Raw genomic sequence first — 55,183 nt, 5'->3', positions numbered from 1 at the left:
CAAGGGTGGGGGACGTGACCGCGTTGGCAGAGGAACAGCTATCGGCGCTCGCCGCAATTGTCGGCGCCGATCGCGTGCTCGATGGCCCCGCCGGGGCCGAGCAGTACGGCCGCGACTGGACCCGTGCCCACGTCCCGGCTCCCTGCGCGGTGGTGCTCCCGGGCAGCATCGCCGAGGTCCAGAGCGTGGTCCGCTACGCGCGCCGCGCGGGTCTCGCCATCGTGCCCAGCGGCGGCCGCACCGGCCTCTCCGCCGGCGCCGTCGCCGCCCGAGGGGAGCTGGTTCTGGTTCTCGACCGCCTCAACGGCATCGACGACTTTTCCCCCGTGGACCGCACCGTTCGCTGCGGCGCGGGCGTCGTCACTGCCGAGCTGCAGGCCTATGCTGAAGCGAAGGGTCTTTTCTACCCGGTGGACTTCGCTTCCGCGGGCTCCAGCCAGGTCGGCGGCAATGTCGCCACCAACGCCGGCGGCATCAAGGTCATCCGCCACGGCATGACCCGAGACTGGGTCGTCGGCGTCAAGCTGGTCACGGGCACCGGCGAGCTGCTGGATCTGAACCGCGGCCTCATCAAGAACAATGCGGGCTATGATCTGCGCCACCTCGTCATCGGCTCTGAAGGCACCCTCGGGGTCATTGTCGAGGTCACCGTCTCCCTTGCCGACCCGCCCGGCGATCTGGCCGTTATGGTTCTCGGTGTGCCGGACCTGGGTGCGATCATGGACGTGCTTCACTGCGCCCGCGGCCGGCTTGAGCTTCACGCTTTCGAGTTTTTTTCCGAGGAGGCGTTGGCCCGGGTTGTGGAACACCAGGAGCTGCAGCGCCCCTTTGACACGGCGGCACCTTTCTACGCTCTCCTCGAGTTTGCCCAGCCCGACGAAGCGGCGCTGGAGGCCGCCATGGCCGTCTTTGAGGAGACGGTGGAGCAGGGCTGGGTCCTCGATGGCTGCGTCAGCCAGAGCGTGGCTCAGGCGCAGTCTCTCTGGCGCCTGCGCGAGGATATCTCCGAAACGATTTCGCGCTGGACGCCCTACAAGAATGATATCTCCACCCGGGTCTCCGATGTGCCCGGCTTCCTCGCCGAGGTCGACGCCGTGGTTTCCGAGCATTATCCGGATTTCCAGATCATCTGGTTCGGCCATATCGGTGACGGCAATGTCCACCTCAACGTACTCAAGCCCGACGAGCTGCCCATGGACGAGTTCCAGGCCCGCTGCGGCGAGGTCAGCCGCTGGGTCTTCGAGATTGTCCAGCGCCATGGCGGCAGTGTTTCCGCCGAACACGGCGTCGGCCTGCTCAAGAAGGAGTACCTGAGCTACAGCCGCTCCGAGACGGAAATCGAGCTCATGCGCGGCATCAAGCGCGTCTTCGATCCGGACGGCATCATGAATCCGGGCAAGATCTTCGACCTGTAATGACAACGCCGCATTCATTGGCGGCGGCCTGAATCCTGAGGACTTGAGACATGCCGGCGACCCGGGTGCCCGTAGCACGGCCCGCGTCCCGGAGAACGCCTGCGGGACACGCCGGTTCGCCATCCATGGCGGCTCGGGCTCGGCGTCCTGCCTCGCACGGTCCCGCAGGCGTTCTCCGGGCCGCGGGCCTGCCGCTGTGCCAACGAACGGCGTTGGCGGGGTCTCGTGCTGGCACTGGCGTCAGGCGTCAGGCGTCAGGTGCAGCGATTCCCCCTGCGGGACGTGCGCGGCCATGGACGGCCGCGCCCGAGCTGCCATGGATGGCGCTTTTGCGGTCCCGCAGGGGGAATCGCTGCAGCTGACGCCGAACTACGAAGCTCCCCCAGCCCGAACTACGAAGCACCCGAAGAAAGAGTCAGTCCACCTGCCCGAGGTACAGCTGGTAGGCGGGATTCTCCGACTCGTCCCAGAACGGATAGCCGATCGCATCGAGGGTCTTGTGGATCTCGCGCTCCTCGCCCTTCGGCGCCTGGATGCCGACCAGGATCCGGCCATAGGCGGCGCCGTGATTGCGGTAGTGGAAGGTCGAGATATTCCAGCGCTGGCCCAGGCCCGACAGAAATCTGAGCAGGGCGCCGGGGCGCTCCGGGAACTCCACCCGGTAGATCGTCTCCCGGCCCATGGCCACCGGGGCGCGGCCGCCGACCATGTAGCGGATGTGCAGCTTTGCCATCTCGTTATCCGTGAGATCCTGGGCCTCGTAGCCCTCCGCCGCCAGCTTCGCCAGCACCGCCGCGAGATCGTCGCCTCCGGGCGTCACACTCAGGCCGACAAAAACTCTGGCCGACCGGGCGCTGGCGTAGCGATAGTTGAACTCCGTGATATTGCGCTTGCCCAGGGCGCTGCAGAACGCGCGAAAGCTCCCGGGCCGCTCCGGTATGGTTACCGAGATGATCGCTTCCCGGTGCTCACCGATTTCCGTGCGCTCGGAAATGTAGCGCAGCCGGTCGAAATTTGTGTTCGCGCCGGAGAGGATCGCCAGGAGGTCCTGGCCCTTCACGCCGCGCTCTTCCACATACTTTTTCAGGCCGGCGAGGGCCAGGGCGCCGGCGGGTTCGGCGATGCCGCGGGTGTCCTCGAAAATATCCTTGATCGCGGCACACATCTCGTCCGAAGAGGCGGTGATCACCTCGTCTACCGTCTCGCGGATGATCCGGAACGTCTCCTTGCCCACCTGGGCGACGGCACAGCCATCGGCGAAGAGGCCCACCTCTTTCAGGCGGGCCCGGCGCCCCTTCTCCAGGGCCAGCTTCAGGCAGGCCGCGTCCTCCGGCTCCACGCCGATGATGCGTGTCTTCGGCCAGACATAGCGCACGTAGGCGGCAACGCCGGCGAGGAGGCCACCGCCGCCCACGGGGACGAAGAGCGCGTCCAGGGGCGCCTGGTGCTGGCGGACGATCTCCATGCCGACGGTGCCCTGCCCCGCAATGATATCCGGGTCATCGAAGGGGTGGACGAAGGTCATGCCGTGCTCCGCGACCAGCTGCTGTGCGTGGGCAAAGGCCTCGTCAAAGGCGTCGCCGTGGAGGACGACCTTCGCGCCCCGGCTGCGCACCGCATCTACCTTGATGGTGGGCGTGGTCCGCGGCATCACAATGACCGCCTTCACGCCCATGCGCTGGGCCGCCATGGCCAGGCCCTGGGCATGGTTGCCGGCGGAGGCGGCGACCACGCCGCGATCCCGCTGCGCCTGGCTCAGCCGGTACATCTTGTTGTGGGCGCCGCGCAGCTTGAAGGAAAAGACCGGCTGCAGGTCTTCGCGCTTCAGCCAGACGCGATTGTCCAGGCGCGCAGAGAGGAGCCGGGCCTCGTCGACCGGGGTTTCCCGGGCCACGTCGTAGACCTTGGCATCGAGGATGCGCTTGATATAGCTCTGGGGCATGCGATCACCGGCGTTCAGCGTGCAGGCATGGTAAAGCAGCAGCGACGGCAATGCAGCCCGGTGTGTTCGCGGTACACTGGCGCCCAGGCACACTCCCGGGAGTCTTCATGGATCAGGACAGCAAGAAACAGGCGGTCGCCGACGCGGCGCTGGCCTATCTCCGGCCGAAGCTGGAAAGTGACACCATCGTCGGCATCGGCACCGGCTCCACCGCCAACCGCTTCATCGACGGCCTCGCGGGGCTGAAGGGCAGCATCGGCGGCACCGTGGCCAGCTCCGAGGCCTCCGCAGAGCGGCTCCGCGCGCACGGCATTCCCGTCTACGACCTGAATAGCGTGGACCGGGTCGCGTTCTACGTGGACGGGGCCGATGAGGCCAATGCGCAGCTGCAGCTCATCAAGGGCGGCGGCGGTGCGCTGACCCGGGAGAAGATCGTTGCGGCGGCAGCGGACGAGTTCCTTTGTATTGCCGACGACAGCAAGCTGGTGCGCACCCTTGGTGAGTTTCCGCTGCCGGTGGAGGTGATCCCCATGGCACGGGGATACGTCGCCCGGGAGCTCGTGCGCCTTGGCGGGGACCCGGTCTACCGGGAAGGTGTGGTCACGGACAACGGCAATATCATTCTCGATGTCTACCGCTTTCCCCTTGCCCAGCCTCTTGCCATGGAGGAGACGCTTAACAATCTTACCGGCCTGGTGTGCAGCGGACTCTTTGCCCGGCGCCCGGCAGACCGGCTGTTTCTGGCGGGCGATGACGGCGTCCGGGAGCTGGAGGCCGGCTAGCGGACCCGGTTAGAAGAGGCCGGGTAGGAGGTCGAGTTGGAGGTCGAGTAGAAAGCCTCCGGGCAGGATTGCGGGTCAAGCAAGGGCTGCTTGCAGGGCTGCTGTTCTCACGACAGGAGCAGCTGCCCCGAAAAATCCTGACGAGTCACGCAAAACGACCCACAGAAAAATAGGAGTGCTAGATGATTGACGTGTTGCATTTTGCATTATTCCCGGTAAGCTCTGTGAATAATTCACAAAGTTTTCCTTTTACACCACCCGGAGATGAGAGGGACAGATGAAGAATCGGCCTGACACCATGCTCGTGCTCCTTGCTGCCTTCGTCCTCGGGGTCTTCGTGACCCTTATGCTGCCTGCCTCTTCCAGCCGCACTGTCGCGGCCCCCGAGTCCCCGCTACAGGCGGGGCTTGTTTTCGAGCGTTAGGCGCCCTCCCTCGACGGACGCCAGCCCGTTTCCGTCAGCACACCATCCAGGGGTACATCCCAGGGGTCTTTTGGCAGTGTGTCCACGCCCTGGCAGTCGAAGGCCAGGCCCAGCAGCAGTCCCGGCCGGGACGCGGCCAGCGTCCGATCGTAGTAGCCCGCGCCCATGCCCAGCCGCGTGCCGTCTCCGGCAAAGGCCACCAGCGGGAGGCAGAGCAGGTCCAGAGCGTCAACAGGTATCGGCTCCCCGGGCGTCGGTTCGCCGATGCCATAACGGTTCTCCACCAGCGGCGAGCCCGGCGTCCAGCGATGAAACGTGAGGGCGCGATCAGCGCCGACCCGGGGCAGGTAGGTCGTGAGGCCTGCAGCCGTCGCCGTAGCAAGAAGGGGCGCCGGGTCCAGTTCGCCATCGGCCGCAACATAGGCAGCGAGGCGGGCCCCGGCGCACCAGCCGGGCAGCGCCGGAGCATAGGCCGCCAGCGCCTGCGCTGCGGCGTCCCGTGCGCTCGCGGCCTGCTCCCGGCGTGCCGCGCGCAGACGCACACGCAGCGCCGCCTTGTGGGTGCGGGCTTTGTGCTCGGCGTCGGCGGTGCTGCTCACGGCTGCTTACGTATGGCTGTCGTTGGAGAAAAGCTGTCGTTAGAAAAAAGGGGTAGGTTCCCGGCGTACCGCTGACAGGTCGGCCCTTGAACCCGATGGCTCAAGGTGGAGGCCTCCGCATCGCATCAGGCTTCCCGGTACGGGCCGGACTTGCACAACAGCGACTTTGGCTGCCCCCGGTAACGCAGTTATCGGCTCGAGGACTGATAGTCTGGCGCATACGCCAGGTAACCAGCGTCCATTATAACGCAGGGGCCCCCCAGCGCCGACTATCCCGCCCGGATTCAGCTGATTTCGATCTGCCTGAGCTGGTGCAGGGCTTCATCCAGTTTGCGGTTGAGGCTGCGCAGGGTGCCGTCGGCGCTGCCATCCTTCGGCAGTTCCCCCATGACGTCTTCGCCCCGCCCTGTGCGCTGCAGGTCGTAGCTGATATTGAGAGCGGCCATGACGGCAATGCGCTCGAGGCCGATCACCTTGCCGCTGTCGCGGATCGCGCGCATCTGCTTGTCGAGGTAGCTGGCCGCGGAAACGAGGTCGGCGGCCTGATCCTCGGGGCAGGCAACCTGGTAATCCTTGTCGAGGATGGTGACCGAGACGGTGTGGGGGGCCATGGACCTACTCCAGGTCGCGGAGGCGGGCGAGCGTTGCTTCCACCCGCTCGCGCGCGCGGTCGTTCTTCTCGATGAGTTCCCGGCGCTCCTGGCGCCAGCCCAGATTCTCCGCCTTCAGCTGGCGGTTCTCGCGGTTGAGCTGCGCGCACAAATCGATGAGGGTGTCGATCCTGTGTTCCAGCAGCTTGAGCGCATCATCCGCCATCGTCGCTATACTTGGCATTCCGCGAGGTCTCCCGCACTATAGACCCCGCATCCCAGAGAGGTCAACGGCGTAAATGCCTGTCAATTCAACAATCTGCCGTGCTTTTTGCAGGCAGCCTGCAAGCTCCCGAGCCGGCTCCCCGGCGAGTCTCACGCCATGATGGGTCTGTTCGACCCGGTACCCGGCGAGGACGGGAATCTCCCTGCCTTTGATGAGGTTGCCGATCACCTGCTCGAGCAGGGCATTTCCCAGTCGCCCTCGGAACTGCATGGCTGCCTGGCCGGGCTCCTCGCCGGCGGGGCTGATCCGTCGCCGGAAGCCGGCCTCGCCGGCGTCGGCGCTGCCCTCGGCTTCGATCCTCACGGCGAGCTGGCGGATGGTCTGCAGCGTTTCTATGTCAACACGGCGCAGCTGCTTACCGATGAGGCGCTCCGCTTCCAGCCGTTGCTGCCCGACGATGACAGCGATCTGGGCGAGCGCACGCTGGCCCTCGCGGACTGGTGCCGCGGCTTTCTTTCCGGTTTTGCCCAGGCCCGGGTGAGCAACCGCAGCCTCGATGCTGCGGTGGAGGCGGACAGCGCTGAGGCGCTGAAGGATTTTGCCGCTATCGCCCAGGCCGGCGTTGGTGACGACGACGACGATGAGGGCGAGCGCGCCTACGCCGATCTGGTTGAATATCTGCGCTTTGCAGCCATGAATATTATTCTCGACAGCCTGGGGCGCACCGCAGAGGCAGAGCCTTCCGCGCGGCCGCCGGGCAGCACGGTGCACTGAGCACCTCATGGCCGCGGTGAAGGGTATCGGCAAGCGCGAGTTCGCCAGCCGGCGGCGCAAGCTCATGGGGCTCATGGAGCCGAACAGTATTGCCATCATTCCCTCGGCACGCCTTGCCTACCGCAATCGTGATACCGAGTACCCCTTCCGCCAGGACAGTGATTTTCTCTACCTGACCGGCTTTCCGGAGCCGGACGCGGTGCTTGTCCTGGTGCCCGGTCGCCGCCACGGGCAGGTCGTGCTCTTCTGTCGCGACCGCGATCCAGCCCGGGAGCTCTGGGACGGTTACCGCGCCGGCCCTCAGGGCGCGGTCGAGCGCTATGGTGCCGATGATGCCTTCCCGATCGGTGACATCGACGACATCCTCCCCGGGCTCATCGAGGGGCGGGAGCGGGTCTACTACGCTATGGGGCGCAGCCGCGGCTTCGATGCCCGCCTCATGGGCTGGGTCAACAGCATCCGCGAGCGTGAGGCCAGCGGCGCGGTACCCCCGGGCGAGTTTACGGACCTCGATCACATGCTCCACGAGCTGCGCCTGGTGAAGAGCGCCGGCGAGCTCCGGGTCATGCGCGGCGCGGCGCAGATCACCGCCGAGGCGCATTGCCAGGCCATGCGCGCCTGCGAGCCGGGCCTCTACGAGTACCAGCTCGAGGCCGAGCTGGCCTATGCCTACGCCCGCAGCGGCGCGCGATTCCCGGCCTACCCGGCAATCGTCGGCGGTGGCGCCAACGGCTGTATCCTTCACTACATCGAGAACAGCGAGCGCCTCCGCGACGGTGATCTCGTGCTCCTTGACGCCGGCTGTGAGTACCACGGCTACGCGGCGGACGTAACCCGCACCTTCCCTGTCAACGGCCGCTTCAGCCCCGCGCAGCGCGCCCTCTACGAAGTGGTGCAGGCTGCTCACGCGGCGGGCATCGCAGCGGCCCGGGCCGGCAACCACTGGAACCAGCCTCACGATGCCACGGTGCGCGTGATCACCGAGGGGCTGGTGGCCCTCGGGCTGCTCCGCGGCCGGGTGGCGAAGCTCATCAGCGACGGGGCCTACCGGGACTTTTATATGCACCGGGCCGGCCACTGGCTTGGCCTCGACGTACACGATGTGGGCGACTACCGCGTCGGCGGCGAGTGGCGGCTCCTCGAGCCCGGCATGGTCCTGACCATGGAGCCCGGGATCTACGTGGCGCCGGACAACACGCGGGTGGCAAAGAAGTGGCGCGGCATGGGTATCCGCATCGAGGACGACGTTGCCATCGGCGCCGACGGGCCTGAGGTGCTCTCTGCGGCGGTGCCCGTGGCCCCGGACGCCATCGAAGCCCTCATGGCGGCCTGAGCATGGGGGGGCGCATTGTCATCGCCGGCGGCGGCATGGTGGGCATCAGCCTTGCCCTGGCCCTTGCCCGGCAGCTGCCCGAGGCGTTCGAGCTGACGCTGGTGGAGGGCTTCGCCCTGCCCGCGGCCGGCGCCGGCAGTTACCACCCCTCTTTCGATGCCCGCTCGACGGCCCTCAGCTACAGCACGCGGCAGGTCTTCGAGCAGCTCGACCTCTGGACCGCGCTTGCGCCCGGCGCCTGTCCCATCGAGCATATCCATGTGTCCAGCCGTGGACATTTCGGGTCGTCCTTGCTCAGTGCGACGGAGCAGGGCTGGCCGGCGCTGGGCTGGGTGGTCGACAACGGCTGGCTGGGCCGGGTGCTCGCCGACCGGTTGCGGGCCACGCCCCGCGTGCGGGTGCTGTCGCCGGCCCGCTGCGTCGACGCGCTGCCGGACGGCGCCGGGCTCAGACTCAGTCTCGAGGGCGAGGCCCCGGCGGAGCTGGCAGCGGACCTGCTGGTAATTGCCGACGGTGCCCGCTCGGGCCTGCGCGCTGCGCTGGGCCTGGGCGCGACGGAAAAGCGCTACGGGCAGGATGCGCTGGTCGCAAACCTGGCTTTTGCCGAAGACCCGGCGGGGCGCGCTTTTGAGCGCTTCACCGCCAGCGGACCGCTCGCGCTGCTGCCCCTGCTGCCGGCGGACGGCGCGCACCGCGCTGCCCTTGTCTGGACCCTGCCGCCGACGCAGGCAGCGGCGTTGCTGTCGGCATCTGCGGAGGACTTTCTCAGCGCCCTGCGTGATGCGTTCGGCTACCGGCTGGGCCGGCCCCTCGCGGTGGGCGAGCGCCACAGTTATCCGCTGGCCCTGGTCGAGGCCCGGGAGACGGTGCGCCGGAACCTCGTGGTGGTGGGCAATGCGGCCCATGCCCTGCACCCGGTTGCCGGCCAGGGCTTCAACCTCGCGTTGCGCGACGTGCACGCGCTGGCCGACGAGATCGCCCGCGGCGTGGCGATCGGCGCCGGTCCCGGAGACCTCGCCGTGCTCCAGGGCTATCAGGCCCGTCAGGCTGCTGATCAGCAGCGTACCATCGTCGCCAGCGATCTGCTCCCCGGCCTGTTCATGCAGGCCGACCCGCTCATCGGTCTGGCCCGGGACCTCGCGCTCGCCGGCCTGGATGTCGCGCGCAGCCTGAAGGGCGGCTTCGTGCGCCACGCGGCGGGCATGGCTGCCCTGGAGGCGCCCCGTGGCTGAGCCGGTCTTTGATATCACCATCGTCGGTGCCGGGATAGCCGGCTCGGCCCTGGCCGCGGCCCTCACGGGGCGAGGTCTGTCCCTTGCCCTTGTGGAGGCGCGCGCCCTGCCGGCTGCCGCGCGCCCTCCGGCCCCGGGGCTCCATGGTTTTGACGCCCGGGTCAGCGCACTGACGCCGCGATCCCAGGCCTTCCTCGAGCGCCTGGACGTCTGGCCCGGGGTGGTCTCCGTGCGTGCCTGTCCGTACCGGCACATGACCGTCTGGGACGCGGAGGGCACCGGCTCCATCCAGTTCGATGCGGAGGAGGTGGGCGCGCCGGCCCTCGGTACCATCGTCGAGAACCGGGTCCTGGTGGATGCACTGCTGGCGCGCTTCCGCGGCGCCCCGGATATCGCCGTGCATGCCCCGGAAAGCGTCGCCAGGGTTGCCCGCGAGGGCAGCCGGGTGGCCCTGGAGCTCGCGGGCGGCGCCACGCTCCGCTCGAAGCTGGTGGTGGCGGCAGACGGAGCCCTGTCGCCCCTGCGCGAGGCCCTGGGCTTTCGCACCCGGGAGTGGGATTACGGCCATCGCGCCATCGTCGCCACGGTGCAGCTGGAGCATTGCCATGGCGCCACGGCCTGGCAGCGCTTCCTGCCCACGGGCCCCCTGGCCCTGCTGCCGCTCCCGGACGGTGAAGACGGCAGCCACCGTTGTTCCATTGTCTGGTCTATCGAGGACGATCGCGCCGAGGAACTGCTGGCTCTGGATGACGACGGCTTCTGCGCGGCACTCGCAGCGGCCTCGGAACACCGTCTCGGGGCGGTGCTGGCGAGCACGCCACGCCTGGCCTTCCCCCTGCATCAGCGCCATGCCGTGGATTACATCGCACCCGGTGTGGCCCTCGTCGCCGATGCGGCGCACACGATTCACCCCCTCGCCGGCCAGGGCATCAACCTGGGCCTCGCGGACGTAGAGGTGCTGGCGGCTCAGGTGCTGCGCGCGGCCGGGCGGGGCCTCGATCCCGGACGCCTCGACGTGCTGCGGCGCTATCAGCGGGAGCGCAAGGGCGACAATCTGCTGATGATGGCGGCTATGGAGGGTTTCAAGCGCCTCTTCGGCGCCCGGGCCCTGCCCCTGCGCTGGCTGCGCAACAGCGGCCTGCGCCTGGTCGATGGTGCCGCGCCCCTGAAGCGCGAGCTCATTCGCCAGGCCCTGGGCGCCGGGCGCTGAGCGCTTGTGCCCCGTTCCGGGGCGCCGCTACAATAGCGCGCCTTGCCGGCCACCATCCCGGCAATCCGCCAACGACCGAGGATCAGCGATGAGCCAGGCACCCGAGGAACTCAGCTACGCTAGGAGCCATGAGTGGGCACGCCTTGAAGAGGACGGGACGGTCACCGTCGGCATCAGTGACCACGCCCAGGATGCCCTTGGTGATGTTGTCTTTGTCGAATTGCCGGAAGATGGGGCGGAGCTTGCCGCCGGTGACGAGGCCGGCGTGGTCGAGTCGGTCAAGGCTGCCTCGGATATCTACGCCCCTATCGGCGGCACGGTGATCGCCACCAACGGAGCTCTCGAGGAAACGCCGGAAACCGTCAACGCCGATCCCTATAACGACGGTTGGTTCTTCCGCCTCAAGCCGACGGATACGGCGGAACTTGAGCAGCTGTTGGACGCCGCGGCGTACCGGCAGCACTGCAGCGAAGACAGCTGACACAGGCGCCACCACCGTTGCCTAGTGTTCCGGCGCCCTAGCTCCGCAGGCTGATGATCTGCCAGCCCGAGGCGGTGGCCTGAGCGGCGAGCTCCGGGTCCGGATCGACCGCGACCGGGTGGTCTACCCGCTTCAGCAGGGGCAGGTCGTTGTGTGAGTCACTGTAAAAGGTAGCGTCTGCCAGCGTCTCCTTCCGGCCCTCGAGCCAGGCACGCAGCCGGTCCACTTTGCCTTCCCGGTAGCTCGGCAGCCCCACCGGCTCGCCGGTGTAGACACCGTCCACCACCTCTACCCCACAGCCGATCAGGTGCTCGACCCCGAGGGCCCGGGCGATGGGTCGCGTCACCACCTCGTTGGTGGCGGTGATCACCAGCAGCGTGTCGCCGCTGGCGCGATGGCGGCGTAGCAGCGCCTGCGCCGCCGGCAGCATGATGGGCGTGATGCAGTCGGCGAGAAAGCGCTGCTGCCAGCGTTCCACCTCTGTCACGGTACGGCCGCGCAGGGGCGCCAGGGCGAAGGCGAGATAGGCGTGGATATCCAGCGTACCGGCGCAGTAATCGGCGTAGAACCGCGCGTTGCGGGCGGCGAAGGCCCCGGCATCGACGATGCCCTCGCCGCACAGCCACTCCCCCCAGAGGTGGTCGCTGTCGCCGGCGATCAGCGTGTTGTCGAGGTCGAAGATCGCAAGTGCCATGGGGTGTCGGAAGCCTCGGGAGCGGGTGCAGGGAGGAGCGAAAGCTTAGCGTCAGTCGGGGCGGGGGACAATTTCTCAGCCTGCGGAAAGTATGGAACAATGGCGGGTCAACCAGCGAGGCAGCAGGGGAATGATTGACGCACAGGGATTCCGGCCAAATGTCGGCATCGTGATCGCCAACGATCACGGCCAGCTGCTGTGGGCCCGGCGTGTCGGTGGCCGCGGTGCGTGGCAGTTCCCCCAGGGCGGCATCAACCAGGGCGAGGGGCCGGAACAGGCCCTGTACCGTGAGCTCGAGGAAGAGGTCGGTCTTGCCCCGGAGGCCGTGGAGGTCATGGCCTGCACCCGCGGGTGGCTCCGCTACCGCCTGCCGAAGCGCTTCATCCGCCAGGGCCAGAGCCCGGTGTGTATCGGCCAGAAACAGAAGTGGTACCTGCTGCGGCTGCTCGCGGACGAAAGCGCCATCTGTCTTGATCACAATGTCAGGCCCGAGTTCGATCACTGGCAGTGGGTGAGCTACTGGTATCCGCTGGGCCAGGTGGTGTATTTCAAGCGCGAGGTCTATCGCCGCGCCCTGCGAGAGCTGGCGCCGACTGTCGGGGAGCGGCTGCCGGTGACCGGGGGGCTGCATGCCGATGCTTGAAGTCCTGCGCGGCATCGTCCAGGAGGTCAACACCGCCGAAAGCCTCGACGATGCCCTGCGTATTATTGTCAGCCGGGTGCGCGCGGCCCTGGGCACGGAGGTCTGCAGCGTCTACATGCGCGACCGGGGCGGTGAGCGCTATGTCTTCCGCGCCACCGAGGGCCTCAACCCGTCCCTCGTCGGCCAGGTGAGCCTTGGCCTTGGCGAGGGCCTCGTGGGGCTGGTGGCCGAGCGCGAGGAGCCGGTCAACCTCGACAGCGCCGAGACCCATCCGAATTTCCGCTTCCTGCCCGACATCGGTGAGGAGCCCTTCCACTCGCTCCTGGGCGTGCCGATCATCCACCAGCGCGTGGTGCTCGGCGTGCTGGTGGTGCAGCAGAAGGCGCGGCGGCGTTTCGACGAGAGCGAAGAGGCCTTCCTGGTGACCATGTCGGCGCAGCTCGCCGGCGCCATCGCCCACGCCCAGGTCACCGGAGACGTACCGCACGCGGCCGCGCCCGGCCTCACCACCAAGATCACCGGTGTTCCCGGCGCCCCGGGCATCGCCATCGGCGCGGTGCGCGTGCTGTCACCGGTCGCGGATCTGTACACGGTGGCGCGTCGGGAAGCCGGTGACCGGCGCGCTGAGCTGCGCGCCTTCAAGCGTGCCCTGGAGCAGGTGCGCCAGGATGTGCGCGCCGTGGCCGACAACCTCCGGGACGAACTCTCCGCGGAGGATCACGCGCTTTTTGACGTTTACCTCGGCATTCTCGACGACTCCACCATTGGCGGCGAGGTGGCGGCGCTGATCAAGGGCGGGGAGTGGGCCCAGGGTGCCCTCAGCCAGGTGATGATCGAGCATATCCGCCACTTCGAGCGCATGGAACACAGCTACCTCCGGGAGCGTGCGGTCGACGTGAAAGACCTCGGTACGCGAGTGCTTGCTTACCTGCAGGCGGAAGGCCGCGAGGAGACCGAGTACCCGGCGCATACCGTGCTGGTGAGTGAGGAGCTCACCGCCTCCATGCTCGGAGAGATCCCCCGCAAGCACCTCGCGGGGCTTGTATCCGTGCGCGGCTCCAGTAACTCCCATGTCGCCATTCTCGCCCGCGCCATGGGGGTTCCCACGGTGATGGGGGCCGTCGATCTGCCCTACACGCGCCTGCGCGACATGCAGGCGATCGTGGATGGCTACAGTGGCGTGGTTCACCTGAACCCGTCCACGGAGCTCGTCGCGCGCTATCGGGATCTCGCCGAGCAGGATGTGGCCCTGAACCGGGACCTCGAGGCCCTGCGCGACGAGCCCTGCGAAACCCTCGACGGGCACCGGCTGGCGCTGTGGGTGAATACGGGCCTCATGGCCGACGTTTCCCGTTCCCTGGAGCGGGGCGCGGAAGGGGTGGGCCTGTATCGCACGGAGGTGCCCTTCCTCCTCGGCGAGCGCTTCCCCAGTGAGGAGGAGCAACGCCGCATCTACCGCGACCAGCTGGAGGCTTTCGCGCCGAAGCCAGTGACCATGCGCACCCTGGATGTGGGTGGCGACAAGGCCCTGCCCTACTTCCCCATTGAGGAGGAGAATCCCTTCCTGGGCTGGCGCGGCATTCGCGTTACCCTGGACCACCCGGAGATCCTCCTGGCCCAGGTACGGGCAATGCTCAAGGCCAACGCCGGGCTCGGCAACCTGCGCATCATGCTGCCGATGATTACCAACATCGCGGAGCTGGAAGAGGCCCTGGTGCTCATCCGCCGGAGCCACCAGGAAGTCGCGCAGGAGGGCCTGGATTCGCCCATGCCCCCCGTGGGGGTCATGGTGGAGGTCCCGGCGGCTGTCTATCAGGCGGCAGCGCTGGCCCGACGGGTGGATTTCCTCTCCGTGGGCAGCAACGACCTCACCCAGTATCTCCTGGCCGTGGACCGCAACAATCCCCGCGTCTCGGACCTCTACCACGCCCTGCATCCGGCGGTGCTGGCTGCCCTCGAGGCGGTTGTGCAGGGTGGCCACAGCGAGGGCAAGCAGGTCAGCATCTGCGGCGAGCTTGCCGGCGATCCGCTGGCGGCGGTGCTGCTCCTGGGCATGGGCTTCGATGTGCTGTCCATGAACGCTACCAGCCTGCCGCGGGTGAAGAAGGCGCTGCGCAGCGTGACCCGCGCGGAAGCCGAGGCGCTGGTGGCCGAGGTGCGCGGGCTGGACGACAGCGCCCGGATCCGGCGCCGGCTCGAGGATCTGCTCAACGATCGCGGCCTCGGCCAGTTTATTCCCCCGCCCATGGCCTGAGCCCGGAGTTTTCGTTTGTTGAGCTATCCCGAGATCGACCCGGTGGCCATCGCCATCGGCCCGGTCACAATCCACTGGTACGGCCTTGCCTATCTCGCCGGCCTCGGCTTTGCCTGGTGGCTGGCGCTGCGCCGCAGCCGCGGTCCCGCGGCGCTGCTCAATCGGCGCCAGGTCGACGACCTCATCTTTTTCAGCGCCCTGGGAATTGTTCTCGGCGGGCGCATCGGCTACGCGCTTCTCTACGGCGGTGAGCGCCTTGCCGGGGATCCAGGCTGGCTGCTGCGCGTTTGGGAGGGGGGCATGGCCTTTCACGGGGGGTTCCTCGGCGTCATTCTCGCCGCCTGGTTCCTCGCCCGCCGGGAGCGCATCGCCCTCGGCCGCGTGCTGGATTTCATCGCTCCGCTGGCCCCGCTGGGGCTCGCCCTCGGGCGCCTCGGCAACTTTATCGGTCAGGAGCTGTGGGGCCGGCCCACCGATGTGCCCTGGGCCATGGTATTCCCGAGGGATCCGCTGCAGCTCGCCCGCCATCCGTCGCAGCTGTACCAGTTCGCCCTCGAGGGGATGCTGCTGTTTGTCATCCTGCTCTGGTTTACCCGTCGGCCGCGGCCCACCTGGGCCGCCTCGGGGGTTTTCGCCCTGGGTTACGGGGTGCTGCGCAGCATTGCCGAGTTCTTTCGCGAGCCGGATGCACACCTTGGCTTTCAGGCCTTCGGCTGGGTCACCCGCGGCCAGCTGCTCAGTCTGCCCATGATTGCCGTGGGGCTTTTCCTGCTGTGGCTGGCCTACGGCCGCGGCCGTGCGGCGGAGGACGCAACCCGATGAACCCCTACCTCGACCTGCTTCGCGACATCCTCGACAACGGCGTCGAGAAGGGTGACCGTACGGGCACCGGGACCCTGTCCGTGTTCGGCCGCCAGTACCGCCATGATCTCGCGGCGGGCTTCCCCCTGCTGACCACCAAGAAGCTCCATTTCCGCAGCATTGCCAACGAACTCCTGTGGTTCCTCCGCGGTGATACCAACACCCGCTGGCTCAAGGATAACGGGGTCAGTATCTGGGATGAGTGGGCCACGGAGAGCGGTGATCTCGGGCCCATCTATGGGGCGCAGTGGACGGCCTGGCCGACGGACGACGGCCCGGTGAACCAGATCGACTACGTGGTGGAAACCCTGCGCAACAACCCCGACAGCCGCCGCATCCTCTTCCACGGTTGGAACGTGGGCTTCCTGCCGGACGAGGCCATGACACCTCAGGACAACGTGCGCGCAGGCCGCATGGCGCTGCCGCCCTGTCACCTGCTCTATCAGTTTTACGTCGCTGGCGGACGGTTATCGTCGCAGCTGTATATCCGCTCCTCGGACTCTTTCCTGGGCCTGCCCTATAACACCGCAAGCCTGGCGCTGCTGACCCATCTGCTGGCGCAGCAGTGCGACCTGCAGCCCGGAGAGATCATTGTCACCACCGGTGATTCGCATATCTACCTCAATCACCTTGAGCAGGTGCGCACGCAGCTCGCCCGGGAGCCGCGGCCTCTCCCGACGCTGCACCTGAGGCGCCGCCCGGCGACCATCTATGACTACAGTTTCGAGGATTTCGAAGTGCGCGGCTACGATCCGCATCCGCCTATCCCGGCACCGGTAGCCGTCTGATGGCGCGTCTCGCCATGATTGTCGCCGCCGCCGAAAACGATGTGATCGGCCGCCATAACGCTCTGCCCTGGGCCCTGCCGGAGGATCTACGCTACTTCCGCCGGGTCACCATGGGCAAGCCGGTGATCATGGGTCGACGCACTTTCGAGAGCATCGGCCGGCCTCTTCCGGGGCGCTGCAACATCGTGGTGACCGCCAATACAGCCTTTGTCGCCGACGGCGTGCGTGTGGTGCACAGCCTGGACGAGGCCCTCATGCTGGCTGGGGCTGTGGCCGCGAGCGACGCTGTCGACGAGGTCATGCTCATCGGCGGTGCCCAGCTTTATGCCCTGGGGCTGCCGCAGGTGGAGCGCATCTATCTCACCCGGGTACATGGCGATATCCCGGGCGACGCCTTCCTGCCGCCGGTCGACTGGTCCGCTTTCCACGAGGTGGCTCGCGAGCACCACGGGGCATCCGGGGATAACCCCTGGGCCTACAGTTTCGTGGTTTATGACCGCGCTGGCGTTACGGAGGCCGCCGATAGTGTGTAGAAAGGTAACATCAGCTTTCACGCTGGGCTCTGTGGCCCACTCCTTTTTGAAGAGGTTTGAAATCGCCGGGCGTATCTGCTTAGATTCGACGCTCGTTTATAGAAGACGCTATTTGTTTTTACCGAAAGCGCAACCGGGTCTCCCCCCCCATCAGCTCTGAAAATTTTTGTTGGCTATAGGAAGCACTATTCCCATGAATACCTATCGACTGAAGAATGTGCTGCTGCCGCTGCTGACCGCTTCCGCCCTGCTGGGTGGCGCCGTCGCCGCGCAGTCGGCGACGCTGGAAGAGGTCCTCGACGTCAGCGAGGCAAAGAATGATGCAGCCCGCCAGTCGCAGGCGAAGATCGACCGCCTTGCGGAAGAGACCCGGGACCTGCTCGAAGACTACAAGGCCGTGAACAAGCAGATTGACGGCCTGAAGGTCTACAACAGTCGGCTGCGCCGCCAGATCACCAATCAGGAGAAGCGCATCGCCGATATCGAGGGCTCTATCGATGAGGTCCAGATCACCCAGCGGCAGATGCCTGCCCTCGTGGTCAACATGATCGATGGCCTCGACCAGTTTGTTGAGATGGATGTGCCCTTCAATCTCGACGAGCGCCGCCAGCGGGTCGAGTTCCTGCGTGATAACGTCGACCGCTCCGACCTCACTGTGGCTGAGAAATTCCGCCAGGTCCTCGAGGCTTACAATATCGAGCTTCAGTACGGCCGGGGCTTCGAGACCTACAGCGACACGATCGATCTGGACGGCGTCACCCGCGATGTCGACTTCCTGCGCATCGGTCGCATCGCCCTGGTCTACCAGACCACGGACGGTTCTGAGGCCGGCGTCTGGAACAACGAGACCCGCGCCTGGGAGTCGCTCCCGGCCGGTGAATACGGCAATGCCATCCGCAAAGGCGTACGTATCGCCAAGAAGCAGGCTGCCATCGAACTCCTCAACATGCCCGTCGCTGCACCGGAGGCTGAATAATGGATCTGTTCAACAAGCTGATTTCCGCCGTTATCCTCGGCGGTTTCATCACGGTGGCGGGTGTCGCCAACGCGCAGGATGACGCGGCGGCCGGCGAAGCACCGGCAGAACCTCAGGTCGATGAGCGTGCGGAAGCGGCGAAGACCCTCGAGGAACTCCTCCAGTTTGTAAAGCGCGGCCAGGTTGCCGAGCAGCAGGAGAACCGCGAGCGCGAGCAGCGCTTCTCCCGCGACAAGGCCAATCAGGCTCAGCTTCTCAAAGAAGCTGAGGCCGAGCGCGCCCGTCAGGAGCGCATCTCTGCGCAGCTCGAAGACGAGTTCGAGGAAAATGAACTCCTGATCGCCGACAAGCAGGCCCAACTCAAGGAGCGCCTCGGTGCCCTTACCGAGCTGTTCGGTCACCTGACGGCCGCTTCTGGCGACCTCAAGTCAAACCTCGACGTCTCCCTTGTGTCGGCGCAGTACCCGAACCGCGGCGACTTCCTCGACGACCTCATTGACAAGATGAGCACGTCCGACAGCCTGCCGAAGATCACTGAAATCGAGCGGGTGTGGTATGAGCTGCTGCGCGAGATCAACGAGACAGGCAGCGTCGTCCGCTTCACCACGGAAGTGGCCACGGCGACCGGCGAGCGCGCGGAACGCGAGGTCGTCCGCATCGGCGCCTTCAACGTTGTCGACATGGATGGTAACTACCTGTCCTACAACAATGATCACCTGAGCGTGCTGCCGCGCCAGCCGGGCGGCGGCTACAATAGCTGGGCCGAGGAACTGGCCAACGCCAGCAGCGGCTTCCACCGATTCGGCATCGACCCGACGGGTCCGACCGGCGGCTCCTTCCTCGCCGCTATCATCGACAGCCCGACCATCGAGGAGCGCTGGCACCAGGGTGGCTACGTGGGCTACGCGATTACCGCGGTCGGTGTTTTCGCCCTGCTCCTGGCCGTGTTCCGCCTGGTTGTTCTCTCCGCCACCAGCGCCAAGGTATCCAGCCAGCTCAAGAGCGACAGTGCCAACAGCAACAACCCGCTGGGTCGCGTGCTGAAGATCCACGAAGACAACCCGAGCATGGACCCGGAGACCCTCGAACTGAAAATGGCCGAGGGTGTGATGCGCGAGACGCCGAAGCTGGAATCCGGCCTCACGCTGCTCAAGATCATCGCGGCCGTCGCCCCGCTCATGGGTCTGCTCGGTACGGTGACCGGCATGATCATCACCTTCCAGGCTATCACCATCTTCGGTGCCGGTGATCCCAAGGCGATGGCCGGCGGTATCTCCAGCGCGCTGGTGACGACGGTGCTCGGTCTGCTGGTAGCCATCCCGACGGTACTCCTGCACACGGTCGTGAACGGTCGCGCGCAGCGCATCATCCACGTGCTCAACGAGCAGGCCACGGGCATCGTCGCCGAGCACTCGGAAGGCAGCCACAAGGCCTAGGAGGTCCACCATGTCGGGAGGATTCTTTGAAACCCTGCTCGCCTTCATGGATAAGGGCGGGAATGTGCTCTGGCTGATCGGGATCCTGGTCTTCGTCATGTGGACGTTGATCTTCGAGCGGCTCTGGTTCTTCAAGCTGGCCTGGCGCGAGGAGGTTCACCGGGTGATCAGTGCCTGGGAGGGCCGCCCGGAGCGCAAGTCCTGGAATGCCAAGCAGGTGCGTATGCGGCTGCTGTCGCAGGCGAAGGAGCACATCAACACGAACCTCCCCCTCATCACTACCCTGGTGGCGCTGTGTCCGCTGCTGGGGCTGCTGGGCACGGTGACGGGGATGATCGAGGTGTTCAACGTCATGGCGGTTACCGGTGGCGGTGACGCGAAGTCCATGGCGGGTGGTGTCGAGCGCGCCACCATCCCGACTATGGCGGGCATGGTGGCGGCCCTCTCGGGGCTTTTCGCCAACACCTATCTCTCGCGGATTGCCAACCGGGAGCAGGAGTACCTGCAGGATCAGCTCACCTCTGACCACTGAGCCAGAGCACTCCGGTCCCAAGCACAGGGTAAACAGTTAATGCGCAGACTCGGTAAAAACCAGGAAGCAGATGAGCAGGCGGATATTGATCTCACGCCGATGCTGGACGTGGTCTTTATCATGCTCATCTTCTTTATTGTCGTCGCCTCCTTTATCAAGGAAGCGGGGATTGAAGTGAACCGCCCCGACAAGAATCAGTCGGATCCTTCGGACGCGACCAGCATCCTGGTCAATATCCGTTCCGATGATCAGGTGTGGATGGAGAACCGGCGCGTTGACGGTCGTGCTGTGCGCGCCAATATCCAGCGTCTGCTGGCTTCGGACCCGGAGCAGGGCGTAACGATCAAAGTTGAAAAAGGCGCCACGGCCAATAGCGTCATCAACGTCGCGGACTCCGCCCGGGAGGCGGGTGCCATGTCAGTGAACTGGGCCAGCGCGGGGGATCGTTGACATGAGCATGAGAGAAGCCGCGGCCAGGAAGGCCGCTGAGGATGAAGCCGGTCAGATCGACCTGACGCCCATGCTGGACGTCGTGTTCATCATGCTGATCTTCTTCATCGTCACCTCCTCCTTCGTCAAGGAACCGGGTGTAGAGTTGTTGAAGCCGCAGGCTACCACGACCGAGGAATGCCCTCGGGGTACCATTATCTTTGCGGTAGATGGCCGTGGCGACATCCACTACAACAAGAACAAAGTGACCCTGGAGCGCGCCGCTCAACTTACTGAAATTGCCCGCAAGGAGGCTCCGCAGGCAAACCTGGTCATACAGGTTGATCGCGAAACACCGGCCTTTGTCGTCGAGCAGCTTTACGATGAAGTGCGGCCGATGCTGGAAGCGCCCCCCTGTATTTCAACGGACGACGAGGTATAAGCGAGATGGGCAACAGTTTAGTCAGGTCCCTCGTGGGCGCTTTGGTGGCCGTGCCCGTCGCCCTGGGCCTGTTCTTCCTCATGCAGGCTCTTATTGACCGGGACTACGAGCAGGAAGACATCAAGAATCGCAAGATCGCTGATATCGTCGTGCCCGAGCGCGAGATCGAAATCAACGTCAAGGAAACCAAGCCTGAAAAGGTGGAGGATCCGGAAGAGCCGCCCCCGGAGATGGAGCCCATGGAGGTCGACTTCGACACCGATCTCAATGTGGCCAATATTGCTCCGGGCGCCAGCGTCGACATTTCTATCAGTTCGTCGGGTATGTCCTCCGGGGATGGCGAGTATCTGCCGATCGTTAAGGTGGCGCCGATCTATCCCCGCCGCGCCCAGACCCGGGGCATCACCGGCTATTGCATCGTCGAGTACACGGTAACCAAGTCCGGTTCGATCCGCGACCCGCGGCCCGTGGACTGTGAACCTTCGGGGGTTTTCGAGCGCGCATCCGTCAAGGCGGCAGAGAAGTTCAAGTACAAGCCGCGCGTGGTCGACGGTGAGGCGATCGAGGTGGCCGGCGTCCAGAACAAGTTCACCTACGAGCTGGAGAACTAGGCTGATGAGCAAGGTAAACGTCATCTTCCGCGCCGGGCTGCTGGCAGTACCAGTACTGGCCCTCCAGGTAGCCGTCACGGAAGTGCAGCGGGCGAGTGGTGTGGTGCAGCCCTTCGGCAGTGCCCTGGCGCAGGAAGAAAAGCCGGAGCAGGAAACACGACGGACTCCCGCATTGCGCAACAAGGTCTATGAGAAGCTTGCCGAAGCGCAGGCCTTCGCTGAGGAGAAACAACTCAGCGAAGCGGCCAGGGTGCTTGACGACATGCTCAAGTCCAGCGGCAAGAATGAGCTCAACAGCTATGAGCTTGCCAATGTCTATAATCTCTATGCATTCATCCATTACTCCAACGAAGACTACAACAAAGCTCTGCAGGCTTATGAGAACGTGGTCAGCCAGCCGGAGATACCGCTGGCGATGGAGATTAACACCCGCTACACCATTGCTCAGCTGTATTTCGTGCAGGAGCGCTGGCGCGAGGGCATCGCTGCGTTGAAGAAGTGGTTCGCCATGAGCGAGTCGCCGAATGCCAACGCGTACGTGCTCCTTTCCCAGGGCTATTACCAGTTGAAGGACTATGACGAGGCGCTGGAGAATATCGAAACCGCCATCGCCATGTACCGCGAAAAAGACAAGGTCCCGAAGGAACAGTGGTTCAACCTTGCCCGGTTCCTCTACATGGAGAAGAACCAGATTACCGACGCGCAGGCGATGCTTGAAGAGCTGCTTTTCTTCTATCCGAAGAAGCAGTACTGGGTACAGCTGAGCTACGTCTACTCCGAGCGGCAGAATGAGTCCCGGCAGCTTGCAGCCATGGAGACCGCCTACGACCAGGACATGCTGGAGAAGGACGGCGAATACCGTAACCTGGCATCGCTCTTCCTGTCCCAGAATGTTCCTTACAAGGCCGGTAAGGTGCTCCGGGAGGGTTTCGAGGAGGAGATCGTCGAAGACAACTCGAAGAGCTGGGAACTGCTCGCCGGTGCCTGGCGCCAGGCGCAGGAAATTGACTGGGCTATCCCGGCCATGGAGAAGGCCGCGGCCAAGTCGGATTCCGGTGACCTCTATGCCCGCCTCGGCAGTATCTATCTGGATGGTGAGCAGTACGAAAAGGCGATTGAATCCATCAACAAAGGGCTCCAGCGTGGTGGCGTCAAGCGCCCGGACAATGCCCGGCTGGTGCTCGGCATGGCGTATTTCAATACCAACCAGTACGAAAAGGCGCGGGACGCCTTCCGGGCGGCGGGGCGTGATGAGCGCTCGAAGCAGTACGCTCGTCAGTGGATGAAGTATATGAACTCGGAAATCGAGCGACAGGAGAAGCTGGCCGAAGGCTGAGGTTGTAGCTCATGCCTGCGCTACGGCGGGCAAAAAAAGGGAGCCTTTCGGCTCCCTTTTTTGTCGCCTGGTGCCCGGGTCAGACGGCGACGACGTTCTCGGCCTGAGGACCTTTCTGGCCGCTGGTTACGGTGAACTCGACCTTCTGGCCGTCGGTCAGCGTACGGAAGCCATCGCCCTTGATTGCACTGAAGTGAACGAACACGTCGGGGCCGCCTTCCTGTTCGATGAAGCCGTAGCCTTTAGTCTCGTTAAACCACTTAACGGTGCCGGTTACTGTAGACATACTGATTTACCTTTCTAAAGCCCGGTGGCAAAGCCACCGATAATACTAATGATCACTTATGGTTAACGAACCGAGGAACTGGAAGGATCTTCGACCGTGCGCATAAACGTGCCGGATAACCCGACACTTTGAGTGTAGCACCCGATTGCCGATTCAGCTGCAAGGCGGAAAGGCAGAATGTGAATATTCACATCGATGAGCCGTCAGGGCACGGGGAGCACTTTCAGCATGTTGGTACCCCCGCGCTGCCCCAGGACCTGGCCCCGGGTGAGTAGCAGCTCATCACCGCTGCCCAGGAAGCCGCGGGCCAGCAGGAATTCGATAGCCCGCTCCTCTACGGTCTCCGGGTCGGCGCCTGAGAACACGGTTGCGTCGAAGTAAAGCGGGATCACCCCGCGGCACAGGCTCAGCCGCTGCAGGGTTCGATCGCGACGGGACAGAGCGAAGATTGGCAGCCCGGAGCTGAGCCTGGACATGAGTAGCGGCGTGGTGCCCGACTCGGTCAGGCAGGCGATCCCGCGCACCGACCGATAATGGTTGGCCGCATAGATGGCTGCCATGGCGACCGTTTCCTGGGCGCTGCCGAACTCACGCTCAAGACGGTAGCGGGAGGTCCGGGCCACCGGATGGCGCTCGGCCCCCATGGCGGCATCGGCCATGGCGGTGACCACCTCCACCGGGTACTGGCCAACAGCGGTCTCGGCCGAGAGCATCACGGCGTCGGTGCCGTCGAGTACAGCGTTGGCCACGTCAAAGACCTCTGCCCGGGTCGGCATGGGGTTCTCGATCATGGATTCCATCATCTGGGTGGCGGTGATCACTACCCGGTCGCTCTTGCGGGCGCGGGAAATGAGATCCTTTTGTATGCCGATAAGCTCCGCATCGCCTACCTCGACGCCCAGATCACCCCGGGCGACCATGATCCCGTCGGAAGCGCGGAGGATGTCATCAAGGATCCGGCTGTTGCCGACCACTTCTGCGCGTTCGATTTTCGCGATCAGCGCCGGCGCCAGACTCCGTTCCTCGAGAAGTTCGCGGGCAAGGCGAATGTCTTCAGTGCTGGATACGAAGGAGACGGCGACAAAATCCGGTTGCACGGCGTCGAGGCTGCGGATATCGGCCATATCTTTCCCGGTGAGCGCCGGCGCAGCAATACCGCCGCCGAGGCGGTTGATCCCCTTGCGCGAGGACAGTTTGCCGCCGGTGAGCACCGTGCAGTCGATGGCGGTGCCGCTGACGTCGTCAACGCGCAGCCGCAAGCGGCCGTCATCGAGGAGCAGGGTATCGTCGGGCGCAAGGTACTGCGGGAGTTCCTGAAAGGCGTAGCCCACGGCGCGGGCCGTACCCTCTTCCTCCCCCAGGGCCCCATCAAGGCGGAAGCTGTCGCCGCTCTCGAGCTTCACGGCGCCGCTTTGAAAGCCGGCGATACGGATCTTCGGCCCCTGCAAATCGGCGAGGATGCCGACATAGCGCCCGGCCCGGGCAGCCTCCTCGCGAACCCGGTGTGCCACTTCGGCGTGGTGAGCCGCAGTGCCGTGGCTGAAATTCAGGCGGAAGACGTCGACCCCGGCGCGGACCAGGCGGCCGAGCATGGTGGTGCTCTCGCTGCCGGGGCCGATGGTGGCGACAATCTTGGTACGGCGGTGGATGCGTTGGGTCACGGCTTGCTCTCAAGGAAGTGACGCGCCTTGTCCGGGAAGTCCGTGAACAGGCCGTCCACGCCCAGCCGGTCGACGAAAAGCGCCAGCAAGGCATCGAAGCTGTCGATGCCCGGTGGCAGGGCGTCGCTGCGGAAGGTATAGGGGTGTACGAGGAGCCCCGCTGCCTGGGCACGGGCTGCGAGGTCGGTGATCCGCGGCTCGCCGGCGTCATCGCTTCCCTGATAGAGCTGGCCAAGCCACGGGCCGATGCCGGCGGCGTAGCGGGCGATTGCCGCAAGGCCGGCGTCGCTGGTCAGTGTCTCATAGTCGACGTCCGGTACCCCGCCCCAGGCGTTCTCTGCAATCAGCTGGATGCGCGGCAGTGGCGAACGGAATTCCCCGGCGAGGCGCTTCAGGGTCGCGGGCTCGAAGCTCTGCAGGAAGACCGGGCTGTCAGCTTCGTGGTAGCCGGCGTCTTCCAGTACCTGCAGCACCGCCGCCGGCAGATCCTTGCCCTCCTTGCGGTGGAAGTGGTCCCCCTTGAGCTCGATATAGAGGCCTGCCACCCGCCCGGAGCTTCCGTTAAGACCATCGATGAAGGCGATTTCCTCAGCGAGCGTAGGAAGCTGGAAGAGCCGGCGGTCTGCCGGGAAACGCCCGGGAAAGACGGGGGCACCGTCTCTGCCCAGCCGTTCGCCGACGGCGAGGGTCCGGAGCTCGGCCAGGGTGAAGTCGATGGCATACCAGTGTCCGTCTGCCCGGGCGCGGTCGGGAAAGCGCTCGGCGACGTTCGTGGTGCCGTCGAGGTGGATGTCATGAAGTACGATCGGCACATCGTCTGCGCTGAGCACGACGTCCTGCTCGAGGTAGTCGGCACCCTGGCCGTGGGCGAGGGCCTTGGCGGCCAGCGTGTGCTCGGGCAGATAGCCACTGGCACCGCGGTGGGCAATGACCAGGGGTTCAGCCACGGCGGCCCCCGCAGCGAGGGTCAGCGCCAGGAGCGCGGCGGGACGAAGAAGGGGTTGCCACCGCGTCACAAAGGCCTACTTTTTTACCTGCATCTTGATGGTCTTCTCCGTTGCCGGACCGTAGGGAGGGAGCATGCCGCCGATCTTGGCCACGTTGAGCTTCGACTGGCGGTAGATAGCCTTGGCGTGGCTGAAGGTCCGGAAGCCCGCCTCGCCGTGGTAGGCGCCCATGCCCGCGGGGCCGACACCGCCGAAGGGGAGTTCCTCCTGCATGACGTGCATGATCACGTCGTTGATGCAGACGCCGCCGGAGGTGGTCCGCGTGAGTACAGCCTCCTCCTCGGTCGGATCCGAGCCGAAATAGTAGGCCGCGAGCGGCCGCGGCTGGCTGTTGACGTAGCTGATGGTTTCCTCGAAGTCCGTGTAGGTGCGGATGGGCAGCAGCGGGCCGAAGATCTCCTCTTCCATGATCCGGCTGTCTTCCGGCGGCTGCGGGATCAGCGTCGGCGGCAGCTTGCGGCTGCCGCCCTGCGCCTGGAAGTCCTCGTCGGCCGGGTTCAGCGGGATGACCCGGGCACCGCGCTCCGCCAGTTCCTCGAGATAGCCCGAGAGACGCTGGTAGTGCCGGTCGTTGACCACCGCCGTGTACTCGGGGTTGCCGAGGAGCGTCGGATACATGCGCTTCACCGCATCACCGGCGGCGGTGATCACGGCCTCGAGCTGCTCCTCGGGGACCAGCAGGTAGTCCGGTGCCAGGCAGATCTGCCCTGCGTTCAGCGTCTTGCCGAGCATGATGCGCTCCACAGCGACGTTCAGGTCCGCGCTGCGGGAAAGGATCACCGGGGACTTGCCGCCGAGTTCCAGGGTAACGGGCACCAGATTGCGCGCGGCGGCCGCCATGATATGGCGGGCCACGGAGGTGGCACCGGTGAACAGCAGGTGGTCGAAGGCCAGGGCCGAAAAGGCCTGCCCGACCTCCGGGCCGCCGGTGAACAGGGCCACTTCCTTTGGATCGAAGGCCTCGGCAACCATCCCGGCCATGACCTCAGACGTGGCCGGGGTGAATTCGGAGGGTTTGATCATGGCGCGATTGCCGGCGGCAAGGATACCCGCCAGGGGGCCGAAGGTGAGGTTCACCGGGAAATTCCAGGGCGAGATAACCCCGACCACGCCGAGCGGCTGGTACTCGATGCGCGAGCGTCCCCCGAGCAGGTTCAGGGGGAAGTTGGTCGGGCGCTTCTCGCCGCGCATCCATTGGCGCAGGTGCTTCCTGGCGTGCTTGAGAGGCTGCACGGAGGCGGCCACGTCGGTAAGCAGGGTGACCTCCCGGGCGCGGCAGCTGAAATCGCTGTCCAGCGCCTCGCAGAGCCGATCCTGGTATTTGAGGACGACATCCATGGCCCGGTCGATACGGTCGATACGGCTCTCGGCACTCACCGCGCCCTCGCGGAGGAAGTCTTCCCGCTGAGCCTCGAGGACTTCCTGCATGCGGGTTTCGGTGTCGCCGGCCTGGTTGACGGTCTGCGGTGCGTTCATGGGATGCTCCTCGCCGGGGGCGGTTGCTTTACTTATGGTTTGAGCCCTCCAGTATAGAGGTCGGGCACGCAAAAGCTAAACAGCATTCCCCGGGGCGCGCCTCCTACAGCGTACGCTCGCCCGGAACGATCTCCACCGCCCCAGGGCGCGCGCTTGCGCGACCCCGGCGGACTTGCTAGAACACGCGTCATGTCTTCCGAGCCTGCCAACCCCGACCCGCGCACGCCGTCGCCGCCCTTCGGCTACTCGCGACAGTGCCCCTATGGCCGGGAGAAGCAGCTGGAGATCGTCGCCGAGTTTCATGCTCATCGGATCCGCCCGGCGCGTATCGCCTATCGCGTGGGTATCGATATCGCCTTCATCGAGGCGCTGATCGCCGGCGAGGAAGAGCCCGAACGCTTCCCGGCCCTGGTGGCCTACTACCGCCGGCAACGTTATCGGGACCGGCTCCGTGCCAGTGAGGCTCAGCGCGGCACTGCGCGCTATGAGCGCCAGCAGCTCGCCGCCCGCGACTTTGAGCAGGAAACCGGGCTGTAGTGCAGCGGCAGGCTGGTGTCCGCGCCCGGCCACTGTGGTTAAATGACGGCCATGGCGGTTCCGCCAACATTCCCTGAAAACCTGACAACGAGGTAACCGATGCTCCTGCAACGCATGATCGTTTCCTTGCTCCTCGCCGGCCTCGTCGGCGCCGGCGCCCTGGCCGGGGAACATGACGCCGCCGCGGCGGTCGATGCCGGGAAGACCATCCCCGAGCCGCTGCACTTCGAAAGCGACGGCTCAGTCCGCATTGATGGCAAAACCATCGACTACACAGCCACCGCCGGCACGCTGGTTATGAAGAACGATGACGGCGAGCCTATCGCCCACTTCGGCTACACGGCCTATGAGAAGAAGGGTGGCGATCCCGCGAAGCGCCCCATCCTCTTTGCCTACAACGGCGGCCCGGGCTCTGCTTCCATGTGGCTGCACATGGGTATCCTGGGGCCTAAGCGTACCGTGGTGGAGGACGTCAGCTTCAACACAAAGGGGCCCTTCGAGCGCGTCGACAACGAGTACAGCGTTCTCGACAGGGCCGACCTGGTCATGATCGATCCCGTTGGCACGGGCTTTTCCCGGGCCGTCGGCGAGGCCAGCGGCGAGGATTTCTGGGGGGTGGATAACGACATCGAGTCCGTTGCCAACTTTATCGCCCGCTATCTCTCCGAACACGGCCGCTGGGCCAGCCCGAAGTACCTGCTCGGGGAAAGCTATGGCGGCATCCGCTCCGGTGGGGTGGCCTATGAGCTGCTGACCAAGCACACCATCTCCCTGGACGGCGTGATCCTGGTTTCGCCCTATATGGACTTCATCGCCGGCAACAACGGCGCCGAGAATGACCTCGCCAACGTCAATACCTTCACGACTTTTGCCGCCACCGCCTGGTACCACGAGGCTATCGACGACCGTCCGGAGGACCTCGAGGCGTTCCTGGCCGAGGCCGAGGCTTTCGCTCATGACAGCTATGCGCCGGTGCTGCTCAAGGGCAGTCGGGCCACGGCGGAGGAGCGTAGCGAAGTGCTCGCGGGTCTCGAGCGTTTCACGGGCATCAATGCCGACTACTGGGATCGCGCCAATCTGCGTATGGACGAGTCGCGCTTCGCCAAGGAAGTGCTTCGTGACCGTCGCAAGACCGTTGGCCGCATCGATTCCCGTTTCGCCGGCGACGCGATCAACCATATCGCCGAGACCTTCCGCTACGATCCTTTCTTCCCGGCTATCGGGCCGGCCTTCGTTGCCACCTTCAACGATTACTACCGGGAAGAGCTGGGTGTGAAGACCGATCGCCGCTACGTTACCTCCGCGGGCCTTTACCGCGATTGGGACTGGCGCCATGAGCAGCCGGGCGCCTGGGGCAAGCAGCCGGTGTCCAACACTGCCGTGGATCTCGCCTACGCCATGGCACAGAACCCGAACATGCGGGTTCTGGTGCAGCAGGGTTACTTCGACCTGGCCACGCCCTACGGTGCCACGGAGTACGTTATCGCCCACATGGACCTGCCGGAATCAGCGCGGGCGAACCTCGTGCTGAAGCACTACGAAGCCGGCCACATGATGTACGTGCACCCGGAATCCATGGCCCGCTTCAAGGCGGACCTGGGGGCCTTTATCGACGACTGACGCCGTCGCGGCGCGCTCAGGAGCCGGTTTTCTCCAGTTCCAGTCGGGCGCGCCGCGCTTCCCGCCTCTCCCGGTCCGCTTTCTGCCGGGCCTCCAGCCGCTCACCGAAACGCGTGCCCCGCATCCAGGCGCGGGCAAAAAGGCCGATGCCGATGATCATCAGGGCGTTGAGCAGCAGGACAAGACCAGTGTTCATGGGATTCCTTACCGATACCAGGGTTGGAGAGAGCATTCTGCCAGGTGGATTATTCTAGCGCCTTCCTGCCGTCGGTCCTGTGAACAAGTACGGGTTTACAACTCCGCCCTGCTGCTGCAGACCTTGCGGAAGCCCGCGGCGACAAAAGGAATCATGTGATCGTAGGCGGCCTGCAGGTCCGCCGAGCGGCACAGGCCGCCGGAGAGATTGTCGATCCGCCGTGTCTGCGCCAGGGTCAGCGTCAGCGCACCGGAGAGGTTCTGGTAGCACCAGTACAGGTCTTCCCGGCGCGCGTCGGGCAGGGCCTTGCCCAGGGCCTCGATGAATTCCTGCACCAGCGCGTCGAATAGATGAGACATCATTTTCGGCCCCCAGTAGGGGCTGTTGTTGATGTAGGCGATGAGCGCCAGGTAGTGGCGCCAGCCCGTGTCGCCGGTCTCCTGGGCAAGCTCCAGGGGCCGCAGAAAAGCCTCGATGATCTGCTCCAGGGTCGGGCCGGTCTCCCCGGCCTCGCCCTGGCAGCGGTGCAGGGCCTCCCGCCGGGCATTGTTGAGGAAGGCCGCCCGGCGCTCGAAGACTGCCTGGAACAGGTCCAGCTTCCTGCCGAAGTGGTAGTTGGCCAGGGCCACGTCCACCCCCGCGCGCCGGGCGATCTGGCGCAGGGTCACGCCGTCGTAGCCGTGCAGCGCGAACAGTTCCTCGGCGGCGTCGAGGATGCGTTCTCTCCGCGGGCGGGTCTGGTCTTCCATGGTTCTCTCGGGGCTCACTGTCGTTCAACGATTGTTGAGTAGCGCGCTTCCGGGTGCAAGGGGTGTCACCCCTGGATGTCTTGCGCGTGTGCCAGCGCCAACCACGGCTTGCAAATTCAACAACCGTTGAATACGCTGCCGCGACCCTGCAGACGATAACGACCGATAACGATAAGGACGAGGGGCATGACTCCGGAACTCTTCAAGTACCTCCTGGTGGGCGCTTACGCGCTGCTCGTTTACGGCCTCTCGGTCGTCGGTATGCGCCGCACCGCCAGCGTCGCCGGCTTCTCCATCGGCAACAAGGACATGCACCCGGTAGTAGTGGGCATCACCCTGGCCGCCTCGATCGCCTCCACGGCGACCTTTGTCATCAACCCGGGCTTCGTCTACCAGCACGGACTTTCCGCCTACCTGCACTTCGGCGTTGCCGGCTCCCTCGGTATCCTCAGTGCCTTCCTGGTGCTTACCCGCGGCTTCCTGCGCCTCGGCGAAACCCATGCGGCCCTCACCATTCCCCAGTGGATCTTCTATCGTTACAACCACCGGGGCTTCAGTCTCTTCTTCGCCTTCATCAATCTGCTGTCCATCACCTTTGTGGTGCTGATTCTCGTGGGCTGCAGTCTGCTGGTGACCGGGCTCTTCCCGGTGGACCAGAAGACGGCGCTGGTGGGGGTGCTGCTGTTCGTCTTCTCCTATGTGCTTATGGGGGGTACCTATGCGCATGCCTATACGAACACCCTGCAGGGCGTAATGATGCTGGCGGTTACCGCGGTGCTGTTCCTGCAGGGCTATCGCTATTTCGGTGGTGATGCGGCCGGGGCCCTGGCGCGCATCGGCGCGGACTATGCGGCCGCCTACAATCCGTCCAGCCGTCTCTATTTCGATTTCTTCTCCGTGTTCGTCAGCGGCTTTGTCATCACCTTCGCGCTCATGCTGCAGCCGCATATTCTCACCAAGGTTCTCTACCTGCGCAGCGAGCGCGACATCGGCCTGTTCATCGGCACCACGGTGGTGGTGGGCGCCCTGTTTACGCTCATGCTCATGATCGGCTTCTACGCCCGGCTTGCGGGGCTGGAGATAGACGCACAGGACACGGTGGTGCGCGAATACCTGCTGCACGAGTTCGGCAGCTCGCCCTGGGGCGAGTACGTGCTCGTGTTCATCTTCATCACCCTGCTCGCCGCGGGTATGAGTACCCTCGACGGCATCCTCGTCGCCCTTTCGGCCATGGTGGTGACTGATATCGTCCGCCCGCTCACCGGCTCCGACGGGAGCGGGCTGGCGCTCTCGCGCTGGGTGCTGGTGGCTGTTGGCGCGATCGGCCTGGCGCTGGCCTGGGAGCCGCCGCCGCTTATCGGTCTGTTTGCGCAGAAGGGCGTCTACGGCCTCGCTGCTGCCTCTCTGGTGCCAGTGCTCTTCGGTGTGCTGGTGCGCCGGCATATTCCGCTCTGGGTGGTGACCGGTGCTGCCGGCATCGGCCTCGGCGGGCATCTGCTGCTCAACCTGGGTTTCGGGATCGAAAACCCTGCCGTGTCCGCCACCTGGGGGATCCTGGCGGCCCTGGCCTTTGGCCTGACGGGGCTCGCGGCCACCCGCCCCCGCCGGGCGCTTGACAATTCAACATCCGTTGAATAGCCTCAGCGCTGTTCAACACTTGTTGAAAAGCGTCGCCGACAGGTGGCGTCCAATAACTCATAACGAATGAAAAGGTGTCCGCCATGCAACGTACCCACGTTCGTCATCCCCTTGTTGCCGCCATCGCTGCGAGTTCGGCGCTGGCATTCCCGGGCCTTGCCGCCGTCGCCCAGGAGCGGTCCCTGACCGTTGAAGAGGTTGTTGTGACGGCGCGGCGCCGGGAGGAGAGCCTGCAGGATGTGCCCATCGCGGTGACGGCGCTCACCGGCCAGGAACTCGCCCTGCGCGGTTTCTCGGATATCTCCGAGCTCGCCCAGTCCGTGCCCAGCGTCACCCTTGAGCCCACCCGCGCCACCAACACCACGCTCACGGCCTTCATCCGCGGTGTCGGCCAGCAGGACCCGCTGGCGGGCTTCGAGCAGGGCGTGGCCCTGTACCTCGATGACGTCTACCTCGCACGGCCCCAGGGCGCCATGCTCGACCTCTACGATGTGGAGCGCGTCGAAGTCCTGCGCGGCCCCCAGGGCACGCTCTACGGCCGCAACGCGGTCGGCGGCGCGATCAAGTACGTGACCCGGCGCCTCTCCGACGAATTCGAGGGCCGGGTGCGCGCCTCCTACGGGGCCTACGACCAGATGGATTTTGTCGGCACCGTGTCCGTGCCTGTGAGCGACAGCTTCCGCCTTGGCGGAACCGTCGCATCCTTCCAGCGCGACGGGTTCGGCGATAATTTCACCACCGGTGAGGATCAGTACAACAAGGATATCCTCGGTTACCGCCTGTCCGCCGAGTTCGAGCCCAGCGAGCGACTGCTGATGCGCCTGGCCTATGACAAGACGGAAGACGACTCCAACCCCGTCGCCGGCTGGCGACCCTTTCCGGGCGCGGCCAGCGGCGCGCCGGTGCTGGGGGATGTCTTTGACACCACCGCCGGCGCCGCCGTGCTCCCGACCACCGCCGGTATTAACGGCAATAACAGCGTCGAGAACGAGGGCTGGATGGTCTCCGTCGACTGGCAGCTCAGCGACACCCTTACCCTGCGCTCCATCACCGCAGACCGGGAGGACTACACGGAGTCCGTCATCGATTTCGATGGCCTGGCGGTGCCCGACTTCGACGCGCCGGTGGTCTATGACAACGAGCAGTTCAGTCAGGAGTTCCAGCTGCTCTGGAATACCGATCGGGTCAATGCCGTGCTGGGTTACTACTACCTCGACGCAGAGGCCTCCAACGACTTCGACGTGGTCCTGGGTCAGCTCGTGCCGGGCGGCATCACCGCTTATACCGGTGGCGTGGTGGAAACGGAGGCCTGGTCCGTCTTCGCCGATGTCACCTACGAACTGACGGAGCGCCTCTCCATCGCCGTGGGCGTGCGCTACACGGAGGACGAACGGCGGGCGGACATCTTCCGCGGCAACTATCTCGGCACCGGCTCGCCGTTCCTGGGCAACGACTCGGCTATCCTGCTCGCGGCGACCTCGGACTACGAGGCCGACCAGACCTATGACGACACCTCACCGCGCTTGAATATCAGCTACCGGCTGACCGAGGACGCTACCGTCTACGCCGGCTACAGCAAGGGCTGGAAGGCCGGCAGCTTCGACCCCCGCGGCGCCAATCTGCTGTCGCCGGAGGTGGAGCAGGGCTTCGACGCCGAGGAACTGCACTCCTGGGAGGCGGGCCTCAAGGCCACCTGGTGGGGCGGTCGGGCGCTCACCAACATCGCCCTGTTCTACAGCGAGTATCAGGATATGCAGATCCCGGGCTCCATCGGCGTGGACGGCGACGGTGATGGCGTCAACGACAGCTTTGTCGGCACGGTGACCAATGCCGGCGAGTCGGAGATCAGCGGTATCGAGGTTGAGGGCAGCTTCCTGTTCACGGAAAACTTCAGCGCCCAGTATGCCCTGAGCCTGCTCGACGCCGAGATCAAGGAGTGGATCGTCGCCGGGCAGAACGTCGCCGATCAGCGCGCGATCCAGAATACGCCGGAGGAGATGGCCTTCCTCGCCCTCAACTACGATGTGCCGCTCGCTGGTGGCGACCTGCGCCTGTCGGGTAACTGGTCCTACAAGGGCGACATCACCCAGTTCGAGATCGCCAACGAGTTCATCGATCAGGAGGCCTACAGCCTGTTCAATGCCAGCATTACCTGGCTGTCGGCGGACGATGCCTGGCTCGTGGGCCTGCATGGCAAGAACCTCGCCGACGAGGAGTACCGTACCGCCGGCTACTGCTTCGGCTTTGCCGCCACCTCCGGCTGCCCCTCGGCCCTCGGTCTCGAGGACAACACCACGGTGTTCTTCGGGCCGCCGCGGACCTGGACGGCCACGGTCGAGTACCGCTTCTGAGGTAGCCCTGCCGCGGCCGGGTTTTCCGGCCGCGGATTGTTCAACGCTGGAGATTTACCGTGGACCGTTTTCCGTCCCCGGCACCGCTGTTGCCGGAAATCCTGGCCCTGCACGGCAAGTGGCGGGGCCCGCGCCCGGCAGTCTGCTGCGCGGGTGAGACCCTGGACTGGGCCGCCTTCTGCGCGGCCAATCACCGCTTCGCCCACGGCCTGTTGAGCCGCGGCATCGCTCCCGGCGACCGCGTCGGTGTGCTCATGAGCAACGGCCTGGCCATGGTGCAGACGCTGTTCGGGACCCTCGCCGCCGGCGCTGTGTCCGTGCCGCTGAACCTGTCTGTGAACGACGAGGCGGTGGTCGCCATGCTCGGCGATGCGGGCATCCGCGCCCTGGTGGTCACTGCAGACCTGCAACCCCGGCTTGCCGCTCTGCGGGAGCGTCTGCCGGACAGCGTAGTGCTCTGGGTCAGCAGTGGTCCCGGCGGCGATGGCTGGGAGACGATTGATGGGCTCTGCGCGGGCCAGCCCGCGACGCTGCCGGCGCAGGCGCTCGCCCTCGACCCGGACGCTCCCCTTAACATTATCTATAGCTCCGGCACCACCGGGCTGCCCAAGGGTATCCTGCATACCCACCGGGGGCGGCGCGACTGGGCCTATGACCTGGCCATCGCCCTGCGCTACCACGGCGCTGCGCGGACCCTGCTGACCATCGGTCTCTACTCGAATATCTCCTGGGTGGCCATGCTCACCACGCTGCTCGCGGGCGGGACGCTGGTGGTGCACGAGCGCTTCGACGCCGGGGCCTTCCTCGATGCGGTCGAGCAGGACGGCATCACCCACACGGCCATGGTGCCGATCCAGTTCCAGCGGGCGGTCGCCGAGCAGCGTGAACGCCCGCGGAACCTCTCGGGGATGCACGCCATGATGAGCTGCGGCTCGCCGCTCCGGGAGGGTCTGAAGCGCGACATTTTTGCCGCTTTTCCCTGCGGTATCGTCGAGCTCTACGGGCTCACCGAAGGCATCATCACCACGCTGGAACCGGAGGACGCCGAAGGGCGCTGGGATTCCGTCGGCCGTCCGCTGATCGGGACGGATATCGCTATTATCGATGACGACGACCGCCCCCGGGCCGCCGGAGAGGCGGGGGAGATCGTCTCCCGCGGACGCATCACCATGCCTGGCTACTGGAACCGGCCCCAGGCCAATGCGGAGGCCCGCTACGTCGACGCCGCCGGTCGGGTCTGGCTGCGCTCCGGCGATATCGGCTATGTCGACGATGAGGGCTTCCTGTTCATCGTCGATCGCAAGAAAGATATGATCCTGTCGGGCGGGCAGAACATCTATCCGCAGGATATCGAGGCGGTGCTGGTCACTCACCCGGGCATCGAGGATGCCGGCGTGATTGCAGCGCCCAGCGAGCGCTGGGGCGAGACGCCGCTGGCGTTGGTGGTGCCGGCAAACCCTGCGGTCGACGCCGGGGAGCTGCTGGCCTGGGCCAACGGTGAGCTCGGCCGACAGCAGCGCCTCGCGGACCTCCTGCTGGTGGATGAACTGCCGCGCAACCCCAACGGCAAGATGCTCAAGCGCGAACTGCGCGAGCGCTACGGAGACCGTCGCTATGGCTGACTATCGCGATCACTGGTACGACAGCGCCGATGGCCTGCGCCTCTACGCCCGGGATTACCCGGGGCCCGCTGCCGGTGCCCTGCCGGTGCTGTGCATGCACGGGCTATCGCGCAATTCCGCCGATTTCGCCGGCCTGGCCGATCACCTGGCGACCGAACGGCGGGTGATCGTCGCCGAGCAGCGCGGCCGCGGCCGCTCCGCGTGGGACCCGGTGCCCGCCAACTACACGCCGCTGACCTACGTGCAGGACATGTTCCTGCTTCTGGACGGCCTCGGCCTCGATCGCGTCGCGCTCATCGGCACCTCCATGGGCGGCCTCATGAGTTTCCTCATGGCGGCGCAGGCGCCGGCGCGCTTTGCCGGCATGGTCATCAACGACATCGGCCCGGAGATCGACCCGGTGGGTCTTGCGCGCATTCAGCGCTACGTCGGCAAGAACCCGCCGGTCACGAGCTGGGATGAGGCGGTGGCGAAGACCCGGGAGATCAACGGTGCGGCGTTCCCTGACTACTCGGACGACGAATGGCTCGCCTTTACCCGTAATCTCTACGTTGAGCAGGACGGCGTCCCTGTTCTCGTCTACGATCCGGCCATCGCCGAGGGCATGGTCGACCCGGAGGAAACGGGGGCAGTACCGCCGGATCTCTGGCCCGTTTTCGACGCGGCGGCAGCCAAACCCATGCTGGTCGTCCGCGGCGAGCTGTCGGACATTCTCGCCGCAGACTGCGTGCTGCGCATGGCCGAACACGATCCGGATCTCACGGCGGTGGAGGTGCCGCGGGTCGGTCATGCGCCGATGCTCACGGAGCCCGAGGCGCTCGGCGCCATCGACGCCTTCCTCGCAGGCCTGCCCTGAGGCTCTCCTGTTTGAGCTGGCGCGGGCCCTGTGCCATGCTTGCGCGCTCTTTCCGGCAGGCGCGCGGCGATGCAGGTAATCTCCACATGGCATGACATCCTCGAGGCCCGGGACCCGTCCCGGCTCGGGCAGCTTCTCGCCGAAGACTGCGTTTTTCACTCCCCGGTGGTGCACACGCCGCAGGTCGGCCGGGAGCGCACAGCGCTCTATCTTGCCGGCGCCATGCACGTGTTCAATGACAGTTTCCGCTACCTAAAGGAAGTGGTTGCTGCGCCCCACGCGGTGCTCGAATTCAGCTGCATGCTCGACGGTATCGAGATCAACGGAGTCGATATCATTACCGTGAACCGTGAGGGGCTGATCAGCGAGTTCAAGGTAATGGTACGGCCCCTCAAGGCGGTGAACCTGCTCCACGAGCGCATGCGCGCGATGCTGGAGCAGCTCGGTGATTGACGCTCCCCGCCGCCTCATCGTCGGCATCAGCGGCGCCTCCGGGATCGCCCTTGGCGTGCGCGCCCTCGAGCTGCTCCGCGCCGCCGGTGTGGAAACGCACCTGGTCATGAGCAAGTCGGCGGAGCTTACCCTGCGGGAAGAACTCGAGCTGACCACGAAGGAGGTGCAGGCCCTCGCCGATGTCTGCTACCCGGTGAAGCATGTGGGCGCCGCCATCGCCAGCGGTTCCTTCCTCACCGCGGGCATGCTCGTGGCCCCCTGCTCCATTCGCACCATGTCGGAGATTGCCAGCGGCGTTACTTCGACGCTGCTGACCCGCGCCGCCGACGTGGTCCTCAAGGAGCGGCGCCGGCTCGTGCTTATGGTGCGCGAGACACCGCTGCACCTGGGTCACCTGCAAACCATGACCCGCCTCGCCGAAATGGGCGCGGTGCTGGCTCCGCCCGTGCCCGCCTTTTACACCCGTCCCGCCAGCGTTGATGAGATCGTGACGCAGAGTGCCGGCCGTGCCCTGGATCTCTTCGGCCTGCACAGCGACGAGGTCCGGCGCTGGACCGGTGACTGACCGGCCGGCCGGGGCCAGCTGAGTGCCGCTGCTCTTCGGAGTCGTCCTCCTCGACATGATCGGCTTCGGGATCGTCATTCCGATCCTGCCCTTCTTGTCGCCCACCCTTGGCGCCGATAAGCTCGATATCGCCATGATCATCGCCAGCTATGCGGTCTGCGCCGGGCTTTGCGGGCCTTTCTGGGGTCGCCTGTCGGACCGCATCGGCCGCAAGCCGGTGATCATGATCTGCATGACCGGGGCTGCCGCCTGCTATGGCCTTCTCGCCATGGCCAGCGAGCTGTGGATGATCTACGCCGCCCGGGCCGGCGCCGGGCTTATGGCGGGCAACCTCGGCGTCGCCTCGGCGATGATGGCGGACCTGACGGGCAGTGGCGACCGCGCGCGCGGCATGGGCCTCATCGGGGCCGCCTTTGGCCTCGGTCTGGTACTGGGTCCGGTGATCGGCGGCCTGCTCTCGGCCGATGGCAGCTTTCTCATTCCCTGCCTCTTTGCCGGTGGTATGTCCCTGCTCGCCGTGGCCGCCGCGGCGTTCTTCCTGCGTGAGAGCCTGCCGCCGAAGCACCGGGCTGAGCAGCGGGCGGAGCGCGACGCGGCGCCGGCGGAGAGCACCTGGGCCCTGCTCGGACGCACCCGCAGCCGCCTGCTGCTGATCCAGTTCGTGCTGCACACGTCGAGCGTCAGCGCCTTTACCTACCTGTTCCCCCTCTGGGTGGGCGACCTGCTGGCCTGGGGCCCGCACGAGGTGGGTGTCGTCTTCGGTATCCAGGGCGCGATCATGGCGACCAGCCAGGGGCTGCTCATGGGCCCGTTGGTGCGCATCGCCGGGGAAATCCCGCTGCTGCGGGTCTGCGTCGGCCTGTTCCTCGCGGGCCTCGGCATTGCTGCTGCCGCGAACGGCATGGTCGGCATGCTCGCCTCGGTCTTTGTCGGACTCACCGGTGCCACCTTGTGCATGCCGGTGCTGCAGTCGCTCACCAGCCGGCGCACCCCCGCGGCCCTGCGCGGGCGCATGATGGGCGCGGCCGCCTCAGCCTCGGCCTGGGGCCGGGTGCTCGGGCCGCTGCTGGCCGGCCTGTTGCTCACCCATTTCGGCTATCGCACCGCGTGGCTGTGCTTCGCGGTGGTGGTGGCGGTTTATTTCTCCTGGGCCCTTGTGCAGCCGCGCGAGGCCGACCATCCGCATCCCGTATAAATTCACAAGAGGAGCGTTTCCCCTATGGCTACCCACCTTTTTGACCTGAACGGAAAAATTGCTTTCGTCAGCGGTGCCAGCCGCGGTATCGGCGAAGCCATCGCCCGCCTGCTCGCCGAGCAGGGGGCCCACGTGATTGTGTCCAGCCGCAAGGCGCCGGACTGCGAGGCGGTTGCAGCGAGTATCCGTGCGGCCGGCGGGAGCGCCGAGGCCATGGCCTGCCACGTCGGCAACATGGACGATATCCACGGCACCATGGCACGGATCCGTGAGGACCATGGCCGTCTCGATATCCTGGTTAACAACGCTGCGACCAACCCCTATTTCGGTCACGTGCTCGATACGGACTTGGGTGCCTTCCAGAAGACTGTCGATGTGAACATCCGCGGCTATTTCTTCATGTCCGTCGAGGCCGGCAAGCTGATGAAGGAACAGGGTGGCGGTGCGATTGTGAATACGGCGTCCATCAACGCCATTCAGCCCGGCCCCCTGCAGGGCATCTATTCCATCACCAAGGCCGCGGTGGTGAATATGACCCGGGTCTTCGCCAAGGAGTGCGGCCCCCTGGGCATCCGCTGCAACGCACTGCTGCCGGGGCTGACGAAGACGAAGTTCGCCGGTGCTCTTTTTGAGCACGAGGAGATCTACAAGCGCGCCATGGAGCAGATCCCCATGGGCAGGCACGCGGAGCCGCAGGAGATGGCCGGCACGGTGCTGCTCCTCGTCTCCGAGGCCGGCAGCTACATCAACGGGGAGACGATCCTCGTCGATGGTGGCATCACCATCTAGCGCCCTGTCCGCTATCGGCCGGGACGTCGGCGCGGCTCAGGCCGCCTCGCGGAGGTAGGCAAAGCCGCCTTCCTTGACGTAGAGCTCGCAGTACTCGCCGCCGGTTGGTGCCAGCGTACCGCCGGCGGGGATGCGCAGCCAGCTCCAGCGCCGGTAGGTACCGTAGTCGTCGGTGAAGGCGCCCGCCAGCACAAGGATTTCCGCGCCGGCCGGGAAGGTGAGCGTGCCCAGGGAGGCCGGCTCCTCCCAGCGTTCAAGGCGGGCGGAGTCGGCGTAGGGCTCCTGGGCGTAGAGCTTCTTCCAGGCCACACCCTTGCGCACGCTGCCGCGCCAGGGCTGGTCGGCGGTCTCGAGGGCGATCTTTTCCCGGTCGTTCCCCGGGTACTGGCGCAGCTTCACGAACAGCGTGCAGCCGTCCTCCGAGTAGGGCGCGTGGGAATAGCCCTCCGGGTTAAGCAGGTAGGTGCCCGCCGGCCAATGGCCGCGATCGTCGGAAAAAACACCCTCAAGGACCAGGATCTCCTCGCCTTCCGGGTGGTCGTGACGCGGAAAGCGGGCGCCGGGTTCATAGCGCACAAGGGACGTGACCTGGCCTGCTTCGGCGCGGCCGACCAGGTGCAGGCGCTTGCGTTGCACGTGGCCGCCGGGGCTCGGGGACCAGGGCAGGTCCTGGGTGTCGATGGTCAGGCGCTGGCGGAAGTCCCCGTTCAGCACCTGTTGATCCTGGCTCATGCTATGTTCACCGTATCGTTAGTGTTGCTTTGACCGCCGGGCCCCCGTCGGGTTCCTGGCCCGTGGCGGCGGGGAGAATATCTTGTCTCACATTTACCTTACGCACGCGCTGCCGGGTAAGCGCATTGCCGAACTTGGCCAGCACTGCGACATGGACTGCTGGTCCGGCCCCGGCCTCCTGCCCGCCGACCGGCTGCGCTTGGCGTTGGCGGCCGCGGACGGCGTTGTCTGCCTGCTCACGGACCGTATCGACGCGGCGCTGCTGGCGGCGGCACCGCGGCTGCGTTTCATCAGCAGTGTCTCCGTGGGCCTGGACCATGTGGACCTTGAGGCCGCCACCGGCCGCGGCATCCCTGTGGGCCACACCCCCGGGGTGCTGGTCGACGCCACCGCCGACACGGCCTTTGCTCTCCTACTGGCCGCGGCGCGGCGTATCGCGGAAGCCGATGCGTTTGTCCGCGGCGGCCACTGGCGCCCGGAAACCGCCTGGTCGCCGGATTTCTTCCTCGGCAGGGATCTCGCCGGCGCCACCCTCGGTCTCGTCGGCCTCGGTGCCATCGCCCGGGCCGTGGCTCGTCGCGCGGCGGCCTTCGGCATGCGCGTCGTGGCCTGGAACCGGAGCCCGCGCACCGTGCCGGGCGTCGAGGTGCTGCCCCTCGACGACGTGCTCGCCGCGAGCGACTTTGTGAGCGTCCATGTGGCGCTGGCGCCACAGACCCGTGGCCTCCTCGATGCGCAGCGCCTGGCGCAGCTGCGCCCGGGGGCGGTGCTCATCAACACGGCCCGGGGCGGTATCGTGGACGAGGCTGCCCTCGCCGATGCTCTGATCAGTGGCCACCTCGGCGGCGCCGGCCTGGATGTGTACGAGCGGGAGCCGCTGCCGGCCGAGAGCCCGCTGCTGACAGCGCCGAACACGGTACTGGCTCCACATATCGGCAGCGCTACGGCCCTGACGCGCCGGCGCATGGCTGATCTTGCCGCCGCCAATGCCCTTGCCGCCTTGCGTGGTGAGCGCATGCCGCACTGCGCGAATCCGGCGGTCTACGAGTAATTCAGGGCGCCTCCGGCAGCGTGCGCAGCCCCTGGCGGATGGCGCGGCGGGCCACGTCGGCGTTGACGCGGTTCCTGTCCTCGATGATTTTGCTGATGCGCACGTTCCAGACGGCCTCCTGCGCCGCTGCGTCGAAAAGAATAATGCCGATATTGGCGGTCTCTCGCACCGTGCCCAGGGCGTAGGCGTTGTCGATAGAGGCCTGGTCGATATTGCGGTTTGGCACCGCCGCCGGCCGGTAGCTCACATTGGCGGCGCTCTGGCTCACCTCGCCGAGGCTCAGCCCCGCGGCCGCAATATAGTCGACCAGGAAATCAGGATTGTCGGTCACGCGCCGGTAACCCTTGGTGGCGAGCGTCTCGTCCACTGCGGCCCGCAGCACCGGGTCGAGTTGGTAGATACTGTCCGCTCCTGTGCCCTCCACCGGCAGGGCCGGCCGGCGCCAGGCGTAGCTCTGGTAGCTGCCGGCGGCAAAGCGGGCCGTGTCTGCGGGTTCTGTTTCGATGCCGCTGATGCAGCCCGCCAGGAGCAACGTCAACAGCAGGGGGGTGAGCGAGCGCATGGTTCTGTCCTCGAACGGTCGGGGCGTTTCGGAAAGTGTAGCAGAGTGGCGAAGGTTGCAGGCAGGAAAAAGATGCTATCGCACGGCTATCTGCGGCTAAAAGCCTGCAACATGCATGTATACGGCCATTAATTTCAGCGCTTGACGGAGGCCCGGTAGGCCTGTGGCGACAGCCCTACAACGCTCTTGAAGGCACGGGAAAAGTACAGCGCGTCTGTGTAGCCGAGGGCCGCGCTCACGGCCTTGACGCTGCGGTCGGGGTCATCGAGAAGCCGGCAGGCGGACTCCATCTTCATCTGCAGGAAGTGGCGGATCGGCGGCACACCGGTGAGTGCCCGGTAGCGGCTGACGAAGTGGTAGCGCGAGAGATTGGCCACGCCGGCGAGCTCGTCGAGGCTGAGCTGGCCGTCGAGGCGGCTGCGCATGAAGCTCTGGATGGCGGCGAGGTCCAGCCCGCCGGGGCGGCCGGTGAGCCGCTGGCGCACGGCGAGGGCGAAGCGGGTCATGAGGTGGCGCAGATGGTTGGCGGCATCGACATAGGCGAGCAGGTTATAGCCGGTACTGCGCACGGCCAGGAGGCTGTCGAAGCTTCCTTCCAGAGCGGGGTTCACGCCCGCGTCCTGCACCGCCCGGCCGGGCTGGAAGCCCAGGCGTTCGATGAAGCTGTCGCTGGCGGCGCCGCGGAAATGCACCCAGTAGAGGGTCCAGGGGTCGCGCCGGTTGGCGCCGTAGCCATGGGAGGCCCCTGCCGGCAGTAGCACCAGGTCGCCGGCGCGTACGGACTGGCGTCCTCCTGCCGATTCCAGCCAGCCGCCGCCGGCGGTGCAGTAAAGAAGCAGGTTGTCGTCCGGAGCCTGGCGGCGCATGCGGTGGTCCCTGGCTCTCGGATAGTAACCCATGGCCGTTGGGTAGCAATCGCGGGTCAGCGGGTCTTTCTCCAGTGACGCCAGCACAAAAGCCGGCGTCAGCAGCCTGACGCCATCCTTCGGCAGGGGCCAGTCGGAGGGCCTGCTCACAGCCTGTGCGGTATAATTCCCATTGCCGCAATATCGTCCATGTCATTCACAATTTCGTCAATGGCAGCTGGCGTCGGCGGGTGATACCGTTCGAGGTCCTTAAGTGATAACAGATGATGAGGTACACCATGCCTGCCCAGGTTCCGCTGTTCATCAATGGCGAGTTCATCCAGAGCAGCAGCCAGGAGTGGCTGCCGGTACTCGATCCGGCTACCCAGGCCGTGCTCACGGAAGTGCCCCTGGCCACCGCAGACGAGGTTGACGTCGCCGTCGCCGCGGCCAAGGAGGCTTTCCAGAGCTGGCGCGAGGTACCCGTGCCGGAGCGCGCCCGCCTTATGTTGCGTTATCAGGCTCTGTTGAAGGCGCACCACGACGAGCTCGGCGAGCTCCTCGCCCGCGACACGGGCAAGACCTTTGAGGACGCCAAGGGTGACGTCTGGCGTGGCATCGAGGTGGTCGAGCACGCGGCCAACATCCCCTCTCTGCTCATGGGCGAGACGGTTGAGAATGTCGCCGGCGGTATCGACAGCTACAGCCTTACCCAGCCTCTGGGTGTCTGCCTGGGTATTACGCCGTTCAACTTTCCGGCCATGCTGCCGCTGTGGATGTTCCCCCTGGCTATTGCCTGCGGCAACACCTTCGTCCTCAAGCCCTCGGAGCAGGTCCCGCTGACGCCCATGCGCCTCGCCGAGCTGTTTGCCGAGGCCGGCGCCCCCGAAGGCGTGCTCAATGTCGTACACGGCAGTGTGCCGCAGGTGGATCAACTGCTGGCGCACCCGGACATCCAGGCCGTGTCTTTCGTGGGCTCCTCCCGGGTCGGCGAGATCATCTATCGCAACGCGACGGCAGCAGGCAAGCGTGTCCAGTGCATGATGGGCGCCAAGAACCATATGGTCATCATGCCCGATGCCGACAAGGACGGTGTGCTCAACGCGCTGGTGGGCGCTTCCGTAGGCGCCGCGGGTCAGCGCTGTATGGCCATTTCCGTGGCGCTCTTTGTCGGTGAGGCGGCCAGCTGGATCCCGGAACTGGCCGAGCGCGTCGGCAAGGCCCGCCCGGGTGCATGGGATGATGCCGGCGCCGCCTATGGTCCGCTCATTTCCACCGCAGCCCGCGATCGGGTACTGAGCCTCATTGCCAAGGGCAAGGAGGAGGGCGCCACCTGCATGCTGGATGGCTCCGACTGCGTCGTGGAGGGCTTCCCGGACGGCAACTGGATCGGCCCGACGATCTTCAGCGATGTCACCCCGGACATGACCATTTATAAGGAAGAGATCTTCGGTCCGGTGCTGTGCTGTATGCAGGCCGACACCCTTGAGGCGGCTATCGCGCAGATCAATTCGCTGGAAGTCGGTAACGGTACGTCGATCTTCACCGCCTCTGGCGGCGCGGCCCGGAAGTTCCAGCATGAGGTGGCCGTGGGCAACGTGGGCATCAATATCCCGATCCCGGTGCCGCTGCCCTTCTTCAACTTCAGCGGCTGGCGTGGCTCCTTCCGCGGCGACCTGCACCCCTACGGCAAGCAGGCGGTCCGCTTCTACACGGAGACCAAGACGATCACCGCCCGCTGGCGCCACGCCGAGCCGGAAGCCGCCGGCAGCGAGCCGAACATGAGCATCAACCTCCGCTAGGCCGGCATCGGCGAGGAGAACAGCCATGGATTTCACCCTGTCTGCAGAGCAGCAGGCCTTCGCGGACAGTGCGCGCGCCTTCGCCGAGGATGTCCTCGCCCCGAACGCCGCGCGCTGGGATGCGGAGGCGATTTTCCCCAAGGATGCCCTTGCCGCCGCCGGCGAGCTGGGCTTTATGGGCATGTACACCCCGGAAGCTGCCGGCGGCCTCGGTATGGGCCGGCTCGACGCCAGCCTCATCGTCGAGGAGCTGGCCCGCGGCTGCACCACCACGACGGCCTTCCTGACGATCCACAATATGGCCACAAGCATGATCGGCAAGTACTGCCGGGAGGCGGTCATCGAGGCCTGGTGCCCGGAGCTGGTCGCCGGCACAAAGCTCGCCTCCTACTGCCTGACCGAGCCGGGTGCCGGCTCGGATGCCGCGTCGCTGCGCACCCGCGCCGAGCGCGATGGCGACGACTATGTGATCAACGGCGCCAAGGTGTTCATCTCCGGCGCCGGCGATACAGATGTGCTGGTCGTCATGCTGCGTACCGGAGACCCGGGCCCTAAGGGCATCTCCGCACTGCTGGTCCCCGCGGACGCGCCCGGGATCAGCTACGGTAAAAAAGAAGAGAAAATGGGCTGGAACGCCCAGCCCACGCGCATGGTCAGCTTCGACAACGTACGCGTGCCCGTTGAGAACCGCCTCGGCGAGGAGGGGCAGGGCTTCTCCATTGCCATGGAGGGCCTCGACGGCGGCCGCATCAACATCGCCACCTGCAGCGTCGGTACGGCGCAGCAGGCGCTGAAGGAAGCGGCGGCCTACGTGCAGGAACGGCGGCAGTTCGGCAACGCAATTGCCGAATTCCAGGGCACGCAGTTCAAGCTTGCCGATATGCTCACGGAGCTGGTGGCGGCGCGGCAGATGATCCGCCTGGCGGCGAGCAAGCTCGACGTCGGCGATCCGCAGGCGACGACCTACTGCGCCATGGCCAAGCGCTTTGCCACCGACGCGGGTTTTCAGGTCTGCAATGATGCCCTGCAACTCTTCGGTGGCTACGGCTACATTCGCGAATACCCCCTCGAGCGCTACGTGCGCGACACCCGGGTGCATCAGATCCTCGAGGGCACGAACGAGATCATGCGCGTGATCGTCGCGCGACGCTTACTCATGGAAGGTGCCCTGGAGGTGATCCGATGATCAACAGCACATCCGACAAGATCAAGGTGGAGCTGCGCGGGCATACCGCGCTGGTCACCATCGACAACCCCGCGGCCAATACCTGGGACACGGAGAGCCTGCCGGCGCTGCGCGACCTGGTCGCGGAGCTGAACGCCGCCGACGCCGTGTACGCCCTGGTGCTCACCGGCGCCGGCGACAAGTTCTTCTCTGCCGGGGCCGATCTCAAGCTCTTCGCCGACGGCGATACGGCCGTGGCGGAAGAGATGGGGCGCCTTTTCGGTGAGGCTTTCGAGGCTCTCGCGGACTTTCGCGGGGTGTCCATCGCCGCCGTCAACGGCTTTGCCATGGGCGGTGGCCTCGAGGTCGCCCTGGCCTGCGATCTGCGCGTGGTGGCCGAGAATGCGAAGCTCGCTCTGCCGGAGGCGCGCGTCGGGCTGCTGCCCTGCGCCGGCGGCACCCAGCGCCTGGCGTGGCTGGTGGGCGAGGGCTGGGCCAAGCGCATGATCCTCTGCAACGAGCGCATCGACGCGGCGACCGCCGAGCGTATCGGCCTGGCCGAGGAAGTGGTCCCGGCGGGGGAGGCGCTTGATCGGGCTCTCGCCCTCGCCGAGCAGGCCGCACAGCAGAGCCCGACCTCCGTGGCCCACTGCAAGGCACTCATTCACTCGGCCCGCGACAAGGCTCTGGCTGACGGCCTCGTCGGGGAGCGCGAGCGCTTCGTCGAGCTGTTCTCTACCGAAGACCAGCGCGAGGGGGTCAATGCCTTCCTCGAGAAGCGTGAACCCGTGTGGAAGAACTGCTAGGAGCTGTCATGAGCGACGACGCACCGGTGCTTGTATCGGAGCTGCCCGCGGCCAGTGGCGCCGTGGGCATGCTCACGCTGAACGTACCCAGGACCCTCAATTCTCTCACCCTGGAGATGGTCGACCTGCTGCAGGATGCGCTCGACCGCTGGCGCAACGACGATGCCATCCGCGCTGTGTTCATTGCCGGGGCCGGTGAAAAAGCCTTCTGCGCCGGTGGCGATGTGCAGGCGCTGCATGCCTCGGCGGTGAAGAATCCGGGCGGTCCCTGCGACTACGCGGAGGCTTTTTTTGCCCGCGAGTACCGCATGAACTATACGCTGCACAGCTACCCCAAGCCTATCGTGTGCTGGGGCCACGGCATTGTTATGGGCGGCGGTCTCGGCATCATGGCGGGCTGCCGTCACCGTGTGGTCACGGCGACGACCCGTATCGCCATGCCCGAGGTGACCATTGCCCTGTTCCCGGACGTGGGTGGCAGCTGGTTTCTGAACCACATGCCCTGCGGGGCGGGCCGGTTTCTCGCACTGACCGCGGCGAACATCAACGCGGCGGACGCGCTGTTCCTGGGCCTGGCAGACCGCTTCATCAACGCCGACCGGCGCGACGCTGTGGTAGAGCGCCTGCTGGCGCAACCCTGGACTGAAGACGCGACCGCCAACCACGGCCTTGTCCGCCACTTGCTGCGGGAGTTTGAAGCCGGGGCCGATGAGCTGCCCCCCGCGCAGGTGCAGGCACACCTCGACACCATCCGTCGGCTCACGGACGGCGACGATATCCACCAGGTGATCGACAATATTCTCGCCCTCGATACGGATGACAAGTGGCTCGCAAAGGCCCGCGACGCCCTCGCCAAGGGATCGCCGCTGGCGGCGCGCTGGATCGACCGGCAGCTGGAGCAGACACGTCATGCGTCGCTGCGTGAGGTGTTTCAGGCCGAAGTGGTGCTGGCCACGCGGATTGTCCGCCACCCGGAGTTCGCGGAAGGCGTGCGCGCGCTGCTTATCGACAAGGACCGGCAGCCGGCCTGGCAGTACGAGAACTCCCGGGCTGTGCCCGAGAGTGTCCTGGACGGTTTCTTTCTGCCGCCCTGGCCGCAGAACCCCCTCGCCGACCTACGATAATTCCGGGAGCTAGCTCATGGCACACGTTGCATTCATTGGCCTTGGCAACATGGGAGGCCCCATGGCGGGAAACCTCCTCACCGCGGGCCATTCGGTCACCGTCTTCGACCTCGTCCTGGAAGCCTGCGCGGCGCTCGCCGAGCAGGGGGCTATGGTTGCCGACTCCGCCCAGGCGGCGATCGAGGGCGCCGACTGCGTCATCTCGATGCTGCCGGCGGGCCGGCACGTCAAGGATCTCTACCTCGGTGACGATGGGCTGCTGGCGCGCCTCGACGCCAATGTGACGGTGCTCGACTGCAGCACCATCGATGCGCCGACGGCGCGGGAGGTGGGCGAGGCCGCTGCCGCCCGGGGCATCGGCTTCATGGACTCACCGGTCTCCGGCGGCGTTGCGGCGGCCAAGGCCGGGACGCTCGCCTTCATGTGTGGCGGCGATGCCATGACCTTCGAGAAGGCCCGCGTGGTGCTGTCAGCCATGGGCAGGAACATCTTCCACGCCGGCCCCGCCGGCGCCGGGCAGGTGGCCAAGGGCTGCAACAATATGCTGCTTGCCATCCATATGCTCGGCACCTGCGAGGCGCTGGAAATGGGCGTCCGCAATGGCCTTGACCCGAAGGTGCTGTCCGAGATCATGCTCGCCAGCTCCGGCCGCAACTGGTCCCTCGAGGTGTACAACCCCTACCCCGGCGTCATGGACGGGGTACCGGCCAGCAATGACTATCAGCCGGGCTTTATGGTCGATCTGATGGTCAAGGATCTCGGCCTCGCCATGGCTATCGCCGGCCAGGCGGGCGTGGACAACCAGCTGGGTCAGCTGGCCCGCAAGCTCTACGAGGCCCACCAGGCGGGCGGTAACGGGTCGCGGGACTTCTCTTCGATCCTCGAGCGGCTGAAGGACTGAACGCAAGGGCCCCCGGTGGGGCCCCTGGCGGCGCAGGACGCGCCTCCCTCAGGGGGCCTTAATGCAGTGCGTGGGCGGCGTCTCGTCGCGACGCGGCCCCAAGGCCCCTAGGGCGTGGCAGCCTCCGGGGCAATTGCTTCGGCTTCTTCTCCCGTTTCCCCGGCGGTGTCCCCGCCGCCGCCCGTCAGCGCCCCCAGGCTGTCTACGATGCGGTCGTGGTCGTAGCGGCTGATCATGAACCACGGCGCCCAGTCACTGGACTTCAGGAAGTGTGCCTCGTCTTCTGCAACAAAGGTGAGCTCGATCGCCTGCCCGCCGCTGCGAACGGCGAGGGTACGGGCCTGTGCAGCCTGCGGGGGCGCCTCTGCCACCGCCGTCACCTGCAGTCCCTCGAGGGCGCGCACGAGATCGTCGGCCGCGCCGTCTTCCACCGCGGAGCCGTCGAGGCGCCAGCCATCGTCACCGCTCTCCAGCCGGTGCCCATCCCAGCGCACCGCTGACGGGGCAGGGATGGCGGCGAGGCCGCGGTCCAGCCAGCCGCTGTCGTCCGTGGGCGCATCGTAGGCGTTGAAGTCGATGCTGTAGATGGCTTCGCTGCCGGCTTCGCGAGCGTACACCTGGCGGAAGCCGGGAGCGCTGCCGAGGAAAACTGTGGCGAGGACGTCCTCCCCCGACAACAGCTCGATCCGCCGCTCGTAGGCCTCTTCGTCCACGGCGAAGCGCTCCCGGGCAGAGGCGCTTTGTGCCATCGGCCAGCCGGGATCTGCCTCCAGTGTGCTGAGCAGCGTCGCCACGCGCCCCGGGGCAACGGGCAGCCCGCTGGCTGCCAGGGCCCAGCCGTCGTCCGTGCGGATCAGCCGGGCAGCGGCGCCCTCGTCATCGCTGATCCGCAGGCCGTCGGCGCTGGCTGCAACGTCTGCCCTGAGCAGGGGCAGCGCGCTGGCGATATTGTCGTCGGTAGCAGGCCAGTACACCGTCGCCGCTACCAGCAGCTGCAGGGCCAGCAACATGGCGAGACCCGGTAGCAGGAAACGGTTCATGCGAGAATCCTCCCGTAGCGGTTGCGGCGCTGCCGCTGGCGCAGCTGGTGCACGACGGCGATGAGGCCGAGGAGTATCAGGGCAAGGCCATAGTTGAGGTACTCGATCCGGGCCTGTGCGCCTTCCTCCAGCGGCGGCAGGGTGCGGTTGAAGTGGGCGCGGGAGCGGATCTCCAGCAGGCTGCCGTCGGCAAGAGCCCAGTCCACGGCGCCGAGGAGCAGTTCTATGGGGCTCAGGTACTGAGTGCCGCTGGCGGCCACCAGCCCCGATAGCACCTGGTCGCTGGCAAAGTCATTGGAGCCGATCACGAGCAGCCGCGCGGAGGCCGGCGAGCGGCGCACGAGCCCGCCGAAGTCGTCCCCGGCGTCAGCGGCTTCCTCGCCTTCGCCAGCCGGCTCAGGGGCCGGCGGCACCGCCTCGAAGGCGCTGTCGAAGCGGCCCTGCACCAGCACGCCCACGGTCTCCGGCGCCAGCGACGCCGTCCCCGGTGCCAGCGCATCGCCGCTGGTGGTGTCCTCGCCCGGCATCACGTCGCGGGCATCAGAGCGCCAGCTCTCCGGCGAGCTGGTGAGCAGGGACGTGACGGTTTTTCCTTCGCCGCCGGTGACGTCCACCGGTGAGGCCCAGGCCAGGGTCAGGTTCGGCAGCCCCGCGGTGACCGGGTGCTCACCGTTGAGGCCGGGCTCGCGCAGGTCGAGAAAATAGGGGTAGTCGACAAACTGCATATCGCGGAACTCGTAGCCGCCGATGCGGCGCACCACGGGCACGGGAAAGGCTCCGTGCTGGCGGTCGAGCACCAGGGTGTCGGCAATGCGAAGGCCCTGCTTGGCCAGCCAGTCGCGAAGGCCGCTGTCGAGCTCGCGCATGCGCAGCCGGTCACCATTGAGTTCCACAGAGAAGTTCGAGCTGGCCAGGATTACCGTGCCTCCGCGCATCAGGTACTGGTCCACGGCAAAGACCGAGCGCTCGTCCAGGTCCTCCGGCGCCATGAGCACCAGCAGGTCGGCGGACGGCGCCACGCTGCCGTCGGAGAGGTCCTCCCGCAGGATGCTGTACTCCCGGGTCACCCCCTGCTCAAGGGTCGCGAAGCTGTGCCCGGACGGCGGCATGCCCGGGAATTGTGGCTCGCTGTCCGGCAGCACCAGTGCCACGGTTTTGGTAAAGCCGCTGGCGAAGCGTTTGATGCCGGCCTCCAGGCTGGTGAGAAAGCTGTCCGGGTCGAAGTTGCTTGTGGGCAGCTGCACGACCTGATGGTCGTCCTCAAGGGTCAGGTAGAAGTAAAACTCCCGCGGGTCGTCGAGCCCGGCGAGCATGGGCTGGAATCCCCATTCCTCCTCGAGCCGCTCTGCCACGGCGCCGTCGCCGGCCTCCGGCTCGATGAATTCGACGCGGAACCTGCCACCGCTGTTCGCAGCCTGCTCGTCGAGGACCGGGCGGATCTCGTCCCGGTAGTCCCGGAGCAGCTGCGGCAGCAGTTCGTCCCGGGAGGCATAGGCGGTAAAGGTGATCGGCCCGTCCAGCTGTTCGAAGAGGTTGCCGCCGGCCTGATAAGCGTAGAGCACGTCGCGCACGGCGCGGGTCACGTCGAATTCCGGATTGCGCAGCACGACCTCCGGCTGCCCGCCGGTACCGGTCTTAACCTCAATGAGGTCACCAAAGGAGAGCGTCTCGTACTCGCCGCCGTACTGTACGAGGACATCGAAATAGGCATTTACCAGGGCAGACTGGTAACGGTCTGCGACCTGGAAGGGCCTGGCGTTGATGCCATACTCCTCATTGGCTTCCTGTTCCTTCGCCGGCTCCCGGGCCGGATCGACAAATTCCACGCGCACCCGGTCGCCACCGGCGATGGCGTACTCGCGCAGCAGATCCTTGAGCTGGGGCACGAGCGGGGCGAGAAGCGGATGCGTCCGCTCGCTGAAATAGCCGCGGATGAGCAGCGGCTCCTGCAGGCGGGTGAGCACATCGTGGGTCGGCGCCGAGATCGAATAGAGCTGGCCCTCGGTGACGTCGGCGCGGAGCATCGGCAGCCGCTGCAGCCAGACCGCCCCGAGCAGGAGGTTGGCGATCAGCAGGCCTGTGGCGAGGCGCCAGCGGCGGTGCCGGGGGTGTGCTCCGGCGGCCCAGCGCTCGCTTTCCAGTGTATACACGTTAAGCACCAGGAAGATGCCGCAGACCGCGCCGTAGTAGTACAGGTCGCGCGCATCGATGACGCCACGGGTAATACTGTCGAAGCGAGAGCCGGTACCGAGGAGGCGCAGCACGCCGCCCACATTGTCGCCGAAGAAGCCCGTGAGCAGCGGGCTGCCGAGCATGTACAGCAGCCCGGCGAGGAGCACACTGCCCATAAGGCTGACCATGGCGTTGTCCGTGCGCGCTGAGACGAACAGACCGATGCTCAGATACGCCGCGCCGAGAAGTGCGGTGGCCAGGTAGCCGGCGAGCACCGGGCCCCAGTCGAGGTTGCCGAGCCAGGCTACGGTCAGCGGCAGCGGCAGCGTTGTCACCAGAGCGAGGAGCAGCAGAGTGACGCAGGCGAGAAACTTGCCGGCGACAAACTGCCATAGGGGAACCGGCTGGGTGAGTACGTGCTCCAGGGTGCCGGCTCGCCGCTCCTCGCTCCACATGCGCATGGTGAGCGCCGCGGCGAGGAAGATCAGCAGCAGCGGCAGCCACTCGAAGAGCGGTCGCACGTCGGCGATGTTGCGGGCAAAGAACGCCTCCACCCAGAAAAAGATGAACAGCGTTACGGCGCTGAAGCTGCCGAGGAAGAACCAGGCCACCGGCGAGGCGAAGAAAAGGCGCAGTTCTTTCTGCGCGACCCGCAGGACGATGTTATCAGTCATGGCGGGCTCCTTCCGGGGCGGTCAGTTCGCGCAGGACCCTGTCGAGGTCGCGAAGGCGCGGCGCCAGCTGATAAAGGCGTGCACCGCTGTCGAGCACGCAGCGGGCGATATTACCCGCTGCCGTATCTCGCTCCGTGCCCGGGTGCAGGGCGAGGGTAAAGCACTGTCCGCCGTCACCGCCGTCACCGCCGTCGGCGGTCACGGTGAGCACCTGCGGCAGCCGGCCGAGGGCGCCGGCGAGGTCCGCGGCGTCCGTGCCGGCGCGCAGGATCAGCGTGTTGTCCTCCCGGAGCCGGGTCAGATGCTCGTCGAGTACGAGGCGGCCGCCGGCGAGCACAAGCACCCGCTCACAGAGGGCGTCGACCTCCTGCATGATGTGCGTGGAGAGAATCACCGTTGCGCCCCGTGCCAGGTCGCGGATAAGCGCGCGCATCTGCGCGGTCTGAGCCGGATCGAGGCCGTTGGTCGGCTCGTCGAGGATCAGCAGCGAGGGCTCGCCGAGGATCGCCTGGGCGACGCCTACCCGCTGCCGGTAGCCCCGGGAGAGCTTGCCGATGGGGTCGAGCAGCCGGTCGCCGAGGCTGGTCGCGTCGATGGCGCGGCGCAGGGCCCGGGGGCGTTCGCCGCGGCCGATGCCTTTGAGAGTTGCGGCGTAGTCGAGGTAGTCGGCGACCAGCATGTCCGGGTAGATCGGGAGGTTTTCCGGCAGGTAGCCGAGGCCTCGCTGCACCGCAGCACTGTCGCCGTCGAGGTTGTGGCCGCCGATATGGATGCTGCCCGCCGAGGGCTCCAGGTAGCCGCTCAGCATCTTCATCATGGTCGTTTTCCCGGCCCCGTTATGGCCGAGCAGGCCGATGATCGCCTGGTCACTGATCGTGAAAGAGACGTCGTCTACGGCGGTTGTCATGCCGTAGCGACGCGACAGGTGCTGCACGTCGATCATGGCGTTACCGTTTCTTCTGTTGGCTTTTTCCGGTCGGTCAGTCCTCGCTCCAGGGTTCGCGCATGGTGACGAATTCCTCGGCGGCGGTAGGATGAATACCGATGGTGCTGTCGAAGGTTTCCTTGGTCGCGCCGGCCTTCAGCGCGATAGCGATGCCCTGGATGATCTCGCCGGCATCGGGGCCCATCATGTGCACACCGACCACGCGGTTCGTGGCATCGTCGACAATGAGCTTCATGAAGGTGCGCTCGTCGCGGCCGCTGATGGTGTGCTTCATGGGCCGGAAGTCGGTCTTGTAGAGGGTAATCTCGCCGAACTCGCGCTCGGCCTGCTCCTCCGTGAAGCCGACGGTGCCGATATTGGGCTGGCAGAACACGGCCGTAGGGATGAAGTCGTAGTCCACGGGCTTCTTCGGGTCGCCGAACTCGTGGCGGGCAAAGGCCATGCCCTCGGCAAGGGCCACGGGGGTCAGCTCCATGCCACCGATCACGTCGCCGAGGGCAAAGATGTTGTGTTCGCTGGTGCGGAAGTGCTCGTCCACGGCGATGGTGCCGTGGCTGGTGAGCTCGACGTCGACGTTCTCAAGACCCAGTCCTTCAAGATGGGGCTGGCGGCCCGTGGCATAGAGCACTGCGTCTGCCTCGAGGAAGCTGCCGTCATTGAGCAGCAGCCGGTAGCCGTTCGCGGCCTGTTCGATGGCCTCCACGTTCGTCTCGAAGCGCAGGTCCACGCCGGTCTTGCGAATTTCCTGGGCCGCATGACCGCGGATATCGGCATCGAAGCCGCGGAGGAACAGGGGCCCGCGGTAGAGCTGGGTCACCTTAGAGCCGAGGCCGTTGAAGATGCCGGCAAACTCCACGGCGATGTAGCCGCCGCCGACGACGACCAGCCGCTCGGGGAACTCAGCCAGGTCGAAGATCTCGTTCGAGGTGATTGCGTGCTCGCGTCCGGGAATATCCGGCACCGACGGCCAGCCCCCGGTGGCGATGAGAATCCGGGAAGTGGTGTAGTGGTCGTCGCCAACGGCGACCGTGTTGGCGTTGAGGATGCGGGCGCGCCCGTCGATGAGGGTGGCGTCGGCGCCCCGGAGCAGGTTCCGGTAGACGGCATTCAGGCGGGCGATCTCGTTCTTCTTGTTGTCTCGCAGCGTGTGCCAGTCGAAACCTTCAACGGTGCTGTTCCAGCCGAACTCCCGGGCGTCGGCGAAGCCCTTACCGAACTCGGACGCATAAACGTACAGTTTCTTCGGTACGCAGCCGACGTTGACGCAGGTGCCACCGAGATAGCGGTCCTCCGCGATGGCGACGCGCGCGCCAAAGCCGGCGGCCATGCGCGCGGCGCGCACGCCGCCGCTGCCGGCGCCGATGACGAAAAGGTCGAAGTCGAGGTCACTCATGCTGGTCTCCTGTGCTGGCGCCATGGTAACAGCTCCCGCCCGACCGACGGGGTCCTGCCGCTGGCGCAGCGTGCTCACTGGGCTATGATCGACGCTTCGAGTAATGGGGGTGACCATGGGAAAGATCAAGGTGGCGGTGGGCCTGTGCCTTACCGGTGTCGTTGGCTGGGCGGTCTGGCAGGGCCTCGATGCGGCGAAGGTGGCCACCGGTTACAGTGCCAAGCAGCTGTGCTCGGGGGTCTTCGTCGCCGGCCTGCCGGCCGACTTCGTGATCGAGCGGGACATCCTGCCGCGCATGGCCCTCCTCGGCCCGGCCCGGGGACTCCTTGACCTGACGGTGGACGCGGAGCGCACCGAGGCCCGGGCGAGGCTGCTTGGCGTCAGCGCCCGCGCCGGCGTCCGGGGGCCCGCGACGGGCTGCAGCCT

The 55,183-nt window shown here is 66.1% G+C and carries 54 protein-coding genes, 1 other RNA gene and 1 pseudogene; 37 read left to right on the top strand and 19 right to left on the bottom strand.

Annotated features, from left to right (window positions below):
• The first annotated feature begins 14 nt into the window (after positions 1 to 14).
• Positions 15 to 1,415 carry an FAD-binding oxidoreductase gene (locus HRUBRA_RS06445; RefSeq protein WP_035515642.1) on the top strand — a complete coding sequence of 467 codons (1,401 nt, stop codon included), beginning with the start codon at positions 15 to 17 and terminating at the stop codon, positions 1,413 to 1,415.
• 415 nt (positions 1,416 to 1,830) lie between these two features.
• On the opposite strand, the gene ilvA is transcribed toward HRUBRA_RS06445, so the two are convergent.
• Positions 1,831 to 3,357: a threonine ammonia-lyase, biosynthetic gene (gene ilvA / locus HRUBRA_RS06440; RefSeq protein WP_035515640.1), complete on the bottom strand. Its 1,527-nt coding sequence runs from the start codon at positions 3,355 to 3,357 to the stop codon at positions 1,831 to 1,833.
• A gap of 107 nt (positions 3,358 to 3,464) precedes the next feature.
• Here ilvA and rpiA point away from each other — a divergent pair, with 107 nt between their 5' ends.
• Positions 3,465 to 4,139 (top strand): ribose-5-phosphate isomerase RpiA, encoded by a 675-nt coding sequence (gene rpiA / locus HRUBRA_RS06435; RefSeq protein ID WP_035515598.1) that lies wholly within the window; start codon positions 3,465 to 3,467, stop codon positions 4,137 to 4,139.
• Between the two features lie 277 nt (positions 4,140 to 4,416).
• A complete protein-coding gene (locus HRUBRA_RS15270; RefSeq protein ID WP_154664294.1) occupies positions 4,417 to 4,563 on the top strand; it encodes a hypothetical protein in 147 nt (48 codons plus the stop codon).
• On the opposite strand, the gene HRUBRA_RS06430 is transcribed toward HRUBRA_RS15270, so the two are convergent.
• From HRUBRA_RS06430 to HRUBRA_RS06420, 4 genes are all read right to left on the bottom strand, one after another.
• The gene (locus HRUBRA_RS06430) at positions 4,560 to 5,162 is read right to left on the bottom strand and encodes a 5-formyltetrahydrofolate cyclo-ligase (protein WP_052094464.1); all 603 of its coding nucleotides are present in this window, start codon (positions 5,160 to 5,162) and stop codon (positions 4,560 to 4,562) included. The two genes, HRUBRA_RS15270 and HRUBRA_RS06430, sit on opposite strands and share 4 nt — an antisense overlap.
• Positions 5,163 to 5,215: 53 nt before the next feature.
• A non-coding RNA gene (ssrS, locus tag HRUBRA_RS14925) (6S RNA) lies at positions 5,216 to 5,395 on the bottom strand.
• Between the two features lie 51 nt (positions 5,396 to 5,446).
• Entirely contained in the window at positions 5,447 to 5,773 is a 327-nt protein-coding gene (locus HRUBRA_RS06425) for a cell division protein ZapA (RefSeq protein ID WP_035515597.1), read from the bottom strand.
• Between the two features lie 4 nt (positions 5,774 to 5,777).
• Positions 5,778 to 5,996 carry a TIGR02449 family protein gene (locus tag HRUBRA_RS06420; protein ID WP_322786723.1) on the bottom strand — a complete coding sequence of 73 codons (219 nt, stop codon included), beginning with the start codon at positions 5,994 to 5,996 and terminating at the stop codon, positions 5,778 to 5,780.
• Positions 5,997 to 6,134: 138 nt separating this feature from the next.
• On the opposite strand from HRUBRA_RS06420, the gene HRUBRA_RS06415 reads away from it, so the two are divergent.
• From HRUBRA_RS06415 to gcvH, 5 genes are all read left to right on the top strand, one after another.
• Positions 6,135 to 6,752, top strand: a complete 618-nt coding sequence (locus HRUBRA_RS06415) for a UPF0149 family protein (protein WP_201771552.1) — start codon at positions 6,135 to 6,137, stop codon at positions 6,750 to 6,752.
• A 7-nt stretch (positions 6,753 to 6,759) separates the two neighbouring features.
• Positions 6,760 to 8,085: a Xaa-Pro aminopeptidase gene (pepP, locus tag HRUBRA_RS06410; RefSeq protein WP_035515594.1), complete on the top strand. Its 1,326-nt coding sequence runs from the start codon at positions 6,760 to 6,762 to the stop codon at positions 8,083 to 8,085.
• A gap of 2 nt (positions 8,086 to 8,087) precedes the next feature.
• Complete coding sequence (ubiH, locus tag HRUBRA_RS06405) at positions 8,088 to 9,317, top strand: 2-octaprenyl-6-methoxyphenyl hydroxylase (protein ID WP_035515592.1); 1,230 nt, start codon at positions 8,088 to 8,090, stop codon at positions 9,315 to 9,317.
• A complete protein-coding gene (locus HRUBRA_RS06400) occupies positions 9,310 to 10,527 on the top strand; it encodes a UbiH/UbiF/VisC/COQ6 family ubiquinone biosynthesis hydroxylase (protein ID WP_035515590.1) in 1,218 nt (405 codons plus the stop codon). The genes ubiH and HRUBRA_RS06400 overlap by 8 nt, the downstream gene beginning before the upstream one ends.
• An 88-nt stretch (positions 10,528 to 10,615) precedes the next feature.
• On the top strand, positions 10,616 to 11,008 hold the full coding sequence (gene gcvH, locus HRUBRA_RS06395; protein WP_035515587.1) for a glycine cleavage system protein GcvH: 393 nt from the start codon (positions 10,616 to 10,618) through the stop codon (positions 11,006 to 11,008).
• 37 nt (positions 11,009 to 11,045) lie between these two features.
• On the opposite strand, the gene HRUBRA_RS06390 is transcribed toward gcvH, so the two are convergent.
• Positions 11,046 to 11,702, bottom strand: a complete 657-nt coding sequence (locus tag HRUBRA_RS06390; RefSeq protein ID WP_035515585.1) for a histidinol-phosphatase — start codon at positions 11,700 to 11,702, stop codon at positions 11,046 to 11,048.
• 130 nt (positions 11,703 to 11,832) lie between these two features.
• Between HRUBRA_RS06390 and HRUBRA_RS06385 the strand changes: the two genes are divergently transcribed.
• The 12 genes from HRUBRA_RS06385 (at position 11,833) to HRUBRA_RS06330 (ending at position 22,543) form a co-directional block, all read left to right on the top strand.
• Positions 11,833 to 12,345 carry an RNA pyrophosphohydrolase gene (locus HRUBRA_RS06385; RefSeq protein ID WP_035515583.1) on the top strand — a complete coding sequence of 171 codons (513 nt, stop codon included), beginning with the start codon at positions 11,833 to 11,835 and terminating at the stop codon, positions 12,343 to 12,345.
• Positions 12,338 to 14,599, top strand: a complete 2,262-nt coding sequence (ptsP, locus tag HRUBRA_RS06380; protein WP_035515635.1) for a phosphoenolpyruvate--protein phosphotransferase — start codon at positions 12,338 to 12,340, stop codon at positions 14,597 to 14,599. Before HRUBRA_RS06385 ends, ptsP begins: the two co-directional genes overlap by 8 nt.
• 15 nt (positions 14,600 to 14,614) lie before the next feature.
• A complete protein-coding gene (gene lgt / locus HRUBRA_RS06375; RefSeq protein ID WP_035515582.1) occupies positions 14,615 to 15,421 on the top strand; it encodes a prolipoprotein diacylglyceryl transferase in 807 nt (268 codons plus the stop codon).
• Positions 15,418 to 16,248: a thymidylate synthase gene (locus tag HRUBRA_RS06370; protein ID WP_035515579.1), complete on the top strand. Its 831-nt coding sequence runs from the start codon at positions 15,418 to 15,420 to the stop codon at positions 16,246 to 16,248. The genes lgt and HRUBRA_RS06370 overlap by 4 nt, the downstream gene beginning before the upstream one ends.
• Positions 16,248 to 16,781, top strand: coding sequence for a dihydrofolate reductase (locus HRUBRA_RS06365; protein WP_035515577.1), 534 nt, complete (start codon positions 16,248 to 16,250; stop codon positions 16,779 to 16,781). The genes HRUBRA_RS06370 and HRUBRA_RS06365 overlap by 1 nt, the downstream gene beginning before the upstream one ends.
• Positions 16,782 to 16,974: 193 nt before the next feature.
• Positions 16,975 to 17,757, top strand: coding sequence for a DUF3450 domain-containing protein (locus HRUBRA_RS06360; protein WP_035515576.1), 783 nt, complete (start codon positions 16,975 to 16,977; stop codon positions 17,755 to 17,757).
• Complete coding sequence (locus HRUBRA_RS06355) at positions 17,757 to 19,193, top strand: MotA/TolQ/ExbB proton channel family protein (RefSeq protein ID WP_035515575.1); 1,437 nt, start codon at positions 17,757 to 17,759, stop codon at positions 19,191 to 19,193. Before HRUBRA_RS06360 ends, HRUBRA_RS06355 begins: the two co-directional genes overlap by 1 nt.
• Before the next feature lie 10 nt (positions 19,194 to 19,203).
• Complete coding sequence (locus HRUBRA_RS06350) at positions 19,204 to 19,725, top strand: MotA/TolQ/ExbB proton channel family protein (protein ID WP_035515574.1); 522 nt, start codon at positions 19,204 to 19,206, stop codon at positions 19,723 to 19,725.
• Positions 19,726 to 19,764: 39 nt separating this feature from the next.
• Positions 19,765 to 20,175, top strand: coding sequence for an ExbD/TolR family protein (locus HRUBRA_RS06345; RefSeq protein WP_035515572.1), 411 nt, complete (start codon positions 19,765 to 19,767; stop codon positions 20,173 to 20,175).
• Between the two features lies 1 nt (position 20,176).
• Positions 20,177 to 20,596, top strand: a complete 420-nt coding sequence (locus tag HRUBRA_RS06340) for an ExbD/TolR family protein (RefSeq protein WP_035515569.1) — start codon at positions 20,177 to 20,179, stop codon at positions 20,594 to 20,596.
• A 5-nt stretch (positions 20,597 to 20,601) separates the two neighbouring features.
• Positions 20,602 to 21,207 carry an energy transducer TonB gene (locus HRUBRA_RS06335; RefSeq protein WP_035515568.1) on the top strand — a complete coding sequence of 202 codons (606 nt, stop codon included), beginning with the start codon at positions 20,602 to 20,604 and terminating at the stop codon, positions 21,205 to 21,207.
• A gap of 4 nt (positions 21,208 to 21,211) precedes the next feature.
• Positions 21,212 to 22,543, top strand: coding sequence for a tetratricopeptide repeat protein (locus tag HRUBRA_RS06330; protein WP_035515566.1), 1,332 nt, complete (start codon positions 21,212 to 21,214; stop codon positions 22,541 to 22,543).
• Between the two features lie 79 nt (positions 22,544 to 22,622).
• On the opposite strand, the gene HRUBRA_RS06325 is transcribed toward HRUBRA_RS06330, so the two are convergent.
• From HRUBRA_RS06325 to HRUBRA_RS06310, 4 genes are all read right to left on the bottom strand, one after another.
• A complete protein-coding gene (locus HRUBRA_RS06325; RefSeq protein ID WP_035515565.1) occupies positions 22,623 to 22,829 on the bottom strand; it encodes a cold-shock protein in 207 nt (68 codons plus the stop codon).
• Positions 22,830 to 23,032: 203 nt separating this feature from the next.
• The gene (gene pyk / locus HRUBRA_RS06320) at positions 23,033 to 24,490 is read right to left on the bottom strand and encodes a pyruvate kinase (RefSeq protein WP_035515562.1); all 1,458 of its coding nucleotides are present in this window, start codon (positions 24,488 to 24,490) and stop codon (positions 23,033 to 23,035) included.
• Positions 24,487 to 25,437, bottom strand: coding sequence for a glycerophosphodiester phosphodiesterase (gene glpQ / locus HRUBRA_RS06315; RefSeq protein ID WP_236629802.1), 951 nt, complete (start codon positions 25,435 to 25,437; stop codon positions 24,487 to 24,489). The genes pyk and glpQ overlap by 4 nt, the downstream gene beginning before the upstream one ends.
• Positions 25,438 to 25,512: 75 nt before the next feature.
• Positions 25,513 to 26,973 carry a coniferyl aldehyde dehydrogenase gene (locus HRUBRA_RS06310; RefSeq protein ID WP_035515560.1) on the bottom strand — a complete coding sequence of 487 codons (1,461 nt, stop codon included), beginning with the start codon at positions 26,971 to 26,973 and terminating at the stop codon, positions 25,513 to 25,515.
• Positions 26,974 to 27,162: 189 nt separating this feature from the next.
• Here HRUBRA_RS06310 and HRUBRA_RS06305 point away from each other — a divergent pair, with 189 nt between their 5' ends.
• Both HRUBRA_RS06305 and HRUBRA_RS06300 read left to right on the top strand, forming a co-directional pair.
• Complete coding sequence (locus tag HRUBRA_RS06305; protein WP_035515558.1) at positions 27,163 to 27,510, top strand: hypothetical protein; 348 nt, start codon at positions 27,163 to 27,165, stop codon at positions 27,508 to 27,510.
• Positions 27,511 to 27,609: 99 nt separating this feature from the next.
• Positions 27,610 to 29,130 carry a S10 family peptidase gene (locus HRUBRA_RS06300; protein WP_052094463.1) on the top strand — a complete coding sequence of 507 codons (1,521 nt, stop codon included), beginning with the start codon at positions 27,610 to 27,612 and terminating at the stop codon, positions 29,128 to 29,130.
• Positions 29,131 to 29,146: 16 nt separating this feature from the next.
• Here the strand turns inward: HRUBRA_RS06300 and HRUBRA_RS06295 are convergent, their stop codons facing one another.
• Both HRUBRA_RS06295 and HRUBRA_RS06290 read right to left on the bottom strand, forming a co-directional pair.
• A complete protein-coding gene (locus tag HRUBRA_RS06295) occupies positions 29,147 to 29,326 on the bottom strand; it encodes a hypothetical protein (RefSeq protein ID WP_035515556.1) in 180 nt (59 codons plus the stop codon).
• A gap of 95 nt (positions 29,327 to 29,421) precedes the next feature.
• Positions 29,422 to 30,075 carry a TetR/AcrR family transcriptional regulator gene (locus tag HRUBRA_RS06290; protein ID WP_035515554.1) on the bottom strand — a complete coding sequence of 218 codons (654 nt, stop codon included), beginning with the start codon at positions 30,073 to 30,075 and terminating at the stop codon, positions 29,422 to 29,424.
• 186 nt (positions 30,076 to 30,261) lie between these two features.
• Between HRUBRA_RS06290 and HRUBRA_RS06285 the strand changes: the two genes are divergently transcribed.
• The 8 genes from HRUBRA_RS06285 to HRUBRA_RS06250 all read left to right on the top strand — a co-directional run bounded on the left by HRUBRA_RS06285 (position 30,262) and on the right by HRUBRA_RS06250 (position 39,544).
• Positions 30,262 to 31,713 (top strand): sodium:solute symporter family transporter, encoded by a 1,452-nt coding sequence (locus HRUBRA_RS06285; RefSeq protein WP_052094462.1) that lies wholly within the window; start codon positions 30,262 to 30,264, stop codon positions 31,711 to 31,713.
• 83 nt (positions 31,714 to 31,796) lie between these two features.
• On the top strand, positions 31,797 to 34,064 hold the full coding sequence (locus tag HRUBRA_RS06280; protein ID WP_035515553.1) for a TonB-dependent receptor: 2,268 nt from the start codon (positions 31,797 to 31,799) through the stop codon (positions 34,062 to 34,064).
• A gap of 59 nt (positions 34,065 to 34,123) precedes the next feature.
• Complete coding sequence (locus HRUBRA_RS06275) at positions 34,124 to 35,686, top strand: class I adenylate-forming enzyme family protein (protein ID WP_035515551.1); 1,563 nt, start codon at positions 34,124 to 34,126, stop codon at positions 35,684 to 35,686.
• Complete coding sequence (locus HRUBRA_RS06270) at positions 35,679 to 36,542, top strand: alpha/beta fold hydrolase (RefSeq protein WP_035515550.1); 864 nt, start codon at positions 35,679 to 35,681, stop codon at positions 36,540 to 36,542. The genes HRUBRA_RS06275 and HRUBRA_RS06270 overlap by 8 nt, the downstream gene beginning before the upstream one ends.
• A 69-nt stretch (positions 36,543 to 36,611) precedes the next feature.
• Positions 36,612 to 36,995, top strand: a complete 384-nt coding sequence (locus tag HRUBRA_RS06265) for a nuclear transport factor 2 family protein (RefSeq protein WP_035515548.1) — start codon at positions 36,612 to 36,614, stop codon at positions 36,993 to 36,995.
• A complete protein-coding gene (locus tag HRUBRA_RS06260) occupies positions 36,991 to 37,560 on the top strand; it encodes a UbiX family flavin prenyltransferase (protein ID WP_035515626.1) in 570 nt (189 codons plus the stop codon). Before HRUBRA_RS06265 ends, HRUBRA_RS06260 begins: the two co-directional genes overlap by 5 nt.
• Positions 37,561 to 37,582: 22 nt before the next feature.
• Positions 37,583 to 38,755, top strand: coding sequence for an MFS transporter (locus HRUBRA_RS06255; RefSeq protein ID WP_035515547.1), 1,173 nt, complete (start codon positions 37,583 to 37,585; stop codon positions 38,753 to 38,755).
• Positions 38,756 to 38,779: 24 nt separating this feature from the next.
• Positions 38,780 to 39,544, top strand: a complete 765-nt coding sequence (locus HRUBRA_RS06250; protein ID WP_035515546.1) for an SDR family oxidoreductase — start codon at positions 38,780 to 38,782, stop codon at positions 39,542 to 39,544.
• A 36-nt stretch (positions 39,545 to 39,580) separates the two neighbouring features.
• On the opposite strand, the gene HRUBRA_RS06245 is transcribed toward HRUBRA_RS06250, so the two are convergent.
• Entirely contained in the window at positions 39,581 to 40,276 is a 696-nt protein-coding gene (locus HRUBRA_RS06245) for a cupin domain-containing protein (RefSeq protein ID WP_035515545.1), read from the bottom strand.
• Between the two features lie 82 nt (positions 40,277 to 40,358).
• Here HRUBRA_RS06245 and HRUBRA_RS06240 point away from each other — a divergent pair, with 82 nt between their 5' ends.
• Positions 40,359 to 41,327, top strand: coding sequence for a 2-hydroxyacid dehydrogenase (locus tag HRUBRA_RS06240; protein ID WP_035515544.1), 969 nt, complete (start codon positions 40,359 to 40,361; stop codon positions 41,325 to 41,327).
• 1 nt (position 41,328) lies between these two features.
• Here the strand turns inward: HRUBRA_RS06240 and HRUBRA_RS06235 are convergent, their stop codons facing one another.
• Both HRUBRA_RS06235 and HRUBRA_RS06230 read right to left on the bottom strand, forming a co-directional pair.
• A complete protein-coding gene (locus HRUBRA_RS06235; protein ID WP_035515541.1) occupies positions 41,329 to 41,889 on the bottom strand; it encodes a DUF4136 domain-containing protein in 561 nt (186 codons plus the stop codon).
• 134 nt (positions 41,890 to 42,023) lie between these two features.
• A complete protein-coding gene (locus tag HRUBRA_RS06230; RefSeq protein WP_035515540.1) occupies positions 42,024 to 42,905 on the bottom strand; it encodes an AraC family transcriptional regulator in 882 nt (293 codons plus the stop codon).
• Positions 42,906 to 43,033: 128 nt separating this feature from the next.
• Here HRUBRA_RS06230 and HRUBRA_RS06225 point away from each other — a divergent pair, with 128 nt between their 5' ends.
• The 5 genes from HRUBRA_RS06225 to mmsB are packed head-to-tail and all read left to right on the top strand — an operon-like array spanning position 43,034 to position 48,532.
• Positions 43,034 to 44,536: a CoA-acylating methylmalonate-semialdehyde dehydrogenase gene (locus tag HRUBRA_RS06225; RefSeq protein WP_035515538.1), complete on the top strand. Its 1,503-nt coding sequence runs from the start codon at positions 43,034 to 43,036 to the stop codon at positions 44,534 to 44,536.
• A gap of 25 nt (positions 44,537 to 44,561) precedes the next feature.
• Positions 44,562 to 45,722 (top strand): acyl-CoA dehydrogenase family protein, encoded by a 1,161-nt coding sequence (locus tag HRUBRA_RS06220; RefSeq protein WP_035515537.1) that lies wholly within the window; start codon positions 44,562 to 44,564, stop codon positions 45,720 to 45,722.
• On the top strand, positions 45,719 to 46,507 hold the full coding sequence (locus tag HRUBRA_RS06215) for an enoyl-CoA hydratase (RefSeq protein WP_035515536.1): 789 nt from the start codon (positions 45,719 to 45,721) through the stop codon (positions 46,505 to 46,507). Before HRUBRA_RS06220 ends, HRUBRA_RS06215 begins: the two co-directional genes overlap by 4 nt.
• A gap of 8 nt (positions 46,508 to 46,515) precedes the next feature.
• Entirely contained in the window at positions 46,516 to 47,631 is a 1,116-nt protein-coding gene (locus HRUBRA_RS06210; protein ID WP_035515535.1) for an enoyl-CoA hydratase/isomerase family protein, read from the top strand.
• Between the two features lie 16 nt (positions 47,632 to 47,647).
• Complete coding sequence (gene mmsB / locus HRUBRA_RS06205) at positions 47,648 to 48,532, top strand: 3-hydroxyisobutyrate dehydrogenase (RefSeq protein ID WP_035515533.1); 885 nt, start codon at positions 47,648 to 47,650, stop codon at positions 48,530 to 48,532.
• Positions 48,533 to 48,639: 107 nt separating this feature from the next.
• Here the strand turns inward: mmsB and HRUBRA_RS14650 are convergent, their stop codons facing one another.
• From HRUBRA_RS14650 to gorA, 4 genes are read right to left on the bottom strand one after another with little or no spacing between them, the layout of a single operon-like run.
• Positions 48,640 to 49,572: a DUF4340 domain-containing protein gene (locus HRUBRA_RS14650; RefSeq protein ID WP_052094461.1), complete on the bottom strand. Its 933-nt coding sequence runs from the start codon at positions 49,570 to 49,572 to the stop codon at positions 48,640 to 48,642.
• Positions 49,569 to 52,418 carry a Gldg family protein gene (locus HRUBRA_RS06195; protein ID WP_035515531.1) on the bottom strand — a complete coding sequence of 950 codons (2,850 nt, stop codon included), beginning with the start codon at positions 52,416 to 52,418 and terminating at the stop codon, positions 49,569 to 49,571. The genes HRUBRA_RS14650 and HRUBRA_RS06195 overlap by 4 nt, the downstream gene beginning before the upstream one ends.
• A complete protein-coding gene (locus HRUBRA_RS06190; protein WP_035515529.1) occupies positions 52,411 to 53,361 on the bottom strand; it encodes an ABC transporter ATP-binding protein in 951 nt (316 codons plus the stop codon). Before HRUBRA_RS06190 ends, HRUBRA_RS06195 begins: the two co-directional genes overlap by 8 nt.
• 37 nt (positions 53,362 to 53,398) lie before the next feature.
• Positions 53,399 to 54,757 carry a glutathione-disulfide reductase gene (gorA, locus tag HRUBRA_RS06185; RefSeq protein ID WP_035515527.1) on the bottom strand — a complete coding sequence of 453 codons (1,359 nt, stop codon included), beginning with the start codon at positions 54,755 to 54,757 and terminating at the stop codon, positions 53,399 to 53,401.
• A 115-nt stretch (positions 54,758 to 54,872) separates the two neighbouring features.
• Here gorA and HRUBRA_RS06180 point away from each other — a divergent pair.
• Positions 54,873 to 55,183 (top strand): annotated as a pseudogene (locus HRUBRA_RS06180) (serine hydrolase domain-containing protein); the annotation flags it as partial.

The organism is Pseudohaliea rubra DSM 19751 (genome assembly GCF_000764025.1).
GTDB lineage: Bacteria > Pseudomonadota > Gammaproteobacteria > Pseudomonadales > Halieaceae > Pseudohaliea > Pseudohaliea rubra.
The sequence above is the reverse complement of the archived record's forward strand: the minus strand, read 5'-3'. Positions and strand labels throughout refer to the sequence as shown.

Bases quoted from the DNA above. Each gene is read 5' to 3' on its own strand.
- ilvA (WP_035515640.1), bottom strand. From the start codon at position 3,357: ATGCCCCAGAGCTATATCAAGCGCATCCTCGATGCCAAGGTCTACGAC.
- rpiA (WP_035515598.1), top strand. From the start codon at position 3,465: ATGGATCAGGACAGCAAGAAACAGGCGGTCGCCGACGCGGCGCTGGCC.
- HRUBRA_RS15270 (WP_154664294.1), top strand. From the start codon at position 4,417: ATGAAGAATCGGCCTGACACCATGCTCGTGCTCCTTGCTGCCTTCGTC.
- HRUBRA_RS06425 (WP_035515597.1), bottom strand. From the start codon at position 5,773: ATGGCCCCCCACACCGTCTCGGTCACCATCCTCGACAAGGATTACCAG.
- HRUBRA_RS06420 (WP_322786723.1), bottom strand. From the start codon at position 5,996: ATGCCAAGTATAGCGACGATGGCGGATGATGCGCTCAAGCTGCTGGAA.
- HRUBRA_RS06415 (WP_201771552.1), top strand. From the start codon at position 6,135: ATGATGGGTCTGTTCGACCCGGTACCCGGCGAGGACGGGAATCTCCCT.
- pepP (WP_035515594.1), top strand. From the start codon at position 6,760: ATGGCCGCGGTGAAGGGTATCGGCAAGCGCGAGTTCGCCAGCCGGCGG.
- ubiH (WP_035515592.1), top strand. From the start codon at position 8,088: ATGGGGGGGCGCATTGTCATCGCCGGCGGCGGCATGGTGGGCATCAGC.
- gcvH (WP_035515587.1), top strand. From the start codon at position 10,616: ATGAGCCAGGCACCCGAGGAACTCAGCTACGCTAGGAGCCATGAGTGG.
- HRUBRA_RS06390 (WP_035515585.1), bottom strand. From the start codon at position 11,702: ATGGCACTTGCGATCTTCGACCTCGACAACACGCTGATCGCCGGCGAC.
- HRUBRA_RS06385 (WP_035515583.1), top strand. From the start codon at position 11,833: ATGATTGACGCACAGGGATTCCGGCCAAATGTCGGCATCGTGATCGCC.
- ptsP (WP_035515635.1), top strand. From the start codon at position 12,338: ATGCTTGAAGTCCTGCGCGGCATCGTCCAGGAGGTCAACACCGCCGAA.
- HRUBRA_RS06370 (WP_035515579.1), top strand. From the start codon at position 15,418: ATGAACCCCTACCTCGACCTGCTTCGCGACATCCTCGACAACGGCGTC.
- HRUBRA_RS06365 (WP_035515577.1), top strand. From the start codon at position 16,248: ATGGCGCGTCTCGCCATGATTGTCGCCGCCGCCGAAAACGATGTGATC.
- HRUBRA_RS06360 (WP_035515576.1), top strand. From the start codon at position 16,975: ATGAATACCTATCGACTGAAGAATGTGCTGCTGCCGCTGCTGACCGCT.
- HRUBRA_RS06355 (WP_035515575.1), top strand. From the start codon at position 17,757: ATGGATCTGTTCAACAAGCTGATTTCCGCCGTTATCCTCGGCGGTTTC.
- HRUBRA_RS06350 (WP_035515574.1), top strand. From the start codon at position 19,204: ATGTCGGGAGGATTCTTTGAAACCCTGCTCGCCTTCATGGATAAGGGC.
- HRUBRA_RS06345 (WP_035515572.1), top strand. From the start codon at position 19,765: ATGCGCAGACTCGGTAAAAACCAGGAAGCAGATGAGCAGGCGGATATT.
- HRUBRA_RS06340 (WP_035515569.1), top strand. From the start codon at position 20,177: ATGAGCATGAGAGAAGCCGCGGCCAGGAAGGCCGCTGAGGATGAAGCC.
- HRUBRA_RS06335 (WP_035515568.1), top strand. From the start codon at position 20,602: ATGGGCAACAGTTTAGTCAGGTCCCTCGTGGGCGCTTTGGTGGCCGTG.
- HRUBRA_RS06330 (WP_035515566.1), top strand. From the start codon at position 21,212: ATGAGCAAGGTAAACGTCATCTTCCGCGCCGGGCTGCTGGCAGTACCA.
- HRUBRA_RS06325 (WP_035515565.1), bottom strand. From the start codon at position 22,829: ATGTCTACAGTAACCGGCACCGTTAAGTGGTTTAACGAGACTAAAGGC.
- HRUBRA_RS06310 (WP_035515560.1), bottom strand. From the start codon at position 26,973: ATGAACGCACCGCAGACCGTCAACCAGGCCGGCGACACCGAAACCCGC.
- HRUBRA_RS06305 (WP_035515558.1), top strand. From the start codon at position 27,163: ATGTCTTCCGAGCCTGCCAACCCCGACCCGCGCACGCCGTCGCCGCCC.
- HRUBRA_RS06300 (WP_052094463.1), top strand. From the start codon at position 27,610: ATGCTCCTGCAACGCATGATCGTTTCCTTGCTCCTCGCCGGCCTCGTC.
- HRUBRA_RS06295 (WP_035515556.1), bottom strand. From the start codon at position 29,326: ATGAACACTGGTCTTGTCCTGCTGCTCAACGCCCTGATGATCATCGGC.
- HRUBRA_RS06290 (WP_035515554.1), bottom strand. From the start codon at position 30,075: ATGGAAGACCAGACCCGCCCGCGGAGAGAACGCATCCTCGACGCCGCC.
- HRUBRA_RS06285 (WP_052094462.1), top strand. From the start codon at position 30,262: ATGACTCCGGAACTCTTCAAGTACCTCCTGGTGGGCGCTTACGCGCTG.
- HRUBRA_RS06280 (WP_035515553.1), top strand. From the start codon at position 31,797: ATGCAACGTACCCACGTTCGTCATCCCCTTGTTGCCGCCATCGCTGCG.
- HRUBRA_RS06270 (WP_035515550.1), top strand. From the start codon at position 35,679: ATGGCTGACTATCGCGATCACTGGTACGACAGCGCCGATGGCCTGCGC.
- HRUBRA_RS06265 (WP_035515548.1), top strand. From the start codon at position 36,612: ATGCAGGTAATCTCCACATGGCATGACATCCTCGAGGCCCGGGACCCG.
- HRUBRA_RS06250 (WP_035515546.1), top strand. From the start codon at position 38,780: ATGGCTACCCACCTTTTTGACCTGAACGGAAAAATTGCTTTCGTCAGC.
- HRUBRA_RS06245 (WP_035515545.1), bottom strand. From the start codon at position 40,276: ATGAGCCAGGATCAACAGGTGCTGAACGGGGACTTCCGCCAGCGCCTG.
- HRUBRA_RS06235 (WP_035515541.1), bottom strand. From the start codon at position 41,889: ATGCGCTCGCTCACCCCCCTGCTGTTGACGTTGCTCCTGGCGGGCTGC.
- HRUBRA_RS06225 (WP_035515538.1), top strand. From the start codon at position 43,034: ATGCCTGCCCAGGTTCCGCTGTTCATCAATGGCGAGTTCATCCAGAGC.
- HRUBRA_RS06220 (WP_035515537.1), top strand. From the start codon at position 44,562: ATGGATTTCACCCTGTCTGCAGAGCAGCAGGCCTTCGCGGACAGTGCG.
- HRUBRA_RS06215 (WP_035515536.1), top strand. From the start codon at position 45,719: ATGATCAACAGCACATCCGACAAGATCAAGGTGGAGCTGCGCGGGCAT.
- HRUBRA_RS06210 (WP_035515535.1), top strand. From the start codon at position 46,516: ATGAGCGACGACGCACCGGTGCTTGTATCGGAGCTGCCCGCGGCCAGT.
- mmsB (WP_035515533.1), top strand. From the start codon at position 47,648: ATGGCACACGTTGCATTCATTGGCCTTGGCAACATGGGAGGCCCCATG.
- HRUBRA_RS14650 (WP_052094461.1), bottom strand. From the start codon at position 49,572: ATGAACCGTTTCCTGCTACCGGGTCTCGCCATGTTGCTGGCCCTGCAG.
- HRUBRA_RS06195 (WP_035515531.1), bottom strand. From the start codon at position 52,418: ATGACTGATAACATCGTCCTGCGGGTCGCGCAGAAAGAACTGCGCCTT.
- HRUBRA_RS06190 (WP_035515529.1), bottom strand. From the start codon at position 53,361: ATGATCGACGTGCAGCACCTGTCGCGTCGCTACGGCATGACAACCGCC.
- gorA (WP_035515527.1), bottom strand. From the start codon at position 54,757: ATGAGTGACCTCGACTTCGACCTTTTCGTCATCGGCGCCGGCAGCGGC.